We start from the raw sequence: 54,709 nt of genomic DNA, 5'->3' as shown, positions 1-54,709 counted from the left end.
ATTTTTTACGTCATTAGTGACAGGGCGACGGGTTATCCAGACTTGCTTTTGCTTTTACCAGCAGCAGCTTCGATGTAGGTAAGGGCTGAGCCGGTGGAGGTAGTGCGGACCGTCGATTGCCATGGATGGCAATCGCGAGCCTACATGGATGTATTCACGGCGTGTCCGCATTGCCTCCACCGGCTCGGCCCCACCCCGCAAGCCGCCCCAAGCCATCAACGAACAATCGACTAAACGCTATCCCACGCCAACCGCACCCCACTGAACTGCCACCGCGCCCATGCCGGAAAGAAGTTGCGATACGAAGCCCGGCTATGTCCTGTTGGCGTGGCCAGCGAGCCGCCGCGCAGGACCATCTGGTTGATCATGAACTTGCCGTTGTATTCGCCAACCGCTCCCGCAGCGGGCTGGAAGCCGGGGTAGGGCAGGTAGGCGCTGTTGCACCATTGCCAGACCTCGTCGAACAGACCTTCCAGCCGCTGTTCCTCGGAAGCGGCATATTCCCATTCCGCTTCGGTAGGCAGGCGAGCGCCGGCCCAGCGGGCGTAGGCATCCGCTTCATAGAAGCTCACATGGCTGAGGGTCGCATCTTCATTCAGCGGCTGCAGCCCGTGCAGGGTAAAGACCTGCCAGCCGGCGTCGTGGTGTTGCCAATACAACGGAGCGTGCCAGCCTTCGCTGCAAACCTGATCCCAGCCGTCGGACAGCCACAACTCGGAGCGCTGATAGCCGCCGTCACGGATAAAGGCCAGGTACTCGCCGTTGGTCACATTGCGGCTGGCCAGGGAAAACGGCTCCAGCCAGACGCGGTGGCGCGGCAATTCGTTGTCATAACAGAACCCGCGGCCGGCATGACCAATATCCACCAGACCACCGTTGCAGTGCAGCCGCTCAGCGGTTGCACCAGAGCCTGCACGTTGATCATCACCGGTCTCCCGCCATGCCGGAAACAACGGATTACGGGAAAAGTGGTGTTTCAAATCGGTCAGCATCAATTCCTGATGCTGCTGCTCATGATTCAAACCAAGCTCGACCAGTGCGACCTGCTCGGCAGGCATCTCCGCTGCGGCGAGGGCTTGTTGCATGTGCTGATCGACATGGCAGCGATAGGCCAACACCTGCTCCAGCGTAGGCCGTGACAACATCCCTCGTTCCGGTCGTGCGTGGCGGTCACCAACGCCGACATAGTAGGAATTGAACAGCACCTTGAAAGCGGGATCGAAGGGCGCTGGTGGCTGGGCCAGTGCCGCCAGGATGAACGTCTCGAAAAACCAGCTGGTATGGGCCAGATGCCATTTGAGCGGACTGGCTTCGGCGATGGATTGCAGTTGGCAATCCTCCGGCGTCAGCCCTTCGATCAGGTTCAGGCTCCGGTCGCGCACCTGACGGTAGCGGGACAGCAGCACGGCGGCTTCGGTGTGGGGTGGTTGCTGGGTCATCTCAAGACTCCGCCAGAAACACACCGAACCATTGCTGCGGATCGGTCCACAGGTGCTGACAATGGAACCCGGCCTCGGCCAGCAGGGCGCTGAAGCCATCGGTGGTGTATTTGTGTGAATACTCGGTGAGGATATATTCGCCCCTGTGGAAGTGCCGCTCGGTGTGGCCCAGCCGAACACGATGCGGGTGTTTTGCTACCAGACGCATCTCGATCCGATTCTGCTCGCGGTCATAGACTGCCTGATGGACGAAGTTGGCCGGTTCGAAATCGGCATGCAGCAGCTGGTTGACCACGCTCAGCACGTTCAGATTGAACGCGGCGGTCACGCCCTCGGCGTCATCATAGGCCGCTTCCAGAATAGGGCTGGGTTTCACCAGGTCGATGCCGATCAGTAGTTGCCCGCGAGCACCGCACTGCTGACGAATGCAGCGCAACAGGCGCAAAGCATCGGGGCGGGTGAAGTTGCCGATTGATGAGCCGGGATAGAAGAACACCGGCGGACTGGCGCGGTCTTCGGCAAGCAATTCGGCCAGATCGAGATGACGGGTGAAATCGCTGACTACGCCGATGCATTCCAACTCCGGATGATCATGGGCAATATCGGCCAGACAGCTTTGCAGAAAGTCGCCGGCAATATCGACGCCGATCAGCCTGGCCGGAGCGATATGTTGCAGCCAGCGGCGTGACTTGCTGCAGTCGCCGCAGCCCAGGTCAATCCATTGGGCGTGATTGACCAGCGCCAAGCTGATGTCATCCGCGCAGCGCTCGAAGATCGCCGCCTCGGTGCGGGTCGGGTAGTACTCCTCAAGCTCGCAGATGCGGGTAAACAGCTCGCAGCCGGTGTCATCGTAGAAGTATTTTGGATTGATGCGTGCCTGGGGTTGCAGGAGCCCATCAAGCAACTGCTGATATTCATTGTCGTGATCAGGCGGTAGCAGGTTTTCCAGGCGGGGGAGTGGCGTGGCGATATTCACGGCAGGTCCTGTGGCTTGATGTTCTATTTGAACCTAGCACATCAGCCACAGATCGCCATTACACGCGGCTGCGGATTATTCCGCGTTTTCGACGACCTCACGGATCAGCTTGAATAGTTTGCGCGAGGCGGCCGGCGGCTTGCCTTCGGCTGCTTCCTTGCCGGCCTGGCGCACCAGTTGGCGGATGGTTTGCCGATCGGCATCGGGGTAGGCTTCCATGAAGGCCTGCTGTTCGTCCGGCTTGCCAGTCAGCAGCCGGTCGCGCCAACGCTCCATTTGATGGAAGAACTGGGCATGGGCCTGGCTGCTGCTATCGAGTCGAGCGAGGTAAGCCTCTATTGCTTCCACATCTTGATCCCGCATCAGCTTGCCAACGAAGCTGAGGTGCCGCTTCAGCGCGCCTCGGGCGGTGTGGCGGTGGGCCTCGTCCAACGCCTTGCGCATCTCATCGGTGAGGTTGAGCTTTTCCAGCTGGTGAGGCTTGAGTTCGGTCAGTCGGCGCCCGAGCTCCTGCATGGCGTGCATTTCGCGTTTGACCTGACTCTTGCTCTTCTCGTCATCCAGCTCGTCATTGTCGTGTTCTTCAGGAAAATCTGTCATGGTTTGCTGCCCGTTCACCGGTTCTGTTCAAGGCGTCATGATACCCGTTCACAGGGCGGCTGTCCGGGGTACAATGGCCGCCTACAAGGAGATCACATGACCGAACAGCTTCCTGTCCAGCACGATGACGACCCCAGCGCCCTATGCCAGCAGCTCGAGCAGCGCGTGGCATTCATTCTCGATGAGGCCCGTCGGCAAGGTGCTTCGGCCTGCGAGGTGGCGGTCAGTCAGAACACTGGCTTGTCCGTTGGCGTGCGCCGCGGTGAAGTTGAAACGGTGGAACTGAACCGGGACCAGGGCTTCGGCATCAGCCTGTATCTGGGCCAGCGCAAGGGCTCGGCCAGTACCTCGGATACGTCCGACGAGGCGATTCGCTCGGCGGTCGAGGCGGCCCTGGCGATCGCTCGCAATACCTCACCTGACAGTTATTCCGGCCTGGCCGATGCCGTCCTGATGGCGAGGGATATCCCGGATCTGGATCTATATCATCCCTGGGCGCTGGATGCTGATGCGGCCATCGAGCGGGCACTGAGCTGCGAGGCGGCGGCGTTGGCAATGGACCCGCGGTTGAGCAGTGACAGCGCCAACCTCAGCAGCCAGCAGGGTTGCCGGGTCTACGGCAATAGCCACGGTTTCATCGGTAGCTCGCTGGGAACCCGGCACAGCGCCTCGGCGGTCCTGATCGTCAATACTGAAGACGGTATGCAGCGTGACTACTGGTATACGGTGGATCGCAAGGCCGAGCGGCTGCTGGGGCCGGAAGCCCTGGGGCAGAAGGCTGCTGAGCGGGCACTGGCACGGCTGGGCGCCAAGCCGGTGAAAACCGCCAAGGTGCCGGTGCTGTTTGCCGCTGATCAGGCGGCCGGTCTGCTCGGCAGTCTGGTCGGATCGATTTCCGGCGGCGCGGTTTACCGCCAGTCCACCTTCCTGCTGGATGCCATGGGTACTCAGGTATTTCCCGAGTGGGTCACCATCGATGAGCGTCCGCACCTGCTGCAGGCGCTGGGCAGTGCCGGTTTCGACGGCGACGGCCTGGCGACCCGGGCGCAGAGCTTCATTCAACAGGGTGTGTTGCAGAGCTGGGTGCTGAGCACCTACTCGGCCCGCCGGCTGAAGCTGGCCAGTACCGCCAATGCTGGCGGTGTGCATAACCTGCATATCAATTCCAACGCCGGTGACCTGCCGGCGCTGCTGCGGGAAATGGGCACTGGCCTGCTGGTCACCGAGCTGATGGGGCAGGGCGTCAATGGCGTTACTGGCGACTATTCACGCGGAGCCGGCGGTTTCTGGGTGGAAAACGGCGTGATCAGCCACCCGGTGCGGGAAGTGACCATCGCCGGTAACCTGAAGGACATGTTCGCCAACCTGCGCTGCGTCGGCTCGGATATCGAGCGTCGCGGCAACTACCTGACCGGCAGCTGGCTGGTGGATGGCATGACGGTGGGCGGGGTGTAGAGTCAGTCTTTAACGCCTGTTAGCGGGCTTGCCTGCTGGCAGGCCCTGGCTGCGCTACTCGCCTTCACCAAAGTAGTCATTGATCAGCCCGATCAGTTCCGCCATGGCCTGTTCGGCATGTTCGCCTTCACAGCTGATGCAGATCTCGCTGCCCTTGCTGGCGGCCAGCATCATCACTTGCATGATGCTCTTGCCGTCGACCATCTGTTGCTCATCACCGCCGACCCTGACGCTGCACTCGTGCTGCTTGGCCACATTGACAAACTTGGCGGCTGCCCGGGCATGCAGGCCGAGTTTGTTGATGATGCGCACGCGTTCGGTCAGTTGGGTCATGGCAGGTCCCGGTGGCGGATGAGCAGGTTGGAGGAATGCACACTGAGCTCCCTGACCAGGCGTTCGGCGATATATACCGAGCGGTGATGACCGCCGGTGCAGCCGATGCCGATGCTCATGTAGCTGCGCTCACCAGCGGCATAGCGCGGCAGCCACTTCTGCAGAAAATAGAAGATGTCCTGGTACATGTCCTGAACATCGGGCTCGGCGTCCAGGTAATCGCGGATCTGCTGGTCCTTGCCGGAAAACGGCCGCAGGTCGGGCTTCCAGTAGGGGTTGGGCAGGCAGCGAACGTCGAATACCAGATCGGCATCCACCGGCACGCCGCGTTTGAAACCGAACGACTGGATCAGGATCGACGGACTGTTGCTCTGGCTGCTGAGCAGACGCTGCTTGAGCAGGTCGCGCAGCTGATAGAGCGTCAGGTGACTGGTGTCGATCTTCAGGCTGGCCAGGTCGATGATGGGTTCGAGTAGCTTCAGTTCGGCCGCGATGGCTTCACCGAGGGACAAGTTGCCGTCGGTCAACGGGTGCTTGCGGCGGGTTTCCGAGAAGCGCTTGATCAGTACCTCATCGGTCGCGGCAAGGAACAACACATCGCAGTGAATACCGGCGTCGCGTACCTGCTTGAGCAGGTCCGGGAAGCGCTCGAGATCACTGGGCAGGTTGCGGGCATCGATGCTGATGGCGACCTTGGGCAGGCTCAGGTCGGTATTGTTGGCCTGCCGGGCCAACTCCGGCAGCAGGCCTGCCGGAAGGTTGTCGATGCAATAGAAACCATTGTCTTCCAGGAGGTGCAGAGCGGTACTTTTACCGGATCCGGATCGTCCGCTGACTACAACCAGGCGCATCAGTATCAGCCTCCGCCAACCATGACCCGATACAGGGTTTCTGCATCTGGCGCCTGTCGCAGGGCCTCGCGCAAATCTTCCTGGTCAAGTTTCTCGGCCAGCATCTTGAGTATCTGCAAATGCTGCTCGGTGGCCTCGTGGGGCACCAGCAGTACGAAAATCAGATCGACCGGCTCACCATCCAGAGAGTCGAAGTCGATCTTGCTGTCGAGCTGGAGCAGGGCACCGATGGCATGGGTGCACTGCTCCAGCCGGCAATGGGGAATGGCGATGCCATTGCCGAAGCCGGTCGACCCGAGCTTTTCCCGGGCGATCAGGCTTTCATAAATGGCATCGGAGTCCAGATCGGTGTGCTGGGCGACCATATCACCGATCATTTCCAGCACCCGTTTCTTAGAGCCCCCCGGCACACTGGTGAAAGTAAGCTGGGGGGTGAGTACGTTATCTATCTGCATGGGTTCGCTGCTTTAAAGCCTTACCGGTCATTGACGCCTTGCTGGCGGCCAATGTGTTTTTCCTTATGTTTGATCAACTGGCGATCCAGGCGGTCAGCCAGCAGGTCGATGGCGGCATACATGTCGGAATGTTCCGCTTCGGCAACCAGATCGTTGCCGGCAATGTGCAGGGTACCTTCGGCCTTCTGCTGAAGCTTGTCCACCTCCAGAGTGATCTGAACGCTGATGATCTTGTCGAAATGCCGCTCGAGGCGGGCCATCTTTTCGGTAACGTAATCACGCAGTGCGTCGGTGATATCGAGCTGAAGACCAGTGATGTTCATTTGCATAACACTTCTCCTGATTGGCTTGATAACCGGAGTACCATTGTCGGTGACTCCATGGTGCCACTTCTCGTTGCCGATTTCATTGATCCAACAATTGATTCAGACCAGACGTTTCCTCTCGCTGGATGGCGCTATGTTGAGGGACTCGCGGTATTTGGCGATGGTCCGTCGCGCGACATGGATGCCCTGTTCCTCAAGTAGACCAGCGATCTTGCTGTCACTCAATGGTTTCTTCGGGTTTTCCGCCGCGACCAGCTTCTTGATCAGCGCCCGAATGGCGGTGGAGGAGAACTCGCCGCCCTCGCTGGTGCTGACATGGCTGGAGAAGAAATACTTGAGCTCGAAGATGCCCCGCGGCGTATGCATGAATTTCTGTGTGGTCACCCGGGAGATGGTCGACTCATGCATGCCCACGGCTTCGGCGATGTCGTGCAGTACCAGCGGTTTCATGGCTTCTTCGCCATGTTCGAGAAAGCCGCGCTGATGCTCGACGATCTGGGTTGCGACCTTCATCAACGTCTCGTTGCGGCTCTGCAGGCTCTTGATGAACCAGCGCGCTTCCTGCAGATGGTTGCGCAGGTAGGTGTTGTCGTTGCTGCTGTCAGCTCGCTTGACCATGGAGGCATACTGACTGTTGACCCGGACCTTGGGCGCAGCCTCCTGGTTCAGCTCGACGATCCAGCGGTTCTGGTCCCGCCGTACGATGACATCGGGAATCACATATTCTGCTTCACCGGAGGCGATCTCGCCGCCGGGGCGCGGGTTCAGCGTCTGGATCAGCTTTACCACTTCGCGCAGCTGATCCTCCTTCAGCCGGGAGCGGCGCATCAACTGGGCGAAATCGCGGCTGCCGAGCAGCTCCAGGTGGTCGCGGACCACACGTTTGGCCTGCTCCAGCATGGGCGTGGTAGCGGGCAACTGCTGTAACTGCAGGTGCAGGCATTCGCTCAGGTTGCGGGCGCCAACACCGGTCGGCTCGAACTGCTGAATCCGGTGCAGCACCATCTCGACCTCATCCAGCTCCACTTCGAGGGCTGGGTCGAGGGAGGTCAGAATGTCTTCCAGGGATTCTTCCAGATAGCCATCGGCGTTGATGCCATCGATCAGGGCGATAGCGATCTGATAGTCGGTGTCCGACAACGGCAGCAAATTGAGTTGCCACTCAAGGTGGCTCTGCAGGGTCTCGCCAGTGCCGGTGCGCGCGGTAAAGTCCCAGTCTTCATCATCTGAACTGGGCAGGGAGCTGGCAGAGGTCTGATAGATATCCTCCCACTGGGTGTCGACCGGCAATTCGTTGGGAATCTGCTCGTTCCAGTTGCCTTCTTCTTCGCCGTGGCTGTGCTGGTCAATGGCCTCCAGCTCAACGGGCTCGGGCAGGGCCGTGGCGGGGGCATCGTCGTTGCCAGCGGTATCGCTCGCACTGAGGCTGAAATCATCATCGCCGTCGTCGGCCATCTCCAACATGGGATTGGCTTCCAGTGCTTCCTGCACTTCCTGCTGCAGATCCAGGCTGGACAGCTGAAGCAGCCGAATGGCTTGCTGCAGCTGTGGAGTCATGGTCAGCTGCTGCCCCATTTTGAGGACGAGCGTTGGTTTCATAGTGTTGCGGTTTACCTTGTGCGCTGTTCAAGTCATTGAGAGACAACTAAAAACATGGCCAGCATGCCTCATTCCGTTGGGCTTTTACAAACGGAAGGCATGGCCCAGATACACATCGCGTACCAGCTGGTTGGCGAGCACTTCCTCGGCGTCACCTTCGGCGATGATATGGCCGTCATTGACGATATACGCCTTGTCGCAGATATCCAGAGTCTCCCGCACGTTATGGTCGGTTATCAGTACGCCGATGCCCTTGTCCTTGAGGTGCTGGATGATCTGCTTGATATCATTGACCGAGATCGGATCGACCCCGGCGAAAGGTTCATCAAGCAGAATGAACTGCGGATCGGTTGCCAGTGCGCGGGCAATTTCAGCGCGGCGTCGCTCTCCACCGGACAGGCTCATGCCGGCGCTATCACGCAGGTGATGGATATGGAATTCACGCAGCAGGGAATCCAGTTTGCCTTCGCGGCCCTGGCGGTTCAGGTCCTGACGGGTTTCCAGAATCGCCATGATGTTGTCCGCGACGCTGAGCTTGCGAAAAATGGAGGCTTCCTGCGGCAGGTAGCCGATGCCCTGGCGCGCCCGGCCGTGCATCGGCAGGCGGGTGACATCCTGGTCATTGATCAGAATGCTGCCCTGGTCTGCCTTGACCAGGCCGACGATCATATAGAAGCAGGTGGTCTTGCCGGCGCCGTTGGGGCCGAGCAGGCCGACCACCTCGCCACTGCTGATCGACAGGGATACATCCTGTACTACCTTGCGCGATTTGTAGGCTTTGGCCAGGTGGCGTGCTTCAAGTTTCGTCATTGGTTGCCGGCTCGGTGCGCTTGCGTGGCTGGATGATGATCTCGATGCGCTCGGCGGATTCCCCTTCGGCGGCATCGGCTCGACCGGCGTCTACCACCTGGCGCTCGATGTCATAGCTGACACGCTGGCCCTGGAAGGTATTGCCGGATTGTTCGAGGAAGGCCTGGTCGATCAGGACCACGCGATTGGCGGCGGCGTGGTATTCGATGGTCTGGGCCCGCGCGTCCACTGGACTGCCGTCCGCTTCGGGCTGCTGCCGGTAAGTGGCAGGCGAGCCCACCGAGACGACCTTGCTGACGTCGCCGGCGTCGTTGGTGGTCAGGGTCACGCGATTGCCGGTCAGGCGCATGCTGCCCTGGGTGATGATGACGTTGCCTGTATACACGGCGGTGCTGCGACGGTCGTCCAGGGTGGCGGCATTGGCCTGGATGCGGATCGGCTGATTGGCATCATCGGGCAGGGCCAGCACTGGCGTGGCCGCACCCGTCAGCAGGGCCAGGCAGAGGATTCTAAAGGGCTTCATGTTCGCCTCTTACGTTGGACAGCAGCTTGATGGTGCCGTCATTGAAATTCGCTTCCATACCGGTGGCTGTGGTCACGCCGTTGGCGGCCTCGATTCTGACGCTCCGGTCAGTTTCGGCAAAATGCCGGTGGGGGAAGATGCTCAGGGCCGGCGTCGACAGGCGCCGCAGTGGCTGGCCCGTCAACTGCTGTTCAATCACTACGTTCTGGCTCAGGTCCACCCGATCCCCCCCAGCGCTGACTTCGCCGTAGCGGGCCTGCACATCCCAGGGCTGCTGCTCGCCTTCGCGGTAATACAGCAGTTTTGGGTCATCCAGTTCGGTCACGTCGTCACCGACCTGGTGCGCGGCACGTACACTGTCCAGGTCATATACCGGCTGGCCATTGGCGTCGAGCTGGCGGATCCGGGCATTGTCCATGAAGAAATCGGGCTGAAGCGGGTCCTGAATCACCTGTGGCGTGAAACTGGCTGGGCGGATGTTCCAGTAACCCACCGCCAACGCCAGTGCCACGGCGAGCAGGACAATGCCGCCGGTAACCAGATAACGTGGGATCTTCACAGGTAAGCTGCCTGGGCGCTTTCCAGGGTGCCCTGGGCGCGCATGATCAGTTCGCAGAACTCCCGCGCCGCGCCGGCGCCGCCGGCATTGCTGGTCACGCCGTGGGCATGCTGGCGCACGAAGGTATCCGCGGTGCCCACGGCCATGCCGAGGCCGACGCGGCGCATGACCGGCAGATCCGGCAGGTCATCGCCGAGAAAGGCGATCTGCTCCATTTCCACTGGCACCAGGGCGCGCAACTCGGCCAGTGCGGTGAGCTTGTCCTCGCGCCCCTGGATCAGGTGCTGGATACCCAGGTTGGCGGCGCGGCGTTCCACCAGCGGCGAGTTGCGGCCGCTGATGATCGCAGTCTGCACTCCGGAGGCGATCAGCATTTTGATGCCGTGGCCATCCAGAGTATTGAAGGATTTGAATTCGGTGCCGTCAGGCATGAAGTACAGACGACCGTCGGTCAGCACGCCATCGACGTCGAAGATCGCCAGACGGATGTTGCGGGCGCGTTCGAGCAGCTCGTTGTTCATACCACCCCCGCGCGTAGCAGATCGTGCATGTTCAGGGCGCCGACCGGCTTGCCGTCGGCATCGACCACGAACAGGCCGCTGATCTTGCCGTCTTCCATGATTTTCAGCGCCTCGGCGGCCAGTACACCCTGGCGGGCGGTCTTGCAGCGCGGCGTCATCACCTGCTCGATGCGGGCGTTGCGGATATCGATGTCCTGGTCCAGGGTGCGGCGCAGGTCACCGTCGGTGAAGATTCCGGCAAGCCGGCCTTCGCCATCAGTGATGCCGGTCAGTCCCAGGCCCTTGCGGGTCATTTCCAGCAGCGCATCGCGCAGGGGCGTGTCGGGCGATACCAGCGGCATCTGTGGGCCGCTGTGCATGATGTCATCCACCAACAGCAGCAGGCGGCGACCGAGGCTGCCGCCGGGGTGCGAGAAAGCGAAATCCTCGGCGCTGAAGCCGCGGGCCTCCAGCAGGGCGATGGCCAGGGCGTCGCCCATCACCAGTGCGGTGGTAGTGCTGGAGGTGGGGGCCAGGTTCAGCGGGCAGGCTTCCTGTTCGACGCCGGTGTTCAGGTTGGCAACAGCGGCGCGGGCCAGTGTCGAATCGGGGTTGCCGGTAATGCTGATCATGGGAATGCCCAGGCGCTTGATCAGCGGCAGCAGGGTAACCACTTCAGCGGTATTGCCCGAGTTGGACAGGGCGATGACGACATCATCACGGGTGATCATGCCCATGTCGCCGTGACTGGCTTCGCCTGGATGCACGAAAAACGCCGGGGAGCCGGTGCTGGCCAGGGTGGCGGCAATCTTGCGACCGACATGCCCGGATTTGCCCATGCCGGTAACGACAATGCGCCCCGAACACTGGATGAGAGTGGCGCAGGCAGTATCGAAGTGGCCTTCGAGCCGGGTAAGCAGGCTGTCGACGGCGTCACGTTCCATACGGATGGTGCGTTGCGCTGATGCGGTGTAATCGAATTCTGGCATGGGCTTTGATATCTGTTTTCGGTCAGCGCTGAGTATAACGTTTTGTGGCGGGCGGCTCATCTGTGTTGTTGCTGCGCTTTTCTGGTGGAAAACAAATGAAACCCATGCAGCTTGGGCTGCAACGGCGGAACTGGTATATTACCCCGTTCATTTTTCCGTCATTGCGCCGGTTAACAGGTAAGGCCGCCTATAACTATGCCCGAATCATCGGATTTTATCGTCGATCTGCAGCAGGTAACCTTCACCCGGGGTGAGCGGACTATCTTCAATAATGTAGACATCCGGATCCCCCGCGGCAAGATTACCGGCATCATGGGGCCTTCGGGCTGCGGTAAGACCACCTTGCTGCGCCTGATCGGTGCACAGCTGCGCCCCGACAGCGGCGCCATCCTGGTCAACGGCCAGAATATTCCCCAGCTGGGCCGCGAGGAGCTGTTCGCCGCGCGCCAGCATATGGGCATGCTGTTCCAGAGCGGGGCGCTGTTCACCGACCTGAACGTGTTCGAGAACGTTGCCTTCCCGCTGCGGGTCCATACCCAGCTGCCGGAAGACATGATTCGCGATATCGTCCTGCTGAAACTCCAGGCAGTCGGCCTGCGCGGCGCCACCCAGCTGATGCCTGACGAGCTGTCTGGCGGCATGAAGCGTCGCGTCGCATTGGCTCGCGCCATTGCCCTGGACCCCGAACTGATGATGTACGACGAGCCTTTCGTCGGGCAGGACCCGATTTCCATGGGCGTGCTGGTGCGGCTGATCCGTCTGCTCAATGACGCACTGGGGCTGACCAGCATCGTGGTATCCCACGATCTGGCGGAAACCGCCAGTATCGCCGACTACCTCTATGTGGTGGGTGATGGCCAGGTGCTGGGCCACGGCGAGCCTGATGAGTTGATGAACTCCAATAACCCGCGCATCCGTCAGTTCATGCAGGGCGAGCCGGACGGCCCGGTGCCGTTCCACTTTCCTGCCACGGATTATGTGGATGAACTACTGCAGAAGGAGCGCAAGGCGTGAGTATTCTTGCAAATCGGGTGGCCCTGCTGGGGCGATCCGGCCTGAATCTGGTCGCGGCCATTGGCCGGTCCGGCATCTTCCTGTATCAGGCGCTGGCCGGACGTTCCAACTTCGGCAATCCCTTTGGCCTGCTGCTCAAGCAACTGTATGCCGTGGGCGTGCTGTCGCTGGCGATCATCACCGTTTCGGGGGTGTTCATCGGCATGGTGCTGGCACTGCAGGGTTACAACATCCTCAAGGACTACGGCTCCGAGCAGGCGGTCGGGCAGATGGTGGCGTTGACCCTGCTGCGTGAACTGGGGCCGGTGGTGACCGCGCTGTTGTTTGCCGGCCGGGCCGGTTCGGCGCTGACCGCCGAGATCGGCCTGATGAAGGCCACCGAACAGCTCTCCAGCCTGGAAATGATCGGTGTCGACCCGCTCAAATATGTAGTCGCCCCTAGACTGTGGGCGGGCTTCATTTCCATGCCGCTGCTGTCGCTGATCTTCTGTGTGGTCGGCATCTGGGGCGGCGCCATGGTGGCCGTGGATTGGCTGGGCATCTATTCCGGCTCCTACTGGTCCAATATGCAGAACTCGGTACTCTTCAGTGCGGACGTGCTTAACGGGATGATCAAGTCCCTGGTATTTGCCGTCGTGGTGACCTGGATCGCGGTATTCCAGGGCTACGATTGCGAGCCGACGTCCGAGGGCATCAGCCGGGCCACCACCCGTACTGTTGTCTATGCCTCCCTGGCCGTGCTGGGCCTGGATTTCATTCTCACCGCTTTGATGTTTTGATCAGCCAAGGAAACTGCCATGCGCACCCGTAAACTGGAATTGACTGTCGGCCTGTTCATCCTGGCCGGATTGCTGGCCCTGCTGATACTTGCCCTGCGTGTCAGCGGTCTGACCCTGACCACCAGTGGCGACACCTATACGGTCTATGCCCACTTCGACAACGTGTCCGGCCTGACCGCTCGCTCCAAGGTAACCATGGCCGGTGTGACCATTGGCCAGGTCAAACGCATCACCTTTGACAAGAACCGTTACACCGGCTTGGTCGAGATGTCGATCAACTCTGATGTCGATACCCTGCCGGCGGACAGTACCGCATCGATCGTCACCGCCGGCTTGCTCGGTGAGAAATACATTGGCATCTCCGTTGGCGGGGATGAACTGGTGCTGGCTGATGGTGACGAGATCCTCGATACCCAGTCGGCGCTGGTGCTTGAGGAACTGATCGGACGTTTCTTGCTCAATACCGTCAGCAAAGACGACTAACAGGAGAAAACTATGCGCAACGTCATGACGTGGGGCCTGGCCCTGTTGCTGAGCATGCCGCTGCTGGCTCAGGCTGCGGCGGCTACACCCCATCAGGTAGTGGAAGATACCTCCGTGCGGGTCATGGAAGTACTGGACTCCAACCGCGAGCTGTACAAGCAGGATTCCAACGCCTTTCTCGAAGGGCTCAACGAGGTCCTCGATCCGGTGGTCGATTTCAAGGGCATCGCTCGCAGCGTGATGACCGTACGCTACAGCCGCAGTGCCTCGGATGAGCAGATGGAGCGCTTCATCGATACCTTCAAGCGCAGCATGGTCGAGTTCTATGGCAATGCTCTGCTCGAATTCAACAGCGGCAAGATCGCCGTACTGCCGCCGGCCCGGGGCTCGCAGCAGTCTGAGCAGCGTGCCAGTGTGGATATGGAAGTGCAGGCCAATGATGGCAACGTCTACAAGGTGACCTATACCATGGCCAATATCGATGGCCAGTGGAAAGTGCGCAACGTGATCGTCGAAGGCATCAACATCGGCCTGCTGTTCCGCGACCAGTTCGCCCAGGCCATGCAGGCCCAACGCAATGACCTGGATGCGGTCATCGACAACTGGGGCAGTGTGGTTGCCGAGTCCCGCGAGATCGTCGAAGACGAGGCCGGCGAGTGACGGCGCGCTGGGTACCTGACGGCGAGCGGCTGCGGCTGGAAGGCGAGCTGGACTTCGTCAGCGCCATCCCGGTACGTGAGGCGCTCGACAGCTTCCTGGCCAGCTCGGCCGGCAAACGCGTGGTGCTTGACCTGTCCGGCGTGACCCGGATCAACAGCGTTGGCCTGTCGCTATTGTTGTCTGCCGCTCGGTCGGCGCAGCAGAGCCAGGTTCAACTGCAGGCCACAGCGCTGCCGGCCGGCCTCCTGAGCATGGCGGCGGTCTGCGGCCTGGATGATTGGCTGGAAACACTTTCTGCTGCCGATGGCAGCACAACGGAGATACCCCATGCAGGCCAGTGAAGTAAAGAAGCTGCTGGAGCAGCATTTGCCCGAGACACAGGTGGAAGTGGAAGGCGAAGGCTGCAACTTTCAGCTGTTGCTGATCAGTGACGAACTGGCGGCGCTGTCGCCGGTCAAGCGTCAGCAGCAGGTCTATGCGCTGCTCAACGGCCCGATTGCCGATGGCAGCATCCATGCGGTCACCATGAAATTTTTTACCCGCGAAGCCTGGGACAACCGGTAACCGGACCCAGCACGAGAGAACCCGTATGGACAAATTGATGATCACCGGCGGTAACCGCCTGGATGGCGAGATCCGCATTTCCGGCGCGAAGAACTCTGCGCTGCCGATCCTGGCCGCCACCCTGTTGGCTGACGAAGCCGTCACCATCTGCAACCTGCCGCACCTGCATGACATCACCACCATGATCGAACTGTTCGGTCGCATGGGTGTGCAGCCGGTAGTGGGCGACAAGCTCAACGTGGAAGTGAACCCGACCAGCATTACCACCCTGGTGGCGCCTTACGAGCTGGTCAAGACCATGCGCGCCTCCATCCTGGTTCTGGGGCCGATGGTCGCGCATTTCGGCTATGCCGAAGTGGCCTTGCCCGGCGGTTGCGCGATCGGCTCGCGGCCGGTGGATCTGCATATCCGTGGCCTGGAAGCCATGGGTGCCGAGATCACCGTCGAAGGTGGTTACATCAAGGCCAAGGCGCCGGAAGGTGGCCTGCGCGGGGCACATTACTTCTTCGATACCGTGAGTGTCACCGGTACCGAGAACATCCTGATGGCGGCCACCCTGGCCCGTGGGCAGACGGTGATTCAGAACGCTGCGCGGGAGCCCGAGGTAGTGGATCTGGCCGAATGCCTGATCGCCATGGGCGCGCAGATCCGCGGCCATGGTACCGACACCATCACCGTGGATGGCGTAGAGCGCCTGCATGGTGCCACCTATTCGGTGATGCCTGACCGTATCGAAACCGGCACTTTCCTGGTCGCCGGCGCTGCCACCCGTGGCCGCGTCAAGCTCAAGGATACCGATCCGTCGATTCTGGAAGCCTTCCTGCTGAAGCTGGAAGAAGCGGGCGCGCAGATCGATACCGGCAAGAACTGGGTCAGTCTGGACATGAAGGGCAACCGTCCGCGCGCGGTCAACCTGCGCACCGCGCCTTACCCGGCCTTCCCGACGGACATGCAGGCGCAGTTCATGGCCATGAACGCCGTGGCCGAGGGCACCGGTACCGTGATCGAGACGGTGTTCGAGAACCGTTTCATGCACGTGCAGGAAATGAGCCGCATGGGCGCGCAGATTCAGGTCGAGGGCAACACCGCCATCATTACCGGTGTGGAGCGACTCAAGGGTGCGCCGGTCATGGCGACCGACCTGCGTGCCTCCGCCAGCCTGGTAATCGCCGGCCTGTGGGCTGATGGCGACACCCTGGTTGACCGGATCTACCACATCGATCGTGGTTACGAATGCATCGAAGAAAAGCTGCAAATGCTTGGCGCCGGTATCCGCCGCGTTTCCGCTTGAGAGGATTTTCATGAGCAATAGCCTGACCATCGCCCTGTCCAAGGGCCGCATCCTGGACGACACGCTGCCGCTGCTGAAGCTGGCGGGCATCGAGCCGGTGGAAGACCTGGACAAGAGCCGCAAGCTGATCTTCAGCACCAGCGACCCGGACGTGCGGCTGTTGATCGTACGCGCCACTGACGTGCCGACCTATGTCGAGCAGGGCGCTGCCGATCTGGGCGTGGCGGGCAAGGATGTGCTCATGGAGTACGGCAGCCAGGGGTTGTACGAACCGCTGGATCTGAAGATTGCCAACTGCCGGCTGATGACGGCCGGCCCGGTGAATACGCCCGAGCCCAAGGGCCGCCTGCGGGTAGCTACCAAGTTCGTCAACGTCGCCCGCCGTTACTATGCAGAGCAGGGCCGCCAGGTGGAGCTGATCAAATTGTACGGCTCCATGGAGCTGGCGCCACTGGTCGGCCTGGCGGACAAGATCATTGATGTGGTCGATACCGGCAACACGCTCAAGGCCAATGGCCTGGAGCCGCAGGAACTGATTGCGGACATCAGCTCCCGGCTGATCGTCAACAAGGCGTCGATGAAGATGAAGCATGCCCGGATCAAGAGCCTGATTGACCTGTTGGCCGAGGCCGTCGAGCGCCGCGCCAACTGATAGCACTACCCCGAACCCACTTGAGGAATACGCCATGAACACGCCGTTGAAAATCGCCCGTTTGGATATCAATCAGGTCGATTTCAACCATCATCTCGATGGGCTGCTGGCGTGGGAAGGTGTGTCTGACAAGGCGGTCAACGAGCGGGTCGAGGAAATCATCTCCGCCGTACGCGCCCGTGGCGATGCGGCGGTGGTGGAATATACCGCGCGCTTCGACGGACTCGAAGTGGCCAGCATGGCCGATCTGACCCTGGATCGTGCCCGCCTGGAGCAGGCACTCGATCGCATCACCGCCGAACAACGTCAGGCCCTGGAAGTGGCCGCCGAGCGGGTGCGGCTCTACCACGAGCATCAGCGTCAGGACTCGTGGCGCTACACCGAGGCTGATGGCACGGTACTCGGCCAGCAGGTAACGCCGCTGGATCGGGTTGGTCTCTATGTGCCGGGCGGCAAGGCGTCCTATCCTTCGTCGGTGCTGATGAACGCGATTCCCGCCAAGGTCGCGGGTGTGCCCGAAGTGGTCATGGTGGTGCCGACGCCGCGCGGCGAGATCAACGAGCTGGTGCTGGCCGCAGCCTGTCTGGCCGGGGTTGATCGGGTATTCACTGTGGGTGGCGCGCAAGCCGTGGCCGCGCTGGCCTATGGCACTGACAGCATTCCCGGGGTGGACAAGATCGTCGGCCCGGGCAATATCTACGTGGCGACCGCCAAGCGCGCGGTGTTCGGCAAGGTCGGTATCGACATGATCGCCGGCCCCTCGGAAATCCTGGTGATCTGCGATGGCCAGACCGATCCGGACTGGATCGCCATGGACCTGTTCTCCCAGGCCGAGCACGACGAAGACGCCCAATCGATTCTGCTGTCGCCGGACGCGGACTTTCTCGACGCGGTCGAAGCCAGTCTGAACAAGTTGCTGGGCAGTCTGGAGCGCAGCGACATGGTGCGTATCTCCCTGGAGAGTCGCGGCGCGCTGATCAAGGTCGACAGCCTGGAGCAGGCCTGCGAGCTGTCCAACCGCATCGCCCCTGAGCACCTCGAACTGTCGGTCGCCGACCCCGATGCCATGCTGCCACAGATCCGTCACGCCGGCGCCATCTTCATGGGCCGCTTCACACCCGAAGCGCTGGGCGATTATTGCGCCGGCCCGAACCATGTGCTGCCGACCTCCGGTACCGCGCGGTTCTCGTCGCCACTGGGCGTCTACGACTTCCAGAAGCGCTCCTCGGTGATCTTCTGCTCCCCGGAAGGTGCCTCGGAACTGGCGAAAACGGCCTCGGTGCTGGCTCGCGGCGAAAGTCTGACCGCGCACGCCCGCAGCGCGGAATACCGAATCAAATAACAGCCCCAAGCCGGCAGCTTGCGGCTTGCTTCAAATCGAGGATTGACCTGTGAGTCGTTTCTGGAGCCCTTTTGTAAAGGATCTGGTGCCTTACGTGCCGGGCGAGCAGCCCAAGCTGGACAACCTGATCAAGCTCAATACCAACGAAAACCCCTACGGCCCGTCGCCCAGGGTGGTCGAGGCCATCCGGGCCCAGCTGGACGATAGCCTGCGGCTGTATCCGGCGCCCAATGCCGACCTGCTGAAAGACACCATTGCCAGTTATTACGGCGTGACCGCAGCCGAGGTGTTCGTCGGCAATGGCTCGGACGAAGTGCTGGCGCACATCTTCCATGCGCTGTTCCAGCATGGCAAACCGGTGTTGATGCCGGACATCAGCTACAGTTTCTACCCGGTGTACTGCGGTCTCTACGGTATCGAGGCCCAAACGCTGCCCTTGGCCGAGGATTTCAGTATTCGCCCGGCGGATTACCGGGGTGAGAACGGCGGCATCATCTTCCCCAATCCGAACGCGCCCACCGGCATGCTGCTGCCGCTGGCCGGCATCGAGCAGATTCTGCAAGCCAACCCGGACTCGGTGGTGGTGGTAGATGAAGCCTACATCGATTTCGGCGGCGAGACGGCCATCGCGCTGGTGAATCGCTACCCCAACCTGCTGGTGACCCAGACCCTGTCCAAGTCACGCTCGCTCGCCGGCTTGCGGGTGGGACTGGCGGTGGGGCACGCGGATCTGATCGAGGCGCTGGAGCGGGTCAAGAACAGCTTCAACTCCTACCCGCTGGACCGCCTGGCGATTGTCGGGGCGGTGGCTGCCTTCGAGGATCAGGCGTATTTCCAGCAGACCTGCCAGGCGGTGATCAACAGTCGGGACGCCCTGAGCCAAGGGCTGCAAGAACGCGGTTTCCAGGTGCTGCCGTCGGCCGCCAACTTCGTGCTGGCCCGACACGGCGAGCGCGACGCCGACGAACTCGCAGCTGGGCTGCGGGCGCAGAAGGTGATCGTGCGGCACTTCCGCGCGCCGCGCATCGAACAGTTCCTGCGCATCACCGTAGGCACGCCGGAGCAGAACCAGGCGCTGCTGCGCGCCCTCGACGCGCTGCTTTGAGTATCAGGAGCCGAGGGTAGGCCGCACGCCAACCTCGGCGGTGAAGCTCATGGCTTCGCCGTTGCGCAGCACTTCCAGCTGCACCTGAGAGCCCGGCTTGGCACGGGCGACCTGATTCATCGCATGCCGGCCATTGGTAATGGCCGCGTCATCGATCCGCAGGATGACATCCCCCGGCCGCAGGCCTGCGGACCAGGCCGGGCCGTTGCGATACAGGCCGGAGACCACGAGTCCTTCGGTCTTGACCAGACCGAAGGACTCGGCCAAATCGCTGGTCAGCGGCTGCACCTCCACGCCCAGCCAGCCACGGATCACCCGGCCACGTTCGATGATTTCCTCCATCACATTCACCGCCAGGGGGGCAGGAATAGCAAAGCCGATGCCTTGGGAGCCACCGGACTGGGAGAAGATGGCCGTATTGATACCGATCAACCGGCCATGGGCATCGATCAAGGCGCCACCGGAATTGCCCTGGTTGATCGCTGCGTCGGTCTGAATGAAGTCCTCATAGGTGTTGAGGCCCAGTTGGTTGCGGCCAGTGGCGCTGATGATGCCCATGGTCACGGTCTGCCCCAGTCCGAAGGGATTGCCGATAGCCATGACCACGTCGCCCGTGGATTGCTGCTCTTCAGTGCTGATGGTCACCGTGGGCAGGTCCGGCAGATTGATCTTGAGTACCGCGAGGTCGGTCTCGGGATCGGTGCCGATCAACTCGGCAATGGCTTCGCGGCCATCGCGCAGCGCGATGAGAATCTCGTCGGCATCGGCAACCACATGGTTGTTGGTCAGCAGGTAGCCATCGCTGCGCAGGATTACCGCCGAGCCCAGACTGGACTGGCGGCGTGACGGAGCGGGCAGGGTATTGGAATAGTCGCGCAGGGTCGGGGTGTCGAACGGACTGTTGTTGCGACTGGGTATCTGTTTGGTAGTGAAGATGTTGGCCACGGCGGGAGCGGCCTTGCTGACGGCGTCGCTGTACGACACCACGCCATTGCTGCTGGGCAGCGTCAGGGCGGGGGCCATTTGATAGGACGAATGCGCCGGCAGCCCTAGCCATTGCGGGAATTGCTGAATGATCAGCAGGGCGATCAACAGGCCACAGACGGCAGGCCAGCCCAGATTACGCAAAAAACCTTTCATTGGGGGTACCTGGAGTGCGGTCATGATGAATGGTCCGGAAGCGGCCATTATAGGGAGATTTTTTGGATTGTGCAGGTACGTATTGCAACCTTGTATCCTTGTGCAACAGGCACACGAAAACCTTTTTTTCACTGGGGGAGAGTCGTAATGACACAATGTTCCGAGTTGGTCGCTTATTGCAACAATCTGCTGGAGAGGGGAGCCTTTCAGGATTATTGCCCCAACGGCCTGCAAGTGGAGGGGCGCAGCGATATTCAGCGGATAGTCACCGGAGTGACCGCCAGTCAGGCACTGATTGAAGCTGCCGCGGCGCGGGGTGCTGATTTGCTGCTGGTGCACCACGGTTACTTCTGGAAGGGCGAAGCCGCTCCGATCACCGGATTGAAACAGCGGCGGATCAAGGCGTTGCTGGAGCACGGCATCAACCTGGTCGCCTATCACCTGCCCCTCGATGCCCATGCCAAGTTTGGCAATAACGTGCAATTGGCGCAGTTGCTCGGCTGGCATATCACTGGTGGGCTGGAGCCGGATAACCCAAGGTCCATCGGCCTGCAGGGTGAACTGAGCGAGGCGGTTTCCGGGTCCGAACTGGCCCAGCAGCTGAATATCGCCCTGGGGCGCGAGCCGCTGTTCATCAGCGGCCATAGCCGCCCGGTGAAGCGTATCGCCTGGTGTACCGGTGCTGCCCAGGGGTATATCGAAAAGGCGGTAGCGTTGGGTGTGGATGCTTTCATTACCGGCGAAGTTTCAGAGCCCACCATTCATATCGCCCGTGAATGCGGAATCAATTTCTACGCCGCCGGCCACCATGCCACCGAGCGTTACGGTGTGAAAGCACTGGGCGAGCACTTGGGGGAGCACTTTGGTCTCGAGCATGAATTCATCGATATTGACAACCCGGTCTGAGCGGGATCGGGTCGAACTGGGTCGTATATGCTTATAACTTAAAGGTATCGGAGGGCTGCTTATTAGAAGGGGATGGCTTTGATACAATGCCGGCATTCTTATTCATGCCTCCTTCACCGTGAGTAGCCCATGCTGGAAAAACTGACCCATCTCAAACAGCTGGAAGCTGAAAGCATCCATATCATCCGTGAGGTTGCCGCCGAATTTCAGAACCCGGTAATGCTCTACTCCATCGGCAAGGATTCGGCCGTGATGCTGCACCTGGCGCGCAAGGCCTTTTACCCAGGCCGCCTGCCGTTCCCGGTGCTGCATGTGGATACCGGCTGGAAATTCCGCGAGATGTACAGCTTCCGCGAACGCATGGTCGAGGAAATGGATCTGGACCTGCTGGTGCACATGAATCCCGAGGGTGTGGCGCAGGGCGTTGGTCCTTTTACTCACGGCAGCGCGGTGCATACCGATGTGATGAAAACCCAGGGCCTGAAACAGGCACTGGACAAGTACGGCTTCGATGCGGCCTTCGGCGGCGCGCGCCGGGATGAGGAGAAATCCCGGGCCAAGGAGCGTGTCTACTCCTTCCGTGACAAGCATCACCGCTGGGATCCGAAAAACCAGCGCCCGGAACTGTGGAACATCTACAACGGCAAGGTGCACAAGGGTGAAAGCATCCGCGTGTTCCCGCTGTCCAACTGGACCGAGCTGGATATCTGGCAATACATCTATCTGGAAAGCATTCCGATCGTGCCGCTGTACTTCGCTGCCGAGCGCCCGGTGGTCAACCGTGACGGTTCGCTGATCATGGTCGATGACGAGCGCATGCCGCTGAACTCCGGCGAAACCCCGGAGATGAAGATGGTGCGCTTCCGTACCCTGGGTTGCTATCCGTTGACCGGCGCCGTGGAGTCCACCGCGGCGACCCTGCCGGAAATCATCCAGGAAATGTTGTTGACCCGTACTTCCGAGCGCCAGGGCCGCGTGATCGATCATGATCAGGCCGGATCGATGGAAGAAAAGAAACGCCAAGGCTATTTCTAAGCGCCCGCCCGGAGAATTATGTAATGAGTCACCAATCTGATCTGATCAGCCAGGACATCCTGGCCTACCTGGGGCAGCACGAGCGCAAGGAACTGCTGCGTTTTCTTACCTGTGGCAACGTCGATGACGGCAAGAGCACGCTGATCGGTCGTCTGCTGCATGACTCCAAGATGATCTACGAAGATCACATGGAAGCCATCACCCGCGACTCGAAGAAGTCCGGCACCACTGGTGAAGAAGTGGATCTGGCGCTGCTGGTCGATGGCCTGCAGGCCGAGCGTGAGCAGGGCATCACCATCGATGTAGCCTACCGCTACTTCTCCACGGCCAAACGCAAGTTCATCATCGCCGACACCCCCGGCCATGAGCAGTACACCCGCAATATGGCCACCGGCGCCTCGACCTGCGACCTGGCGATCATCCTGATCGATGCACGTTACGGTGTGCAGACCCAGACCCGCCGCCACAGCTTTATCGCCTCGTTGCTGGGCATCAAGCATATCGTCGTTGCGGTCAACAAGATGGACCTGCTGGACTTCGACCAGACCGTCTTCAACAAGATCTGCGCCGACTACAGCGAGTTCGCCAAGGGCCTGGACACGCTGGCCGGGAGCTCGATTCACTTTGTCCCGATGTCTGCGCTCAAGGGCGACAACGTGGTCAATCGCAGCGAGCGCAGCCCGTGGTATACCGGCCCCTCGCTGATGGAAATTCTGGAAACCGTGGAAGTGGCAGCGGACCGCAATCTGACCGACCTGCGCTTCCCGGTGCAGCTGGTCACCCGGCCGAACCTCAACTTCCGCGGCTTTGCCGGCACCATCGCCTCCGGCGTGGTGAACAAGGGCGACGAGTTGGTAGCACTGCCCTCGGGCAAGACCAGCCGGGTCAAATCCATCGTCACTTTCGATGGTGAACTGGAAGCTGCCGGGCCCGGCCAGGCGGTGACCCTGACCCTGGAAGACGAGATCGATATCTCCCGCGGTGACATGCTCGCCCACGTGGATAACCAGCCGGTGATCGGCGACCTGTTCGAAGCCAGCCTGGTGTGGATGTCCGAGCAGCCAATGCAGCCGGGGCGCAAATACGACATCAAGCGGGCCACCAGTTATAGCCCGGGCTCCTTTACCCGGATTCACTTCCGGCAGGATGTGAACACTCTGGCCCATGAAGAAGTCGGCGAGTTGGCCCTGAACGAGATCGCCCGGGTCGAGTTGGCGCTGGAACGGCCCATTGCCTATGACGACTACCGCGCCAACCGCACCACCGGCGCCTTTATCGTCGTCGATCGCATGACCAACGGCACCGTCGGCGCCGGCATGATCGTGGCCAAGGCGCAGGCGGAGCAGCACACTGCGGGTGGTCAGCATGGCGAGTTTGCCCATGTGACGCCGAGCGAGCGCGCTGTGCGTTATGGTCAGGAGCCGGTGACGCTGCTGTTCACCGGCCTGTCGGGCGCCGGCAAGAGTACTCTGGCCTATGCCGTAGAGCGTCGCCTGTTCGATCGCGGCCGCGCCTGCTTTGTGCTGGATGGCAAAGCCATGCGCCAGGATCTGAGCAAGGGGTTGGGACGTGATGCGGCAGGCCGGGCAGAGAATCTGCATAAAGGCGCCCGTGTTGCCCGCCAGCTGAATCAGGCCGGCCTGATCGCGCTGGGCGCCTTCGTCGCGCCCACTGCGGAAAGTCGCGCCACCGCCAAGCATATCCTCGGGGATCGCTGCTTGATGGTGTACCTGGATACACCGCTGGAAGTATGCCAGGCGCGTGATCCGTCCGGGCTCTACGCCGCTGGGGAGGAGGGCACCATTCCGGGTATTTCCTATCCTTACGAAGCACCTGATGATGCCGATCTGATCATCAACACCGCGGAATTGGATCTGGCGGCCAGTGTCGACAAGGTTATCGAACTGCTGCGCGAACGGTCGCTGATCTAAGCTGTATCCCTCCGGCGGGCAGCAATGCCCGCCATTTTCCCTGCATCATTGTGTATCCTTGCCGTCCATGAAGGTGAGACGGGCGGCAAGAGATTCCAGATGAAACCAGCTGATATCGATTTCATGCGTGAGGCCATCGCCGAAGCGCGCAAAGGTGCCGAACTGGGCGAAGTGCCGGTGGGCGCCATTCTGGTGCGCGACGGCAAGATTATCGGCCGCGGTTTCAACCAGCCCATCAGCAGTCATGACCCCAGCGCCCACGCCGAAATGGTTGCCCTGCGCCAGGCCGCCGCCAGCGACGCCAATTATCGCCTGCCCGGCACTACCCTATACGTCACCCTCGAACCCTGCACCATGTGCTCCGGTCTGCTGGTCCACAGCCGCATCAGCCGCCTGGTCTTCGGCGCCAGCGAGCCCCGCTCCGGCGCGGTGGTCAGTCGTAGCCAGGTGCTGGACCAACCGTGGTTGAACCACCGGGTGCAGGTGGAGGGAGGAGTGTTGGCGGAGAAGTGTGGGGAGATATTGACGGAGTTTTTTCGGGCGCGGCGGCAGTAGCGGTAACGGCAGAGAACAATCAAGGTGGCTTCTCGGGGTGTAGCGCACCTGCCGAGCTCAAATCCCCTGCGGCAACTGATCCAGAATCCCCGGCGCATGGTACTGCTCGTCCGGCATCTGCGGTGTTTCCGCCTGCGGCTGGGTCACCCAGGTGAGGATTTCGTAGTAGCGGCGGATGTTCTGCACATAGTGCACTGGCTCGCCACCGCGGGCATAGCCGTAGCGGGTCTGGCTGTACCACTGCTTTTTCGATAGCAGCGGCAGGTGATCCTTCACATCAATCCAGCGGTTGGGGTCGCGGCCATTGTTGCGGGTCAGAATGCGCGCATCATCCAGATGCCCGATACCGACGTTATAAGCCGCCAGCGCGAACCAGGTGCGGTCCGGTTCGGGAATGTCGGTCGATAGCTGATCCCGCACCCACACCAGATAACGCGCGCCCCCGGCAATGCTCTGCGCCGGATCGACCCGGTTGGTCACGCCGACGAACTTGGCGGTGGGCAGGGTCAGCATCATCAGGCCACGCACGCCGGTCGGCGAACGGGCATCCACATCCCACAGCGATTCCTGATAGGCCATGGCCGCCAGCAGGCGCCAGTCCATGCCCTGCTGATCACCCGCCTGCCGGAACAGTTTCTCGAACCGCGGCAGGCGTTGTTGCATATGCCGGGCAAAGGCGCGGGCGCCGACGTAATCGAGTACATCGGCATGGCCGTAGAAACGTTCCAGCAGTTGATCGAGGGTGCCATCGGCGCGGATGCTGTCGAAGAACTGGTTCACTTCCAGCAGCAGGCTGTCATCTTCACCGCCGGGCAGCGCCCAGGCCATGGGCTGGGGCGGGGCGAGATCGAACCCCACATGCACAGCGGGATAGAACGCCTGATTGACAATCAGCTCGTTGGAGTAGACCACCGCAAAATCGATCTCGTCGTCATTGACCATGCGCAGCAGGTCCACGACCTCCAGGTTGTCCGATTCCTCGAATACCAATTGCGGATGCTCGACCTGCAGCTGACGCAACTGATCGGCCAGGGTGCTGCCCTTGAGCACCAGGATGCGCCGATCGTACAGGTCCTCGATTCCCCGCGGCTGGCGATCACCGCGGCGATAGACTACCTGTGGCGTAACCTGCAGATAGGCTTCGGCAAACTGCACCTGATCCTCGCGGGCCGGGTTGGCGGTAACCCCGGCGGCGGCCAGGTGTGGCCCCTTGTCCTGAGCCAGTTGCCGATACAGATCCTCCAGTGTTGGGCTGGTGATCATTTCCAGCTCCAGGTCGAGGCTATCGGCGAAGCGTTTGCTCAGCTCGTACTCCAGACCGGTATCGCCATGCCGGCCCTGGTAATAGGTGGTAGGCGTGTTGCGGGTAACCACGCGCAGGGTGCCATCCTCGCGCAACTGCTCCAGTCGGCTGGGTTGTTCGCAGGCAACCAGCAGCACCGAGCACAGGATGGCCAGGATGGGAACAGCAGTGTGACGAAGGCGGTTTTTCGGCATGCGCTCAGTATATGTAAATCCGCCTCCCGGCAATAGAGCGGGATCGTCACAGGGCAACGATGATATGCGGCTGGTCGCCCGCGCCCCGCCGTACAATAGCCCGAACGCCCAGCATGGGTTATCCTATGCGCCTTCTTTTTCACTTTCCCAAAAATCTCCGAGGCCGAAACCAACATGCATATCCTGCGTGGCGCCCCAGTCCTTTCCGATTTCCGTCGCAACAAGCTGCTTGCTCGTCTGCAACAGCAGGTCCCCGGCGTGAGTGGTGTGTATGCCGAATTCATGCATTTTGCCGACCTGATTGGCGAATTGGCTAAGCAGGAGCAGACCGTGCTGGATCGCCTGCTCAAGTACGGCCCGCGGGTGGCGGTCGAAGAGCCGGCTGGCACGCTGGTATTGGTGGTGCCGCGTTTCGGTACCATCTCGCCCTGGTCGAGCAAGGCCACGGATATTGCCCATAACTGCGGACTGCAGGCCATCGCGCGCCTTGAGCGCGGCATCGCCTATTACGTCAGTGGCGAGCTGAGCGCCGCCGAGCTGCAGCAGGTTACGGCGTTGCTGCATGACCGCATGACCGAGCTGGCGCTGGACAACGTGGAAGCCGCTGCGCAGCTGTTCCACCACACCGAGCCCAAGCCGTTCAACCGCGTGGACATTCTGGAAGGTGGCAAGGCCGCGCTGGAACAGGCCAACATCGAGCTGGGCCTGGCGCTCGCCGATGACGAGATCGACTATCTGGTAGCAAGCTTCACCGATCTGGGGCGCAACCCCAGCGACGTCGAACTGATGATGTTCGCCCAGGCCAACTCCGAGCATTGCCGACACAAGATTTTCAACGCCAGCTGGGACATTGACGGCCAAGCGCAGGAAAAAAGCCTGTTTGGCATGATCAAGAATACCTACCAGATGCGCAGCGAAGGCGTGTTGTCCGCGTACAAGGACAACGCTGCGGTGATCGAGGGTTTTGTCGGTGGTCGCTTCTTCCCCGAGCCCGGCACCGAAGAATACCGCTCGCATCAGGAACAGATTCACATCCTGATGAAGGTGGAGACCCACAACCATCCGACCGCCATTTCTCCGTTCTCCGGCGCCTCCACCGGCTCCGGTGGCGAGATCCGGGACGAAGGCGCGACTGGCCGTGGCGGCAAGCCCAAGGCAGGCCTGACGGGCTTTACCGTCTCCAACCTGCGCATTCCCGGTTTCGAACAGCCTTGGGAAGAGGACAACGGCAAGCCGGGTCGCATCGTCACGCCGCTGCAGATCATGATCGACGGCCCGCTCGGCGGCGCCGCGTTCAACAACGAATTCGGTCGTCCCGCGCTGACCGGTTACTTCCGTACCTTCGAGCAGACCGTACAGTCGCCCCGTGGCCCGGAAATCCGTGGTTACCACAAGCCGATCATGATTGCCGGCGGCCTGGGCAACATCCGCGCTGATCACGTCGAAAAAGCCGAGATTCCGGTCGGCGCCAAGCTGGTGGTACTCGGCGGCCCGGCCATGCTGATCGGTCTGGGCGGCGGCGCCGCTTCGTCCATGGCCACTGGCAGCAGTGCCGAAGATCTGGACTTTGCCTCGGTACAGCGCGAGAACCCGGAAATGGAACGCCGCTGCCAGGAAGTCATCGACCGTTGCTGGCAGCTGGGCGCCAAGAACCCCATCGCCTTTATCCACGACGTGGGTGCGGGCGGGTTGTCCAACGCCTTCCCCGAGCTGGTCAACGATGGTGGCCGCGGTGGCCGTTTCGAACTGCGCAACGTACCAAATGACGAGCCGGGCATGAGCCCGCTGGAAATCTGGTCCAACGAATCCCAGGAACGCTACGTCATGGCCGTGCCGAACGCCGACTTCGAGCGTTTCCAGGCCATCTGCGAACGCGAGCGTTGCCCCTTCGCCGTGGTCGGTGAAGCCACCGAAGAACAGCTGCTGGTGCTCAACGACAGCCACTTCGACAACCAGCCGGTCGACATGCCGCTGTCCGTCCTGCTCGGCAAGCCGCCGCGTATGCACCGCAGCGTCAACCGCGAAGCAGAGCAGGGCGACGACTTCGACGCCACCAGCGTAGCGCTGGAAGAAGCTGCCCTGCGCGTGCTGCGCCTGCCGGCCGTGGCCAGCAAGAACTTCCTGATTACCATTGGTGATCGCAGCATTACCGGCCTGGTCGCCCGCGACCAGATGGTCGGTCCCTGGCAGGTACCAGTCGCTGATTGCGCCGTTACCGCCACCAGCTTCGATGTGCACACCGGTGAAGCCATGGCCATGGGCGAGCGCACCCCGCTGGCCCTGCTCGACGCCCCGGCTTCCGGTCGCATGGCGGTTGCCGAAACCGTTACCAACCTGGCTGCTGCACGGATCGACAAGCTGTCCGACATCCGCCTGTCTGCCAACTGGATGGCCGCTGCCGGTCACCCTGGTGAAGACGCGCGTCTGTACGACACGGTCAAGGCCGTCGGCATGGAATTGTGCCCGGAGCTGGGCATTACCGTGCCGGTGGGCAAGGACTCCATGTCCATGCAGACCCGCTGGAGCGATGAAGGTCAGGACAAGAGCGTTACCTCGCCCATGTCGCTGATCGTGACCGGCTTTGCCCCGGTGCAGGACGTACGCCGTACCCTGACCCCGCAACTGCGCGTCGATCAGGGCGACACCGACCTGATCCTCATCGACCTCGGCCGTGGCCAGAACCGCCTCGGCGGCTCCGCGCTGGCGCAGGTATATAACCGCATCGGCCAGCAGGCACCGGATCTGGACGACGCCGAAGACCTGAAAGCCTTCTTCGCCGTGGTCCAGGGCCTGAACCAGGACGATCTGCTGCTGGCCTATCACGACCGCTCCGACGGCGGCCTGCTGGCCAGCGTCGCGGAAATGGCCTTTGCCGGTCATTGCGGCCTGGATATCAATCTGGATGTACTGGCCGATAACGCCAGCGACCTGCCCGCTGCCCTGTTCAACGAAGAGCTGGGCGTGGTGATTCAGGTGCGCCAGGACGATACCGAAGCCGTACTCAGCCAACTGGCCGCCGCCGGCCTGGGTGATTGCAGTGCCGTAATCGGCCAGCCGAAAGTCGAGCAGCAGTTGGACTTCTACTACGCCGGTGAAAACGTACTGTCCGGCACCCGCGCCGACTGGCAACAGGCCTGGAGCGAAACCAGCTGGCAAATCCAGCGCATGCGTGACAACGCCGAGTGCGCCGACCAGGAGCACGAACGTCTGGCCGACGACAAGAACCCCGGCCTGCAAGCCATGCTCAGCTTTGACATCAATGAAGATGTGGCAGCGCCCTTCCTCAATACCGGCATGCGCCCGGCGGTTGCCATCCTGCGCGAGCAGGGCGTCAACGGCCAGGTAGAGATGGCCGCCGCGTTTACCCGCGCGGGCTTCACTGCCATCGACGTACACATGAGCGACATCCTCAGCGGCCGTGTGGATCTGGCCGACTTCCGTGGTCTGGTCGCCTGTGGCGGCTTCTCCTACGGTGACGTGCTGGGTGCCGGCGAAGGTTGGGCCAAGTCGATCCTGTTCAACGAGCAGGCGCGTCAGGCCTTCACCGACTTCTTTGCCCGCCCGGACACCTTCACCCTGGGTGTGTGCAACGGCTGCCAGATGCTGTCCAACCTGCGCGAACTGATTCCCGGCAGCGAGCACTGGCCACGTTTTGTACGCAACCGCTCCGAGCAGTTCGAAGCGCGGGTGGCCATGGTCGAAGTACAGCCATCGCCGTCGGTCTTCCTCAGCGGCATGATTGGCTCACGCATGCCGATCGCCATCGCCCACGGCGAAGGCTTTGCCGAGTTTGCCGACAGCGCAGCCGTAGATGCCTGTGAAGCCAACAGCACGGTGGCGCTGCGTTTCGTCGACAACCACGGCCGCATGACTGACCGCTACCCTGCCAACCCCAACGGCTCCCCCCGCGGCATCACCGGCCTGACTTCCCGCGACGGCCGCGTCACCATCATGATGCCGCACCCGGAACGGGTCTTCCGCACCGTACAAAACTCCTGGCACCCCGATGACTGGAGCGAAGACGGCGCCTGGATGCGCATGTTCCGTAATGCAAGAGTCTGGGTAGGCTAACAACCAACCCGCACCAACAAAAATCCCGGCCACGCGCCGGGATTTTTATATGTACATTCTGTCAGTAGCGCATTTTTGCTCCCTCTGCCCTCGTGGGGGGAGAGGGGAAGCAACCAGAAGTCCTCCCAGAGCAACTACACTACTTCCAGACATCAACAAACAAGAAAGCTACCCATGAAAACAACAACCCTCATAGCCTCGCTCCTCCTAACCGCCTGCACAACCCAAACCACCCACGTCTACAAACCCGACGGCAACAAACAATGCGAGCCCGTTACCACGTCCTTAGCCGACAGCACCGATCAACTCACCAACGCCGGCATTAAAGCCGTCACCTCAAACTGCGCGATCCAAACCGGCATGGCCGTAATAACCGTCTGCGGCGCCCCGACCCTGGGCATCCATCTTCACGAAATCGCAGCCAGCGATGTGCAGAAAGCCAAAGAGCTCGGCTACGAAGAGGCAAGCAACCTGCTCAACGAAGATCGCGGCATAGGCTATGAAATCACCAGATGCCCGTAACGTCATTGAAATGGCCAGATGCCTGCATTATGGTTAAGCCAAACAGGGATAGCAGACTCTCCTCCAGAGGCATCGGACAGCCATCATTTCCCTCCCAAACATAACGCTAATGCTCGGAGGCGAGGGGTAGGGCGGTAGCGTTCCTGGACTACCGAAATGCTACCCCAGTGGGCTCTGAACACCAGCAAACCCTTGCCCGAGTACATGGGTATAGATTTGTGTAGTACGCACATCCGCATGTCCCAGCAGCGTTTGTACTGTACGAATATCACTGCCACGGCGCAGCAGCTCGGTAGCAAAAGTGTGCCGGAAAGTATGGCAGCCAACAGGCTTCTCCATGCCCGTAACGCGAACAGCCTGCTTAACAGCGCGCTGAATGGTGCTGACGTGCACATGATGGCGGACGCTCTGACCATCTTCATCAATGCAGATCCCGCTTGAAGGGAAAATCCACTGCCACGCCAGAGAAAAAGATGCACGAGGATACTTACGACGCAAAGCAAAAGGGAGAGATACAGGAATCTTGTAAATTTCCTCCTGTGACCGCCACCCGGCTTCGATCTGCCTTATTCGATGTTTAAGAGGGATTATCAAGGGGGCAGGCAGTAAAGTGGTTCTATCCTTACCGCCTTTGCCGTCTCTGACTATGATCGTCTGGTTCAGGAAATCTATATCCTTGACGCGCAGGCGGGATGACTCAACGACCCGCAGACCCGCGCCATACATAAGAGATGCCAATACTTGGTACGGTTGGGATAGCTGCTCAATGATCGACATGGCTTCCTGGTGGGTGAGCACAGTCGGCAATCTCGGCGGACGCTTGACTCTGACCACGTCTCCGATCTCACCGAGAGGCTGCTCAAGAACACGCGCATACAGAAACACGATGGCATTCAAAGCCAGATTTTGCGTCGCAGCTGCCACCTGGCGATCAGTGGCTAGCCAGCTGAGAAACGCGTTTACATCGGATGTACCCAGCTCAAGGGGGTGACGCATCCCATGGAAGCGAATGAAATAGCGGATCCAGTACCAATAGCTTTTTTCTGTACGGATACTGTAGTGATGTCGACGCATCACCGAGCGGAACTGGTCCCTCAGGCGAGGTTTAGGAGCTAGGCTGTCCATGTGTTCTCCTTGACTGTTTTTTTATACAGTAGTAATAGTTGTACGAAAAGACGAAGTCAAGCGAATACAGCAGGAGGGAGGCTGGTCATGGGTAACATATTGGTTTTTAAAGGTTTTCGTAGGGTGTGTAATTCCGCTTACCCGGAGTTATACCGCAGTCACTATTATGTATTAGTACCGCACGCGGTCTAATCACTGTTATGTACTCATTTGGCATTGGAGTAGCCTTTGAAAATATATTACGTCGACGCTGAGAATATCGGCCTCAGCATGCTGGATGAGCTAACGATTTCCATCCTCGATAGAGTATTCGTCTTCACAAACTCAGAAAGCCTTAAATCTGCATGCGGCAATGCTCTATTAACCTGCGTAAGCGGATATCCCTCGGGGCAAAACCAAGCAGACTTCTACATAATCGCTCATCTATCTAATGTCCTGTCACACCTCTCAAAAGCCGAGAAAAAAGCAATAGATTTTAATCTTTGTTCCAAAGACCAAAATCTTTGGAAGGCTTTTGAATTTCAATGCAACCTCGCAGGTGTTAAATCTAGCGCTCCAAATATCGCTATTGAGACCGAAAACAATAATGTTGTTGTCGCAATTGACACATCTCTTGAGGCAAAAATTCTCAAAATAATGTCCCAACCAATCACTTCAATTGAAATTCAACAGAAGCTAAATATCCCACAGTCAAATTTCACTACGTCATTCAACCAGCTTATAAAATCCGGAAAAATCAAGCGTCAGGAAAAATCAAAGAAGCACTGGCAGCGAGTTAAGAGCACATAACAACTGGTTCAAATCGCTCGCTCCGCTCACTGGGACGGGCTAAAGCCCGCCCCTTAACCAAACGTTAACTTACCCAAGGGAGCTACATGAAGTCTCGATCTCGCTTAATGCTTGAAAAATCTATCGCGGCAATGCTGTCTGCAATAGAGATATACAATAAACCTGACTTTAAGTATCGCGAGGAGACTTTTTCTGTTCTGTGTATTAACGCTTGGGAGTTATTGTTAAAATCAAAAGTTCTCAATTTGGCCAGTAATAAAGTGGCTTCACTTTATGCAATGGAGTATAGAACTCTAAAAAGTGGAAAGAAATCTACGGTTAAGAGGCCAAAAACTAATCGATCCGGAAACCCTCTTTCAATTAATCTCTTTGAAGCCTATCGGATCGCTACCGAGGATTATGGCGTTAAGATAGACAAAGCGGTAAATGACAATTTGGTCGCGCTTACTGAAATTAGGGATAATTCAATACATTTCGTGAATGATGACTTGCTCTTGTCCCTGAAGATTCAGGAGCTAGGCAGTGCATCACTGCAAAACTACCTCCACCTTGTATCTAGTTGGTTTGGTGATGTCCTGTCAGGATATAACTTTTACCTCATGCCACTATCTTTCTTTCGCAACTTCAATGAAGCCCCCGGCGTTTCGCTCAACTCAAATGAACGTAAGGTTCTAGAGTACATAAAAAAGTCAGAAGAGGGGTATGATAGCAGCGAAGATGTTGGTGATTACAACTTGACTCTGAGAATTGATGTTAAATTCCAGAAAGTTAAGAGCACGTCTGGTTTACCGGTTCAGGTCACTAATGATCCAAGTGCAACCGCAGTTTATTTGTCAGAAGAAGATTTTTCGGATAAGTATCCGTGGGATTACGATATCCTTAGTACGCGGTTGTCCAAGCGATATTCTGATTTCAAGATGAACGCAAAATATCACAAAACCAGAAAAAAATTGGAAGGAGATAAGAAGTTTGCGTACGAGCGACTTCTGAACCCGAAGAATCCAAATGGTGGGAAAAAGATATTTTATAACCCGAACATTCAGAAAGAGTTCGATAAATATTATACAAAGATAAGTTAACAAGGCATTGCAGCGGACAAGCCGCTGAATGCGGCGTTAGCAGTCAATGGAGAGTTGAGTAACCCCGATGCTCACAGATATTTTTTCTTACCGATACAAAAACACCCCGATATGGTCGGTGTACTCGGAAAATGAGCGGAGATTGCTGACGCAAGCGTTTGGTATCGTCAAAGAGGCTCTGCCGTATTACGACGAAAGCGGCAAGGTCGATAAACGTGGCGAAGAAAAATGGAAGTTACTGCACGACAAACTTTGCAGAGAGCTTGGCGTCACAGAACTTTCTAAGCGGTACTACTCGTATCAACAAACAACCGCGCTAGGCACCCATCCTGTATCCGGTTTCTTTTCGTGGATTCATGTTTGTGAGCAATTTGTCACTGCTCAAGTACCAGGAGACATAAATCCGGATCAATTCATCAAAGAGCGTCTTAGCTTCGTTGAACTTGGCTTACGGTTACGAGGCGAGGAAATTGCTCGACTTAATAAAAATTTGCCTCACGCGATTATGGAAGCAAAGCTTAGCGACTCAGCTCCGCGGCGTGGAATGCGAATCCCCGGAAGCTCAGTTGATCGCGTCAAATCTTGGAATGCGTCGGCAAACGCGGCGTACGACTCCCAAGTAAACGAATTAAACGAGCGTTTCAGGCGAGCGAGTGTTCCTCTCAACTACCACAACGGCTTTGTCCAGTTGTCACGGGATGAAGTGGTGGAAAGTCAGGTAGCCACGCCCTTCTGGGAGATTGTTTCCGATCCACTGTGGGAAAACGTCGATATCGACATGAAAGAAGCTTTGGATAGGAGGGATTCCAATTCGAAGGATCCCGCGCTATTTGCAGCAAAGGCGCTCGAAAGTACCATCAAGATCATCTCCGATAAGAAAGGCTGGACTCGCGGCAAAGAAAAGGGAGCCGCAAATTACATCGACAATCTAGTCAGTAAGGCCAATGGTCAATTTCTGCAGGTTTGGGAGGGCGATATCTTGAAAGACTATTTTCGCAAAGTGCGAAATACGGTGGGTCATGGCCCAGGTTCGGAGCCTATGCCTGTGCTGACCCTAGAACAAACAGATTGGGCAATTGAGGTAGCAATGTCTTGGGTGAAGTCTCTTGTTAAACGTATGTGAGTTGACGGCTAACAAGTGGTTCAAACCGCTCGCTTCGCTCACTGGGACGGGCTAAAGCCCGCCCCTTAACCAAACGTTAAGTTCTCATGGAGGTTCAGATGCCCAAAGAGGCATATATCTTTTTAGGCGCGTTAGTAACCGCTTTCGTTGGTTTTATAGTGGCGCGTTTTACAAGCGGCGTTCAATTGAAGATCGCGAAAGATAATTCCGCCAAAGACATTCGACTTCAATCAGATCGTCTAGATGACGAAAGGCTAAAAAGTGAAGTCGCGCTTGAACGAGATAAGCTTGAAAAGCTACACAAGGTTCTTTCCGTAATCTCGTTTGAAAACTCCCAAACAATGAGCTACATCCAATCGTCAGAAACTGATTTGTCTGATTTTCGTAAGAGGTACATCGCAAATTGTGATCGACTTCATGATGCGCTTGCCATTACAGATTTGTACTATCCAGACATGTCTGAGGCAATTCGAGAGATATTCGGTCAGGCAAATTGCTTCTGGGGTTACCAGGAAGGTGTAATACGAATCGATATAAAAACCAATGAACAAGGTTGGCAGTCCAATCTATCGAAAGCTCTTGAGGCTGGAACAGAAATAAATAAGCGAGTGAAAGTCCTCCAATATCAAATTTCTGATCGCAGTAAAGAACTTAACAAAGCATTGCAGCGGACAAGCCGCTGAATGCGGCGTTAAATTGGAGCGGTATGACCACCACAATATTACTCACCATTTTATCTTGCTGCGCTGGTTTTGTTGCGTCGGCATGTTTTGCTTTCGGTTCAACATTCAACAATGCGCGGAAGCTTGCCGCACTATCACGCCAGACATGGAAAGCAAATGAGCAGCTTCTTGAGTCTACTGTAATGCAGTCCGCTCAATACATGACCGGCTCAATTTTTTGCAGTTTTCGGGCATTGGCTTCGCTATCGCTCCGCAACTGCGCACTGTCAAAAGCCGGGTTGCAGCGCCCTGTTTTACAAGAAGTAAATTAGAGGCGTAAAAAGGTGAGAGAATTTCTCTCACCCTCCCTGACTGCGATCAGCAGGCTGCGTCAGCGTTTGTTGCTCCGGCTGCCCACAGGCGCGATTAGCGGGTACGGCGACATCCATCATTTTGGGATTCGGCAGATTCAGATTGCTCATCAACTCCACGTAGGCCTGCACATCCTTCACTTGCAGGCGCGGGTTGTGCGCCTTTTCTTCATCAATCGTACTCATGGTCCAGCCCTTATAGTCATGGGCGGGATACACCAAGGTATCGCCGGGCAGTTGCAGCAGTTTGGCAAATAAGCTGTGGTATTGATCTACCGCGCTGCCGTTTTGAAAATCCGTGCGACCGGTGCCGCGAATCAGCAAGGTATCGCCAGTAAATGCGTAAGTTTGTCCCTGATGACGCAACACAAAGGTGTAAGAATCGTCGGTATGACCCGGTGTAAACATCGCTTGCAGCGTGAGCTTGCCAATCGTTACTTCATCACCATCGCTCAGCAATTCAGATACGCAGCTGGATTGCGCTTTTTCACCCAGCAAGGTGATACACCCGGTAGCATCGCGCAAATCACCGGCACCGGTTACGTGATCGGCGTGCGTGTGCGTATCCAGAACATAAACCAGTCGAAGATTCAGCTCGTCCAGCAACTGCAGATATTTGGGCACCTCTTCTTTGACGGTATCAATCAGTGCTGCCTCGCCGGTTTCGCGGCAACCAATGAGGTAAGTGTAAGTGCTGGATTCTCGTTCAAACAGTTGGCGAAAAATCATAAGTCACCTCATGCAATATCAATAACAGGGTTTAGTCTTCAGCTGGGTGTAAACATCACTGGCGCCAGCTTTTGTATCAACGTTAACAGCGCAATCATTAACAGCGTCAGGGCAAATAATTTTTGCAGCAGTGCGTTAGCGATTCGGTGACTGACCTTCTGCCCTGACCACATTCCAATCACCCCGCCAAATACCACCAGCGCCAGCAGCGAAACATTATTTTGCTCGCTCAACAGCAGGTGACTAATAAACCCCGAGCTACTGACCAGCGCGATAACCATCAGCGATGTGTTAACCGCCTGCGCCATACTGATAGGGCTTAACGCCAATAACAGTGGCACGATCAGAAAGCCACCACCGACACCGAATAAACCGGACAACAAACCGACCACCACACCGCCGATCAACAATCCACTGACGCATCGCGGCCGTAATTCAAACTGTCCACTCTGACTCAGGTTACACAGCAGCCCCGGCCGCTCGGTGTGCGAAAAATCACCGGCGCGAACGATGGTCGCCGCTTCAGGATCACGCACCGCGCTGTACCACATACGCAGCGCAATAATTAGCGCCAGCACACTGAAACCCACTACGAGCAGCTGTTCATCAATCCGCAATCCCAGCCATTTTCCGAAAGGTGCGGTGAGCGCACCCACCGTGGCCAGAATGACGCCGGGCTTCCATAAAATCGGATGCTGCTGAAACCCGCCCCGCAGGCTGCCATATAAGGTACTGGCGGCGACCGTGCCTAATGACAGGCCCACCGCTTCGGTCATAGGCAAACCGGCGAACATCAACAAAGGCACCGCAAAAACCGATCCGCCTGCGCCGGTCAAACCCAGCACCAAACCAATCACCAGCCCGATCAGGATCAAGGTCATCATGACTCGACTCGCTGCTTATTTATTCCAGGGCGCGCGGGCCAGCAATTTGCCCATCAGGCAGGCATTGGTTACGCCCGCAAAAATCAGCCCCGCGCCGACAAATGCCGAGAGTCCGTAAAAGCCGGCGTGAACCCAGGTTCCTAACACGACACCCACTAAAACCAGTGTTCCCGCCACAATACGCACCTGCTGTTCAAGTGACATTGGCTTTGTTGTCGCGCTCTGCGTCACGGCGATATTGCACTTTTGCACTTCGTTCATGCCGCCTTCAATCACGCACAGTTCCAGATCAACTTTGCCTGTCAATTGCTGCGCCGCCTGTTCCGCCCGCTTACCGCCCTGGCATAACAGATAAACACAAGAACCCTGCTTGCCCGATTTTTCGAGCTCGCTGCGCAAACGCTCCGGCGTCAACTCGTGTAGTGGAATATGCAGCGCTCCGGGCAAGCCCGCCGCCGCGACTTCGGGTGCGGTGCGCACATCTAACACGCACAGCTCGGCAGAGGCATTGGTTAACAAATCTCTCGGATGAATACGTTTCATACTTACCTCTCCTCGGTGGGACAATAAATGGATTGCAACACCGTAATAATTTTGGTCGCGGCATCACCCTTCAGACGGTAATACACCGTTTGCGCTTCTTTGCGCGTCTCGACCAATTCAGACTCGCGCAAACTGGCCAGGTGCTGAGACAGAGCCGACTGACTCAGCGGCACCCGCTCATTGAGTTCGCTCACCGACATTTCGCCACCGACCAGCGTGCACAAAATCATCAAACGATTTTCGTTCGACAGCGACTTCATCAGCGCCGCCGCAGCGCGAGCGTGCTCACGCATAGCGGCCAGACTTTCACTTGTAATCATCAATGACTACCTCAGCGTAAATCGACATTTTTAGTATATTAGCAATTAATAAATTAGCAAGTGCTAATGTATTGATCTGCATCAAGCCAGTGCTAAACAGAGCAATTTACTTTCTCGCCACCTTGCGCGGGACTCACTCCAAACCCGGCCGCTAAAGCCGTATAATGCCCGCCTTTTCTCGATGACTGTTCGCACCCGCATTGCTCACTCTCTCACCGGCGATCCACACGTCGGCACCGCTTACATTGCACTGTTTAACCTGTGCTTCGCGCGCCAGCACGGCGGCCAGTTTTTACTGCGCATCGAAGACACCGATCAGACCCGCAGCACGCCAGAATCGGAACAGGCAATATTTGACAGCCTGCGCTGGTTAGGTCTGGAGTGGGATGAAGGGCCAGACATGGGCGGCCCACACGGTCCCTATCGCCAAAGCGAACGCATGGACATCTACGGTAAATACGCCCACGGTTTACCTCACACCGTACTGTCGGTGATAAAGGATACGGATTAATGGCAGATAGGATGGTTGAGCTGGCTTCTTCACAGCCTGGGTTTCTCGGCATTGAGTCCGCAAGAGAAGAGGTCGATATAACCGTTTCGTACTGGGCCGATATCGAGTCAATCACAGCATGGAAGGCTAATGTTGAGCATCGGGAGGCACAGGAGAAAGGTCGTAGAGAGTGGTATTCTGATTTTAGAGTAAGAATATCCAAGGTTGAGCGCGAATATGGCATTTAACAAGCGCAAGCAGTCAGAAATATTTTCCGTTCCTTGTTTTGCGGTTTAACGCTACGCTACCGCAAAACAATCCACTCCAAATATTCCGCTGTTGCGGGCGTTAAATTCCTCGCTGACCATATTGCCAGTCTGCCATCGCTGATATATGATTCGTATGCATATCGTATATCAAGGGGTTGCTATGGGAATTGTTAAGATTGACGACGAACTACATGGGGAGATTCGCAAGGCGAGTTCAGTTATGGTTCGCTCTATCAATGCTCAGGCTGAGTATTGGATAAAGGTTGGCATGCTCGCCGAGGCGAACCCCAGTATGTCTTTTACTGACATCATGCGCGATCAAATGAAGCTGGCCGAAGTTGATATAAGGAAGGCTGTCGGTGGCTAGCGTAAAACTGAAAAGTGCTGAAGAATTGAGCGTAATGCGGGAGTCCGGTCGGCTTCTGGCGACTGTTTTTGATCACCTTGACGGCTTTATTGAGGTTGGGGTCTCAACGATGGAGATCAATGATTTGGCGGACAGGTACATTACTGATCAGCTGTGTGCTCGTCCAGCAAGTAAGGGTCAGTATGGGTATCAGTATGTTCTGAATAGCTCTGTAAATCGCGTTGTATGCCACGGTGTACCTTCAACCACTCAGAAGCTGAAATCCGGTGATATTATCAACGTTGATATCACGTTGGAGCAGGGCGGATTTATCGCTGACTCCAGCAAAATGTACATGATCGGTGACGTGACTCCCACAGCCAAGCGTTTGGTCGATAAAACCTATGAGGCAATGTGGGAAGGGATACGGACTGTAAAGCCCGGCGCGACCCTTGGCGATATTGGTCACGCCGTTCAGAGCCACGCCCAGAAACACGGCTATTCTGTTGTTCGCGAATATTGTGGGCATGGAATTGGGCGAGAAATGCATGAGGAGCCACAGGTTCTGCATTATGGCCAGGCAGGTAAAGGTTTAGCTCTGCAAGAAGGGATGGTGTTTACCATAGAGCCCATGATTAATCAGGGAAAGGCCAAAGTTAAGTTGAAGAAAGATGGGTGGACCGTTGTCACCAGCGATAAGAAATTATCTGCTCAGTGGGAGCATACAATCGCCGTTACCTCCGATGGTTACGAGGTTCTGACGCTCAGAGCCGAAGAGCGAATTTAACAATCGCAGGCACAGCGACGGCTTTCTCGTTGCTGCTTCCCCTTCACTGCAAAGCCGCGCGTGCTGCGGGCGTTATGTGCAAATATGAAATCCCGCAAACATGAAATGCGTTTCTAAAGAAAATCTAATAAAAACTTATTTAGCATTAGTGTATCTCTTTCTAGCACTAGGTTTTTCAACGCCTGTTGTTACTGACCTCATGTTTTCAAACTCTCACGAGAATTTATATAAATTAGCTGTTCCAGCACTAGCAGTTTTACTTGTGGCATGGTTTCAAAAATCTGCACACGGATTGTTAAATCAAAGCGGTTCATTTGCCGTTCCAGGGGAATACGAGTTAAGGCAAAAACATTTACTTCATGTAAACCGCTTAGAGTGGGCGTGGCTCATTTTGGCTATATTTGGTGTGGTCTATGCCGCATTATAATGCACACAACAAGCCGCTTAAATTCATTTCGGCCATAAAAATCATGGCCTGCATCGGACTCGCTAACGCTCGCCGTTTAGCGGGGCGTTATGCAGGCCGTACATGAATAGAGCTTTAAGTATCTCATTACTGGTTCAACTGCTATTGATCGCGGGATTCCTGGGGCTCGCATGGCAAGCGGATCAAGTAATGGATAAATCCGGTATCGGGGATGTAGAAGCTTGGCGTCGCTTTAGTGCTTTCGCCGGTATCGCTTTCTATGGCTTCGCATTTTTATGGTTGGCCACGATTATTCTGTCGCTTGCTGGTCGAGTCTTCCGAACATCAAAGGCCCAGCTTGCGATTGGGTTGCCGCCGTTAGCTCTGGCTACGGGCTGGTGCCTTTCGTGGGTGATCTAGCAATGCATAACAATCGCAGGCACAGCGACGGCTTTTTCATTGCGGCTGCGCCTCCATTGCAAAGCTGCGCCGGTGTTTGAGGCGTTATGCCTCAAGGGGTAACAATGATGATTCTTGAAAACAAAATTCCGCCACCAATAGTAGCAGTTATTTTTGGAATTTTAATGTGGTGCGTCTCTGATGGACTAAGCGATCCCAGAGAAATTGGTATGGTGAGAGTTGCCGCGATATTTTTAGCGATTCTAGTTGGGGCGCTATTCTGTCTGTCAGGTGTTATGGCGTTTAGGTCTGCCAAAACAACAGTCAATCCGCTCAAACCGGAATCTGCTTCTTCGTTGGTCAAGTCTGGTATATATCGGTTCTCTCGGAATCCAATGTATGTTGGATTTGCTCTCTTTTTGGTTTCTTGGGCGTTTTACTTGGGATCGAATTTGACTATGTTCGGTGTGCTGGGTTTCGTGCTATTTATTACTCGGTACCAAATTTTGCCTGAAGAGCGAGCAATGATTGCATTGTTTGGTGACGAGTTTAAGGAGTATTCAAAGACTGTTCGTCGTTGGCTTTAGGCATAACAAGTCGTGCCATTCGCTGCCTTCGGCAGCTGGGACGCCGCTACGCGGCGCCCATGCACATCCACGTTAATTGGTAAAGCTATGGAACCTGTCATCCAGGAAGAACCAACTGGCTGCGGTATTGCGGCAAGTGCTGCACTTGCCGGTGTCAGTTACGCGGAGGCCAAGCAAAAGGCAAACGCACTGGGCATTTATGCGGCAGACACATCGCTCTGGTCAGAAACAAGTCATGTTCGGACGCTACTTCGTGAATTAGGAATCTCCGTTTCGCCCAAAGAAACACCGTTCAAAACGTGGGAAAGACTGCCGGACAAAGCGCTGTTGGCTATCAAATGGCGCACCGAGCAGGGCAAACCGTTCTGGCACTGGGTTGTTTTTATCAGGGAGTATGGCGAGGTCAAGGTGCTGGATTCCAAGAAAGCACTGAAATCCAATACCCGTAAAGATTTCGGGCGTATCAAGCCGAAGTGGTACATTGAAGTGTCCAATTAACAAGTCGCTGTAGTACGCGGCCGATGGCCGCCGGACGCCCTTTACATTGCGGCTTCGCCTTCATTCCAAGGTCGCCGCTAAGCTCAGCGTTAGACACTGCAAAGAAATCGCGCTGAGCGCACTTTAAGATCATTAAGAGATAAAAAATTGAGAAAACTACTCATAGCAATAGCCATATTGATCTCATACCCAGCCATCACACACGCTGAAAATTATAGATTCGACGGGCTTTATGAAATATCCGCACCAGGAGACTGGCGCGTTGTATCTAGCTCTCATGCGACCGAGCTAATGAAGCAAGCGGGCAAAATCGCTAACACGGCAAAAGCAGAACTCGATGTCGATCTAAAGGATATCGCCACTCCTTTCATGATCTACAAAGAAAAGAGCAATGAAGCATTCCTAACAAGAGTCATGGTCGGACCTCCAGAGCTAACAAAAGAAGAATTTGATGGCCTGACAGTTTCAGACATTAACACTCTAGGAGATGAACTCTCCAAAAGACAAAATGAAATCATGAGAGCTTCTGGAATCAGGCTAATTTCATCGCAGTCCGGCACAGGCACATTCAAAGGCACTCCAGCAGTTAGGACTGAAAGCATATCTTACAACTCTAAGGGCTTTAAAGTTTCGCGGGCGCAGTACATTGTGTATCGCACATCCGCAACCCTGATAATTAGCTTGGAGCACACCGTGCTTAGCGGCGAACCAAACTACAAGCTAATAGAAAACCAAATATCCAGCTTCAATGTCCTAGCGCAGTGATGAACTCGAAACTATCGTGCAAGCAGCGTCTAACAACTGGTTCAAGTCGTTCGCTTCGCTCACTCGGGACCGGCTAAAGCCGGCCCCTTAACCAAACGTTATGTACTCATTTGACATTGGAGTAGCCTTTGAAAATATATTACGTTGACGCTGAGAATATCGGCCTCAGCATGCTGGATGAGCTAACGATTTCCATCCTCGATAGAGTATTCGTCTTCACAAACTCAGAAAGCCTTAAATCTGCATGCGGCAATGCCCTATTAACCTGCGTAAGCGGATATCCCTCGGGGCAAAACCAAGCAGACTTCTACATAATCGCTCATCTATCTAATGTCCTGTCACACCTCTCAAAAGCTGAGAAAAAAGCAATAGAGTTTAATCTTTGTTCCAAAGACCAAAGTCTTTGGAAGGCTTTTGAATTTCAATGCAACCTCGCAGGTGTTAAATCTAGTGCTCCAAATATCGCTATTGAAACCGAAAACAATAATGTTGTTGTCGCAATTGACACATCTCTTGAGGCAAAAATTCTCAAACTAATGTCCCAACCAATCACATCAATTGAAATTCAACAGAAGCTAAATATCCCACAGTCAAATTTCACTACGTCATTCAACCAGCTTATAAAATCCGGAAAAATCAAGCGTCAGGAAAAATCAAAGAAGCACTGGCAGCGAGTTAAGAGCACATAACAACTGGTTCAAATCGCTCGCTCCGCTCACTGGGACGGGCTAAAGCCCGCCCCTTAACCAAACGTTAGCTTTCACGAGGAATCCGCATGACCATTGAAACGCAAGAAGACATCGTTGGATTGAAACGAATTGGGCAAATAGTGTCGTTGGTACTTCAACGAATGCTTGACGCTGCGGAGCCGGGGATGACGACCCGCGAACTGGATCAGATTGGTGATCGGCTGTTGTCGGAATACGGTGCTCGTTCTGCACCGAAGCTGACATACGACTTCCCTGGCGCAACCTGCATCAGCATCAATGAGCAGGCAGCGCACGGAATTCCAGGAGATCGGGTTATTCAGGCAGGAGATGTTCTGAACGTGGATGTGTCGGCAGAGCTGGACGGATACTTTGCCGATACCGGTGGAACCATTGTAATTCCCCCGACCACACCGCTAAAAACTTGCTTGTGCCACGCTACTCGCACAGCGTTGGCTGAGGCAATGAAGTGCGCTAGAGCAGGTAAACCTATCAATGGGATCGGCGCTGCCATACAGCGTACAGCAAAGACATATGGTTTCAGGATCATCGAGAATCTTGGCAGTCACGGAGTTGGCAGAGCGTTGCACGAGGAGCCGGAGCATATCGCCGGGTACTTCGATCCGTCAGATCAGCGAATTCTCAAAGAAGGCATGGTTATTACCATAGAGCCGTTTCTATCGACAAAAAGCCGTATCGTCACAGAAGAGGCTGATGGTTGGACACTTTCAGGAGCGATGGGAAACCTGTCTGCACAGTACGAACATACAATGATCATCACGAAAGGCGCGCCAATCATCGTTACTCAACACTGACCGCAAGTGAAAGCTAATTCAGGCGTTAGCCGAATACCCTATCGAGCATTTTACTATGGACAAACCTTCAATTCTTGATGCGCTTCAAGTGGCCCATGACAAGTACTTTCGTCTTCTGTTGGAGAACTAACCGCTATTCCCCAAAGATGGCCCCTTCGCAGACTTTGGTCCTCCAGAGCTTTGCGACCTGGCTGTCGAGGTTCACTCATGCGTAATAGCGCTTGGCCCGAAAGCACGGCAGCGACTATTCCATCTTGGATTGGATTTGCTTTATCCTTTCGACAATCCAGTTGATCTTTTCAACTGGCGAGTCCGCGTGAAAAAGGAAAACATAGATCACACCACTTACGCATCCATCGCAATCCGGGTCGACTCGGAACTGAAGCGCATACGTAGAGTTTTTGAGCTTAGTGGTGAGGCTACCTATGAAGCCCTTCCAAGCGACGCATTTCTCGTTTCAAAAGATCGCTACAAGTCCGTTGCGGCAAGCGCCGAGGAATGTGACGGCGACGATGAATCTGGGCAAAAGGCACCACAATCGAATATGCATATCGACACAGTGAATATTCAGTACGCCGCTGATTCCCAAGCGGTGAGCAAGCTTGAGGCACTAGAAAAGGAAACCACCATTGGTGCCAATTTCTCCAACATCATCAGTTTTCTTCGGTCACTCTTCGGCAGCTAACCCTGCAGTGCAGGGGACGCTGCGCGATAAAGCCGCCCAGCGCCCCTGACCTTGAACGTTAGAGCTTCGTCATCAACCCGAGGTAAGAGCCATGCAAATCCAGTATCTTGAGATCGTGACCAAGGACGTAGATGCGGTGTGTGCTGTGTACGCCGCAATGAACGGCGTGGAGTTCGGCAAGCCAGACGCCGGGCTCGGCAACGCACGCACCGCCCCGTTGGCGGGCGGCGGACTTGTTGGGGTACGTGCGCCCTTGCGTGAGACAGAGGATCCGGTAGTGCGTCCCTACTGGCTAGTAGAAGACATCGAAGCCGCTGTTTCCGCTGTAGTTGAGGCAGGCGGACAGATCGCCGTTCCGCCCATGGAGATACCCGGCCACGGCACCTTCGCCATCTACCTCCAAGGCGGCAATGACCATGGGCTATGGCAGCTCTAGTCGTATATAGGTCAGTGCAGAAGCGGCCTATCAATTCGTTCAAGCAGCAGGGGGAACACGTTTGTAATCGGTTCACTTTCCCGATGAAGTGCAAGAATATTTTCTCGTTCCTGTCGACATCACGACTTCCTGTTCGACTACCAGAAGACCGCATTGGTGTCGGTTCAGCAACCTGGAGGAAGAGAACAATGTCCCGAATGATTTTCGTGAACCTGCCCGTAATTGACCTTGATGCATCGATGGCTTTCTACAAGTCCATCGGCTTTGAGAATAACCCGCATTTCACTGACGATACGGCTGCTTGCATGGTATGGAGCGAGGCGATCAATGTCATGCTGCTCACGCATGCCAAGTGGCGCACCTTTACCAGTCGTCCAATTCCACCAAAAACATCTAGCGAAGTGATGCTTGCCCTGTCGTGCGACAGTCGCGAGGCCGTCGATGCCATGAACGAGGTGGCTGCCGCAAATGGCGGAACCGCAGATATTAATCCCGTTCAGGATCTTGGTTTTATGTATAACCGTAACCTCGCTGACCCCGACAGCCACGTCTGGGAGGCAATGTGGATGGACCCGGCGGCGATACCACCGAAAGATCCAACAACCTGAAGTGAACGCACATAACATCGCGCTCCAGCCGACCGCTTTACGTTAGGCCGTACGAGCCAGTGCACTCAGACCCTCAATCAACTGGGAGTCATTCCAATGATCCCGACCATTACAGCCTTTGAAAGCTCACCGGATGAGGGGCAGGGACTGGCGCGTGACATGCGCGTTCGCTGGGCGCTCGAGGAAGTGGGTCAACCTTACGACGTTCGTCTTGTTTCGTTTAAAGCGATGAAGGAACTCGCGCATCGTAAACTCCATCCTTTTGGCCAGATTCCGACCTATGAAGAAGGCGATCTTGTTCTGTTTGAGTCGGGCGCGATCATATTTCATATCGCCGAACGCCATGCGGGCTTGCTGCCGGAGGACGCGAATGCGCGGGCGCGAGCGATCACATGGATGTTTGCCGCGCTCAATACCGTGGAACCGCCGATCGTCGAGCGCGAGCAGGTTCTTTACCAGGAGCACGGCAAGCCTTGGTACGAGGAGCGTCTGCCTATCATCGAGGATCGTGTTCGCGCGCGGTTGAATGATCTCTCCATCCGGCTAGGGGCAGCCGACTGGCTCGACGGTGCATTCAGCGGCGGCGACCTCTTGATGGTGCTGGTGCTGCGGAGGTTGGAAGGAACGGGTATTTTGGAGGAGTATCCGAACCTCTCCACCTATGTCGCCCGCGGCGAAGCGCGGCCCGCCTACAAGCGCGCGTTTGACGCTCAATTGGCGGTTTTTACTAGCAAGCAGCCCGGCTGATTGTAAGGTGTGGCCTAACAACACGCAGCACTCGCGGCCTACGACCGCTGGGATATCAGTCTGCTACGCGGATAGTCGCCCCGTGTGCTGTGCGTTAGCGAGACAAACTAGGAGGCATCGTGGATTCTGAAGCGTTTTTCTGGCGGAACTTCTCCGTTGCGGCTTCGCCTACAGTTCAAAGCTGCGCGTGTTGACAGCATCATGTTTTATCGAGGAATGAGCATGGAATTTCAAACAATACCTATCTTGCGCATTTTCGATGAAGGAAAAGCAAAAGAGTTTTATCTCGAATTTTTAGGTATGAGTCTGGACTGGGAGCACCGCTTTGAGGCCAATTTCCCGATATATATGCAGGTGTCAAAGGGGAATCTTGTCTTCCATCTCAGCGAGCATTCGGGCGATTGCACGCCTGGAAGCAAGGTGTTTGTCAACGTAAGTGACCTCGAAGCTCTCTATCACGAGGTTACTTCCCGCCCGTATCAGTACAGTAAGCCGGTAATTGAGCAGGCCCCATGGGGTGATCGTTGTTTTACGGTAATAGACCCGTTTTCAAACAGGGTGCTATTTAATGAGCCAACAAATACATAACACCTGTCTCAAATCCTTAGCTACGCACACTGGGACGGGCTAAAGCCCGCCCTGTAGCCGGGTATTGGCTCGCCAACCACATTGAACTAATAGGAGGCTCAGGTAATGACAACAAATAAGCAACCGCTACCGGAGGTCGTTTCTTCAGACGAATGGAAAGTAGCGCTGGATCAGCTTCTTGTAAAAGAAAAAGAACTAACCCGAGCAAGGGATGCACTGAATGCTGAGCGTAGGAGGCTGCCAATGGTTAAGGTGGCTAAGCACTATACGTTCCAGGGAGAAAACGGCGAAGCGTCCTTAATCGATTTGTTTGAAGGGCGTCGTCAGCTCATTGTTTATCATTTCATGTTTGCCCCAGAGTGGAAGGCGGGCTGTGACGGTTGCTCCTGGGTTGTAGATGCCATGACTCATCCGGCCCATTTGCATGCGCGCGATACCTCATTGGTTTTGGTGTCACGCGCACCAAGGGAAAAGCTCAAGCAGTATAGATTGCGGATGGGCTGGGCTACTCCTATCCCGTGGTATTCGTCTTACGAGAGCGACTTCAACTTCGATTTTGGTGCAACAACTGATAAAGGCGAGAGGCACGGTGTAAGTGTTTTTATTCGCGACGGAAATGACATCTATCGCACCTATTATACCGGCGCGCGTGGTGTCGAATATCTCGGCAGTCTTTGGACATACCTAGACCTGACCCCGTTTGGCCGTCAAGAAACCTGGGAAGACTCTCCCGAAGGCTGGCCGCAGACCGAGCCGTATGTATGGAATCGCCGCCACGACGAGTACGACGTCTGAAGCCTACACGCGCAATGTGCGCGCTGCCGTTACCCGAATACGACGGCATGTGTGTCAACCGTTGGGCAACCAGGAAGTAATTGGCGATTGTCGAATCCGGACAAGATCGAACGACTAGATAGTGACCTTGGTCATTCTGAGCGGGCCACCGCCTTGGAAAATAACTAGTCGGAGATCGTCAATGATTACAGTATATGGATTTGGGAAAGTAACCCCGCAGGTGATCGGGATCACGAGGGATTTGCGGGTATTCTGGGCGCTGGAAGAGTGCGATTTAGCATATCAGGTCCATGGCCTCGACGACTTCGCTGGGGAGCTGCAGAGCTCGGACTATTTGGAGATCAATCCATTCGGCAAGGTGCCGGCCATCGACGACGATGGGTGCATTATTTTTGAATCAGGTGCCATTGTCACCTACCTGGCCGAACAATCAGGGCGACTCATGCCCTCGAGCGGAGCGGAACGCGCGAAAGCCCTTCAGTGGGCGTTTGCCGCACTGGACACCGTCGAAACGCCCCTGACAGAGATCGCGGTGATTGACCTCTTCGAAGCGGATGCTGAATGGGCGAATCAGCGACGCTCCGCACTTGTGAAAATGGCTCGTGACCGCCTTGCGGTGCTAGACCGTACTCTTGTCGAGAAGGCTTACCTGCTCGGGGATCAATTCTCCTATCCAGATATTCTGATGGCGACCTCCCTGCATCAGGTCCAGCATACAGACCTTTTGAAGGCTTTCCCCAATGTGGTTTCTTATCTGGCGCGCTGCGAAGGCCGACCAGCTTGGCGCCAATGCCTCGGCACATACAAGCAGCGCTTGGCGGAAGCAGCAAGGTTATGATTATCTTAACTGCCTGTGCCCAACAAATCGCTTCAGCCGACGCGCTCCGCGATGGCTGGACCTCGTTTCACGCCGCCGTTTATGGCGAACGTTAAATCCACGGAGAAACGCGCAAGTATGGAGAAAATTGTCACCGGCCTGTTGGTGCTCGTAGGGATCATTCATCTCTTGCCCGTTTCTGGAGTTCTGGGCGTGGAGCGGTTGGCCGTCTTGTATGGTATCTCCCTCGGGGAGCCCAACATTGAAATCCTGATGCGGCACCGGGCTATCCTCTTCGGGCTCCTCGGCGTACTTCTGGTGTATGCAGCGTTTCAGCCGCCGCTACAAACACTGGCAATCATCGCGGGCCTCGTCAGCGTTGTGTCCTTTATCGCGATTGCTTGGTCCGTTGGCGGATACAATGAACCCATTCGCAGGGTCATCATTGCAGACATCATAGCCCTCGTCGCTCTCATTGCTGCAGGGGCAATTCATGTCGTCAGCCGCAACCAAATCTAGCCAGGCCGGGCCGAAGAGGTCATAAGAATGCCCGGCCTTGGATGTCTCCAGGCACCGCTACCCACCCAACTCAAACCAGCGCGCTAGGCCCATTCACACAGCTGTGGGGCCAGCATCTGTTTTTGCCGGAAATTAATTGACCGAACGTTACAGAACAACTATTATCCGGTTCTGACTCATCCAAGAGCTCCAGAATATGAGTAAGGAGAAGCTGCCAAGCCAAGGTCGCCCTCGGCAATTCGAGGACGAAGACGTCATTGATGCTGCTGTGGCGGTTTTCAGTGAGAATGGCTTTGCGGGCACTTCCGCTCAGGATCTATGCGATGGAACCGGTTTAGGCCGGGGCAGCCTCTATAACGCTTTTGGCAGTAAACAAGGGTTATATGAGCAAGCGTTGTTGCGCAGTCATGAAAAAAGCATGTCTGCACAGTTGGCCATTCTCAAAACATCAGGCTCTGCAAAAGAGCGGTTGCGCACCTTATTGCTCTGGGGCATTGCGGAAGACCTGGAGCAGGCAGAACAACATGACGCCATGGTTCTGTTCTCGGCATTGGAGCGCGGTAGCAAGGATGAAGCCGTAGCCAGTCTGAACAAGGAATATAGAGAGCGCTTGGAGAAGGCTCTGGTTTCTGTATTTACAGAAGGTCAGGCAAATAGAGAGTTCGGCAAGAAGGCCTCCGCTATCGAAATGGCAAGAGGGTTTTTGGCCGGGTATTACGGATTACGTGTTCTGAACAAGAATATTACGGATCAACGTATTCTTGATGATGTTGTGGCTGGGCTCCTGGCCAACCTGTAAGTTCGCACCCGTCGTTACTTCGATTTTTGTAATAACCATACCTTGATAGTCATCATGCCTCATCAGTGGTAGGGCGATGCGTGGTCATTTATCCATTTTTGTAATGTTTGTTAAATAACGTTGAGGGAAATAAGGAATGCCGTTGGTCATTTATATTCTGGGGTTGGCTATCTTCTCGATTGGTACCTCTGAGCTCATGGTGGCAGGGATGATGACCACCTTGTCTGAGGCTTTTGATATCACCATCGGTGAGGTTGGCCACCTGATTTCATACTTTGCTTTTGGAGTGATGCTGGGAGGCCCGGTGCTCACCTATGCGTTTCTCAAGCTGAAGATAGCTTATCGACCGACCCTGTTGGTATTGCTGGCATTGTATGTGCTGGTGCAGGGTTTGAGTGCCTTCATTTCCGACCATTCCATCTTGATTGCGGTGCGTGTGATTACCGGTGTGCTGTGTGCCGGCTGTCTCAGTTTGTCATTGGCGACCAGTATGGCGTTGGTATCCGCTGAGAACAGGCCTCGTGCTGCTGCCGTGATTATTGGTGGCTTCATGGTTTCCACTGTCTTTGGTGTTCCGCTGGCAACTATCATCAACCAGCATTGGGGCTGGCGCATCAGTTTTGGCCTGGTGGCGGTGCTGGTCCTGCTCTGTCTGCTGGTGTTGATTCGGATGCTGCCAAACTCGGGGGACCAGAACAGCCTGAAAATGACGGAGGAGCTCAAGGCATTTAAGAACATGGCGTATTGGAAGGCTTGCGCAACCAGCTGTTTGATCTTGGGGGCCAGCTTTGCGGCATTCAGCTACTTTGTGCCGGTTTTAACCACAGTGACTGGTCTTACCATGGAGGTGGTTCCCTTCATACTGATGCTCTATGGGGCGGCAAACATAGTAGGGAATATCGTCACCGGGCATTTTGCCTTCCGGCATAGCCTGATCATCATGGTTATCGGGCTGGCAGTGCTGAGCATGTCGTTAACCGGTATGGCATTGCTGGCGCAATATACGTGGTTCGCTGTGGCCTTTGTCATTTTGATCGGGCTGTCCGGGGTGCCCATGAACCCTGCGATGATGGCGCGCATCATCAGTGTGGCCCACCCCGGCCCGATGGTGAATGCAGTACATACTTCTGTTATCAATATCGGCCTGGGTGGAGGGACCTTTCTCGCCGGCTTGGCAATCTCTGCAGGCTATGATGTTCGTGCTGCATTATGGATAGGTGCTGTCCTGGCGGTATTGGGGCTATGCTCAGTGCTGCCTTACCTGCGTCGCGGAAGAGTAGGCTGGACCTGAAATCAGCTGATTCCTGAAAATGATCGGTTCAATCTGTTCCGTTCGCTTCGCTTAATGGGACGGGCCAGATCTCGTCCGTTAACCAAATGTTAGGTTTTTATACGACATGATCGCGAGGTTCCAATGACGTCTTTCGCACTTATTGTTAGGCACCAAACCCAGCCCGGGAAACGGGATGAAGTCCGTAAGGTCTGGGAAAAACACATGGCGCCGGCCGTAGCTGCCAATCCGGGGCATACCGCGTACTTTTACTGCTTTGATAATGCTGATCCGGATTCAATTAGCGCTTTCCAGCAATACGCCAGTGCCGAGGCGTCGCAGGAGTTCTTGAAGACAGACAGTTATGCGGCATATCTCGAAGAGGTTGAGCCGCTTCTGGCTGGCCCACCCCAGGTCACGGCTCTGACTCCGGTATGGACCAAAGAGGCCTGACAATTCATTCAAGCCGCCGCTACGCAGGCCGGCTTAACTCAGACGTAAGTACAATAAACGGAGAGTGAGATGCGTCAAGACGAAATAAAAGCTCTTTTTGATCAACAAGCTGCAAACTACGATACGCAGTGGGCGAAAACGGCATCAATCCGGAACTGCCTGCACTTATTGCTTGGGTCGCTGTTCGCAGAGCTACCTGCAGATGCAAGCATTCTCTGTGTTGGCGTGGGAACGGGCGATGAGCTGATCTACCTGGCGTCTCAGAATCCTGGTTGGACTTTTACCGCTGTGGAACCATCCGGCCCCATGCTTGATATCTGTAGGCAAAGGACCGAGGAAGAAGGCGTTGCATCTCGCTGCGCTTTTTACGAAGGTTACCTCGACTCACTTCCCGCTATCGAGAAGTATGACGCTGCAACCTGTTTTCTGGTTTCTCAGTTTATTTTGGAAGAACAGGAACGTTCCAGGTTTTTCAGCGAAATTGCTGAAAGGCTCCGGCCTAACGGGGTTCTTGCAAGCTCCGACTTGGCATCAGATGTTGAATCGCCAGAATACGATGTGTTGCTTCGTGCTTGGATGAATATGATGTCCGCAGCGGATATTTCACCCGAGGCGGTGGAGCGCATGCGCAAAGCCTACGCCAATGATGTTGGTGTTCTACCTCCGGCCAAGGTTGCATCGATCATTGAGGCTGGAGGGTTCGAGCTTCCTGTTCAGTTTTTTCAGTCTGGATTAATTCATGCCTGGCTCTCGAAACGAGCCTGAAACGGTGTTGCTTAACCAGGCAATACATGGGACAAGCGCGTGATTGCGAGGTTAGATGTCATGATGAATTATGGTGACTAAAGAAGCATACCCAGACGGTTCTAAATCACACGGCTGAGCTGGGCTGGAGAATTCGGAATGAAGTTATTGTTGGTGGGGGCAAGCGGTTTGGTCGGCAGTCATGTGCTGCAACGGGCGCTGGCCGATGTGCGTATCAGCGAGGTGGTGGCACCTTCGCGCCGCCCGCTGGATGAGCACCCGAAGCTGTTCGCGCCCTTGATTGATTTCGAGCAACTCCCGACAGATGCCCCCTGGTGGCAAGCCGATGCGGTGATATGCACTCTTGGCACTACCATGAAGCTGGCTGGATCCAGGGAAGCATTCAGGCGCGTGGACCACGATTATCCCCTTGCTGTAGCGAGACTCGCCCTTCAGCACGGCACGCCGACTTATGTCCTCAACTCCGCGGTGGGCGCCGATGCGACTTCGCGTTTTTTCTATAACAGGGTCAAGGGGGAATTGGAGCGTGATCTGGCCGGTTGTGGTTTCTCTTCGCTCACCCATGTGAGGCCGGGCTTGATCAGCGGTCCGCGTCAGGCGTTTCGGCTAGGGGAGCGGGCGGCGGAATGGGTACTGCAAGCCCTTGGCCCGGTCTTGCCACGGAGCATGCGGGTCAACCCGGCTGAGAATATCGCCCAAGCTTTGCTAGAGGCGGCTATTGACGCGCAGACGGGTATGCACGCTGTCAGGTCAGCGGCGTTGGTTTGAGCGCTACCCTCGGGAGCCCAGTAAACTGTAAATCCAAGATCATCAAAGCGGAGCTCAGCATTGGCAGCACTCAGATACCTGAGCGGTTATAGCCCAGACTTGCAAAACCGGGTGCAGCAGCTGATTGACGCCGATAAGCTCGGCCCCTGGCTTGAGCAACGTTACCCGCCAGAAGCCCAACACCTGATCCAGAGTGACGCGGCCCTGTACAACTACACTCAGCGCCTCAAGCAACAGCACATGCGCAGCAGCGACCCGGTTAGCAAGGTGTATTTTGATACCCGCATGCACGTCATCGACAACGCCCTGGGCCAGCACCAGTTTGTCAGCCGCGTGCAGGGCAGCAAGCTCAAGCGCAAAAACGAAATCAAGGTTTCCGCCATCTTCAAAACCCTCCCTGAACCGCTATTGCGCATGGTCGTGGTGCATGAACTGGCCCACCTGCGCGTGAAGGAACACAACAAGGCCTTCTACCAGCTGTGCCAGCATATGGAGCCGGACTATCATCAGTTGGAGCTGGATTTGCGGTTGTTTCTGACGTTGGGAGAATAGATCGCCATGAATATCACCGATCTTCGCAGTGCCAAGCGGCCCGAGCCTGACCAGGAGTTGGTCGATATCGCCGAGTATGCCGTCAGGCATGAGATCGATAGCACAGAAGCCTATGAGACCGCTCGTTATTGTCTGTTGGACAGCTTGGCCTGCGGCATCCTGGCTTTGCGCTATCCGGCGTGTACCAGGTTGCTTGGTCCGGTGGTCGAAGGTGCAGAGATGCTGCATGGCGTAAAGATTCCAGGTACCCA

66 protein-coding genes and 1 pseudogene (1 of these 67 cut by a window edge) are annotated in these 54,709 nt (G+C 56.6%); 47 read left to right on the top strand and 20 right to left on the bottom strand.

The genetic code is table 11. The annotated features are described in order from the left end of the window. Positions 1-230: 230 nt before the first annotated feature. The 3 genes from egtB to yjgA all read right to left on the bottom strand — a co-directional run bounded on the left by egtB (position 231) and on the right by yjgA (position 3,015). A complete protein-coding gene (gene egtB / locus DHB74_RS13180; RefSeq protein ID WP_499161681.1) occupies positions 231-1,439 on the bottom strand; it encodes an ergothioneine biosynthesis protein EgtB in 1,209 nt (402 codons plus the stop codon). Between the two features lies 1 nt (position 1,440). Continuing rightward, complete coding sequence (egtD, locus tag DHB74_RS13175) at positions 1,441-2,415, bottom strand: L-histidine N(alpha)-methyltransferase (RefSeq protein WP_499161680.1); 975 nt, start codon at positions 2,413-2,415, stop codon at positions 1,441-1,443. Between the two features lie 75 nt (positions 2,416-2,490). Next, positions 2,491-3,015 carry a ribosome biogenesis factor YjgA gene (gene yjgA / locus DHB74_RS13170; RefSeq protein WP_136869060.1) on the bottom strand — a complete coding sequence of 175 codons (525 nt, stop codon included), beginning with the start codon at positions 3,013-3,015 and terminating at the stop codon, positions 2,491-2,493. A gap of 96 nt (positions 3,016-3,111) precedes the next feature. On the opposite strand from yjgA, the gene pmbA reads away from it, so the two are divergent. Beyond that, a complete protein-coding gene (pmbA, locus tag DHB74_RS13165; protein WP_499161679.1) occupies positions 3,112-4,470 on the top strand; it encodes a metalloprotease PmbA in 1,359 nt (452 codons plus the stop codon). A 54-nt stretch (positions 4,471-4,524) separates the two neighbouring features. Here the strand turns inward: pmbA and DHB74_RS13160 are convergent, their stop codons facing one another. The 10 genes from DHB74_RS13160 to DHB74_RS13115 form a co-directional block, all read right to left on the bottom strand. Next, positions 4,525-4,803 carry an HPr family phosphocarrier protein gene (locus tag DHB74_RS13160; RefSeq protein WP_036992805.1) on the bottom strand — a complete coding sequence of 93 codons (279 nt, stop codon included), beginning with the start codon at positions 4,801-4,803 and terminating at the stop codon, positions 4,525-4,527. Next, positions 4,800-5,654, bottom strand: coding sequence for an RNase adapter RapZ (gene rapZ, locus DHB74_RS13155; protein WP_036992804.1), 855 nt, complete (start codon positions 5,652-5,654; stop codon positions 4,800-4,802). Before rapZ ends, DHB74_RS13160 begins: the two co-directional genes overlap by 4 nt. A 5-nt stretch (positions 5,655-5,659) precedes the next feature. After that, the gene (ptsN, locus tag DHB74_RS13150) at positions 5,660-6,109 is read right to left on the bottom strand and encodes a PTS IIA-like nitrogen regulatory protein PtsN (RefSeq protein WP_036992801.1); all 450 of its coding nucleotides are present in this window, start codon (positions 6,107-6,109) and stop codon (positions 5,660-5,662) included. 20 nt (positions 6,110-6,129) lie between these two features. After that, positions 6,130-6,438, bottom strand: a complete 309-nt coding sequence (hpf, locus tag DHB74_RS13145) for a ribosome hibernation-promoting factor, HPF/YfiA family (RefSeq protein ID WP_036992799.1) — start codon at positions 6,436-6,438, stop codon at positions 6,130-6,132. 96 nt (positions 6,439-6,534) lie between these two features. Continuing rightward, positions 6,535-8,034, bottom strand: coding sequence for an RNA polymerase factor sigma-54 (locus tag DHB74_RS13140; protein WP_499161678.1), 1,500 nt, complete (start codon positions 8,032-8,034; stop codon positions 6,535-6,537). Between the two features lie 84 nt (positions 8,035-8,118). Beyond that, positions 8,119-8,844, bottom strand: a complete 726-nt coding sequence (gene lptB, locus DHB74_RS13135) for an LPS export ABC transporter ATP-binding protein (RefSeq protein WP_136869063.1) — start codon at positions 8,842-8,844, stop codon at positions 8,119-8,121. After that, positions 8,831-9,367: a lipopolysaccharide transport periplasmic protein LptA gene (gene lptA / locus DHB74_RS13130; protein ID WP_036992793.1), complete on the bottom strand. Its 537-nt coding sequence runs from the start codon at positions 9,365-9,367 to the stop codon at positions 8,831-8,833. The genes lptB and lptA overlap by 14 nt, the downstream gene beginning before the upstream one ends. Next, entirely contained in the window at positions 9,354-9,926 is a 573-nt protein-coding gene (gene lptC / locus DHB74_RS13125; protein ID WP_169304577.1) for an LPS export ABC transporter periplasmic protein LptC, read from the bottom strand. Before lptC ends, lptA begins: the two co-directional genes overlap by 14 nt. After that, positions 9,923-10,447: a KdsC family phosphatase gene (locus DHB74_RS13120; RefSeq protein ID WP_499161677.1), complete on the bottom strand. Its 525-nt coding sequence runs from the start codon at positions 10,445-10,447 to the stop codon at positions 9,923-9,925. Before DHB74_RS13120 ends, lptC begins: the two co-directional genes overlap by 4 nt. Continuing rightward, positions 10,444-11,415, bottom strand: coding sequence for a KpsF/GutQ family sugar-phosphate isomerase (locus DHB74_RS13115; RefSeq protein WP_036992791.1), 972 nt, complete (start codon positions 11,413-11,415; stop codon positions 10,444-10,446). The genes DHB74_RS13120 and DHB74_RS13115 overlap by 4 nt, the downstream gene beginning before the upstream one ends. Positions 11,416-11,610: 195 nt before the next feature. Here DHB74_RS13115 and DHB74_RS13110 point away from each other — a divergent pair, with 195 nt between their 5' ends. Genes DHB74_RS13110 through hisC form a run of 10 tightly spaced genes read left to right on the top strand, consistent with a single transcriptional unit; the run spans position 11,611 to position 19,305 of the window. Then, the gene (locus DHB74_RS13110; protein ID WP_499161676.1) at positions 11,611-12,429 is read left to right on the top strand and encodes an ATP-binding cassette domain-containing protein; all 819 of its coding nucleotides are present in this window, start codon (positions 11,611-11,613) and stop codon (positions 12,427-12,429) included. Next, the gene (gene mlaE / locus DHB74_RS13105) at positions 12,426-13,208 is read left to right on the top strand and encodes a lipid asymmetry maintenance ABC transporter permease subunit MlaE (protein WP_499161675.1); all 783 of its coding nucleotides are present in this window, start codon (positions 12,426-12,428) and stop codon (positions 13,206-13,208) included. Before DHB74_RS13110 ends, mlaE begins: the two co-directional genes overlap by 4 nt. An 18-nt stretch (positions 13,209-13,226) precedes the next feature. Next, a complete protein-coding gene (mlaD, locus tag DHB74_RS13100; protein ID WP_036992786.1) occupies positions 13,227-13,691 on the top strand; it encodes an outer membrane lipid asymmetry maintenance protein MlaD in 465 nt (154 codons plus the stop codon). Between the two features lie 12 nt (positions 13,692-13,703). Beyond that, positions 13,704-14,351, top strand: coding sequence for an MlaC/ttg2D family ABC transporter substrate-binding protein (locus tag DHB74_RS13095; RefSeq protein WP_036992784.1), 648 nt, complete (start codon positions 13,704-13,706; stop codon positions 14,349-14,351). After that, on the top strand, positions 14,348-14,692 hold the full coding sequence (locus DHB74_RS13090; protein ID WP_051611352.1) for an STAS domain-containing protein: 345 nt from the start codon (positions 14,348-14,350) through the stop codon (positions 14,690-14,692). Before DHB74_RS13095 ends, DHB74_RS13090 begins: the two co-directional genes overlap by 4 nt. Then, positions 14,679-14,915 carry a BolA family protein gene (locus DHB74_RS13085; protein WP_036992782.1) on the top strand — a complete coding sequence of 79 codons (237 nt, stop codon included), beginning with the start codon at positions 14,679-14,681 and terminating at the stop codon, positions 14,913-14,915. The genes DHB74_RS13090 and DHB74_RS13085 overlap by 14 nt, the downstream gene beginning before the upstream one ends. 25 nt (positions 14,916-14,940) lie before the next feature. After that, positions 14,941-16,206 (top strand): UDP-N-acetylglucosamine 1-carboxyvinyltransferase, encoded by a 1,266-nt coding sequence (murA, locus tag DHB74_RS13080; RefSeq protein ID WP_036992781.1) that lies wholly within the window; start codon positions 14,941-14,943, stop codon positions 16,204-16,206. 10 nt (positions 16,207-16,216) lie between these two features. Beyond that, positions 16,217-16,858, top strand: coding sequence for an ATP phosphoribosyltransferase (gene hisG, locus DHB74_RS13075; protein ID WP_036992779.1), 642 nt, complete (start codon positions 16,217-16,219; stop codon positions 16,856-16,858). A gap of 34 nt (positions 16,859-16,892) precedes the next feature. Then, positions 16,893-18,200: a histidinol dehydrogenase gene (gene hisD / locus DHB74_RS13070; RefSeq protein WP_499161674.1), complete on the top strand. Its 1,308-nt coding sequence runs from the start codon at positions 16,893-16,895 to the stop codon at positions 18,198-18,200. A gap of 49 nt (positions 18,201-18,249) precedes the next feature. Next, complete coding sequence (hisC, locus tag DHB74_RS13065; protein ID WP_499161673.1) at positions 18,250-19,305, top strand: histidinol-phosphate transaminase; 1,056 nt, start codon at positions 18,250-18,252, stop codon at positions 19,303-19,305. Between the two features lie 3 nt (positions 19,306-19,308). Here hisC and DHB74_RS13060 read toward each other — a convergent pair whose 3' ends face one another. Further along, positions 19,309-20,445, bottom strand: coding sequence for a S1C family serine protease (locus DHB74_RS13060; protein ID WP_499161672.1), 1,137 nt, complete (start codon positions 20,443-20,445; stop codon positions 19,309-19,311). 147 nt (positions 20,446-20,592) lie between these two features. Here DHB74_RS13060 and DHB74_RS13055 point away from each other — a divergent pair, with 147 nt between their 5' ends. The 4 genes from DHB74_RS13055 (at position 20,593) to tadA (ending at position 24,872) form a co-directional block, all read left to right on the top strand. Beyond that, complete coding sequence (locus DHB74_RS13055) at positions 20,593-21,351, top strand: Nif3-like dinuclear metal center hexameric protein (protein ID WP_499161671.1); 759 nt, start codon at positions 20,593-20,595, stop codon at positions 21,349-21,351. Positions 21,352-21,480: 129 nt separating this feature from the next. Beyond that, a complete protein-coding gene (gene cysD / locus DHB74_RS13050; RefSeq protein ID WP_499161670.1) occupies positions 21,481-22,386 on the top strand; it encodes a sulfate adenylyltransferase subunit CysD in 906 nt (301 codons plus the stop codon). Between the two features lie 23 nt (positions 22,387-22,409). Then, positions 22,410-24,317, top strand: a complete 1,908-nt coding sequence (cysN, locus tag DHB74_RS13045; RefSeq protein ID WP_499161669.1) for a sulfate adenylyltransferase subunit CysN — start codon at positions 22,410-22,412, stop codon at positions 24,315-24,317. A gap of 99 nt (positions 24,318-24,416) precedes the next feature. Next, positions 24,417-24,872, top strand: a complete 456-nt coding sequence (gene tadA / locus DHB74_RS13040) for a tRNA adenosine(34) deaminase TadA (RefSeq protein ID WP_499161668.1) — start codon at positions 24,417-24,419, stop codon at positions 24,870-24,872. A 57-nt stretch (positions 24,873-24,929) separates the two neighbouring features. Here the strand turns inward: tadA and mltF are convergent, their stop codons facing one another. Beyond that, on the bottom strand, positions 24,930-26,369 hold the full coding sequence (gene mltF, locus DHB74_RS13035) for a membrane-bound lytic murein transglycosylase MltF (RefSeq protein WP_036992768.1): 1,440 nt from the start codon (positions 26,367-26,369) through the stop codon (positions 24,930-24,932). A gap of 174 nt (positions 26,370-26,543) precedes the next feature. On the opposite strand from mltF, the gene purL reads away from it, so the two are divergent. Together purL and DHB74_RS13025 are read left to right on the top strand one after the other, a co-directional pair. Continuing rightward, entirely contained in the window at positions 26,544-30,440 is a 3,897-nt protein-coding gene (gene purL, locus DHB74_RS13030) for a phosphoribosylformylglycinamidine synthase (RefSeq protein ID WP_499161667.1), read from the top strand. Between the two features lie 174 nt (positions 30,441-30,614). Continuing rightward, positions 30,615-30,962, top strand: a complete 348-nt coding sequence (locus tag DHB74_RS13025; RefSeq protein WP_074781251.1) for a hypothetical protein — start codon at positions 30,615-30,617, stop codon at positions 30,960-30,962. 159 nt (positions 30,963-31,121) lie between these two features. On the opposite strand, the gene DHB74_RS13020 is transcribed toward DHB74_RS13025, so the two are convergent. Continuing rightward, positions 31,122-32,087, bottom strand: coding sequence for an integron integrase (locus DHB74_RS13020; protein WP_499161666.1), 966 nt, complete (start codon positions 32,085-32,087; stop codon positions 31,122-31,124). Positions 32,088-32,315: 228 nt separating this feature from the next. Between DHB74_RS13020 and DHB74_RS13015 the strand changes: the two genes are divergently transcribed. The 5 genes from DHB74_RS13015 to DHB74_RS12995 all read left to right on the top strand — a co-directional run bounded on the left by DHB74_RS13015 (position 32,316) and on the right by DHB74_RS12995 (position 36,072). Next, positions 32,316-32,876, top strand: a complete 561-nt coding sequence (locus DHB74_RS13015; protein ID WP_499161665.1) for a hypothetical protein — start codon at positions 32,316-32,318, stop codon at positions 32,874-32,876. Positions 32,877-32,962: 86 nt separating this feature from the next. Further along, the gene (locus DHB74_RS13010; protein ID WP_499161664.1) at positions 32,963-33,955 is read left to right on the top strand and encodes a DUF3644 domain-containing protein; all 993 of its coding nucleotides are present in this window, start codon (positions 32,963-32,965) and stop codon (positions 33,953-33,955) included. Between the two features lie 67 nt (positions 33,956-34,022). Then, positions 34,023-35,078, top strand: coding sequence for an abortive infection family protein (locus DHB74_RS13005; protein ID WP_499161663.1), 1,056 nt, complete (start codon positions 34,023-34,025; stop codon positions 35,076-35,078). A gap of 98 nt (positions 35,079-35,176) precedes the next feature. After that, the gene (locus DHB74_RS13000; protein ID WP_499161662.1) at positions 35,177-35,761 is read left to right on the top strand and encodes a hypothetical protein; all 585 of its coding nucleotides are present in this window, start codon (positions 35,177-35,179) and stop codon (positions 35,759-35,761) included. Between the two features lie 23 nt (positions 35,762-35,784). Then, positions 35,785-36,072: a hypothetical protein gene (locus DHB74_RS12995; protein WP_143063092.1), complete on the top strand. Its 288-nt coding sequence runs from the start codon at positions 35,785-35,787 to the stop codon at positions 36,070-36,072. Between the two features lie 27 nt (positions 36,073-36,099). Here DHB74_RS12995 and DHB74_RS12990 read toward each other — a convergent pair whose 3' ends face one another. From DHB74_RS12990 to DHB74_RS12975, 4 genes are read right to left on the bottom strand one after another with little or no spacing between them, the layout of a single operon-like run. Then, positions 36,100-36,840 (bottom strand): MBL fold metallo-hydrolase, encoded by a 741-nt coding sequence (locus tag DHB74_RS12990; RefSeq protein WP_051611372.1) that lies wholly within the window; start codon positions 36,838-36,840, stop codon positions 36,100-36,102. Positions 36,841-36,878: 38 nt separating this feature from the next. After that, a complete protein-coding gene (locus tag DHB74_RS12985) occupies positions 36,879-37,724 on the bottom strand; it encodes a sulfite exporter TauE/SafE family protein (protein ID WP_218144735.1) in 846 nt (281 codons plus the stop codon). 15 nt (positions 37,725-37,739) lie between these two features. Then, positions 37,740-38,267 (bottom strand): rhodanese-like domain-containing protein, encoded by a 528-nt coding sequence (locus DHB74_RS12980; RefSeq protein ID WP_036992889.1) that lies wholly within the window; start codon positions 38,265-38,267, stop codon positions 37,740-37,742. 2 nt (positions 38,268-38,269) lie between these two features. Further along, positions 38,270-38,587 (bottom strand): ArsR/SmtB family transcription factor, encoded by a 318-nt coding sequence (locus DHB74_RS12975; RefSeq protein WP_036992888.1) that lies wholly within the window; start codon positions 38,585-38,587, stop codon positions 38,270-38,272. Positions 38,588-38,768: 181 nt separating this feature from the next. Between DHB74_RS12975 and DHB74_RS12970 the strand changes: the two are divergent. The 25 genes and pseudogenes from DHB74_RS12970 to DHB74_RS12850 form a co-directional block, all read left to right on the top strand. Then, a pseudogene (locus tag DHB74_RS12970) lies at positions 38,769-39,059 on the top strand (glutamate--tRNA ligase family protein); the annotation flags it as partial. 38 nt (positions 39,060-39,097) lie between these two features. Then, entirely contained in the window at positions 39,098-39,325 is a 228-nt protein-coding gene (locus tag DHB74_RS12965; RefSeq protein WP_143063093.1) for an antibiotic biosynthesis monooxygenase family protein, read from the top strand. A gap of 181 nt (positions 39,326-39,506) precedes the next feature. After that, entirely contained in the window at positions 39,507-39,713 is a 207-nt protein-coding gene (locus DHB74_RS12960; protein ID WP_216096228.1) for a ParD-like family protein, read from the top strand. Further along, entirely contained in the window at positions 39,706-40,479 is a 774-nt protein-coding gene (gene map, locus DHB74_RS12955; protein WP_499161661.1) for a type I methionyl aminopeptidase, read from the top strand. The genes DHB74_RS12960 and map (DHB74_RS12955) overlap by 8 nt, the downstream gene beginning before the upstream one ends. Before the next feature lie 100 nt (positions 40,480-40,579). Continuing rightward, on the top strand, positions 40,580-40,906 hold the full coding sequence (locus tag DHB74_RS12950) for a hypothetical protein (RefSeq protein ID WP_499161660.1): 327 nt from the start codon (positions 40,580-40,582) through the stop codon (positions 40,904-40,906). 503 nt (positions 40,907-41,409) lie between these two features. Continuing rightward, a complete protein-coding gene (locus tag DHB74_RS12945) occupies positions 41,410-41,871 on the top strand; it encodes a methyltransferase family protein (protein ID WP_193076155.1) in 462 nt (153 codons plus the stop codon). Between the two features lie 87 nt (positions 41,872-41,958). After that, positions 41,959-42,369: a hypothetical protein gene (locus DHB74_RS12940; RefSeq protein WP_499161659.1), complete on the top strand. Its 411-nt coding sequence runs from the start codon at positions 41,959-41,961 to the stop codon at positions 42,367-42,369. Positions 42,370-42,516: 147 nt separating this feature from the next. After that, the gene (locus tag DHB74_RS12935; protein WP_499161658.1) at positions 42,517-43,134 is read left to right on the top strand and encodes a hypothetical protein; all 618 of its coding nucleotides are present in this window, start codon (positions 42,517-42,519) and stop codon (positions 43,132-43,134) included. A gap of 128 nt (positions 43,135-43,262) precedes the next feature. Further along, positions 43,263-43,823 carry a hypothetical protein gene (locus tag DHB74_RS12930; RefSeq protein WP_499161657.1) on the top strand — a complete coding sequence of 187 codons (561 nt, stop codon included), beginning with the start codon at positions 43,263-43,265 and terminating at the stop codon, positions 43,821-43,823. Positions 43,824-43,909: 86 nt separating this feature from the next. Further along, positions 43,910-44,656 (top strand): type I methionyl aminopeptidase, encoded by a 747-nt coding sequence (gene map / locus DHB74_RS12925; RefSeq protein WP_499161656.1) that lies wholly within the window; start codon positions 43,910-43,912, stop codon positions 44,654-44,656. Positions 44,657-44,972: 316 nt separating this feature from the next. Next, the gene (locus DHB74_RS12920; RefSeq protein ID WP_499161655.1) at positions 44,973-45,341 is read left to right on the top strand and encodes a hypothetical protein; all 369 of its coding nucleotides are present in this window, start codon (positions 44,973-44,975) and stop codon (positions 45,339-45,341) included. 115 nt (positions 45,342-45,456) lie between these two features. Then, complete coding sequence (locus DHB74_RS12915) at positions 45,457-45,777, top strand: VOC family protein (protein ID WP_499161654.1); 321 nt, start codon at positions 45,457-45,459, stop codon at positions 45,775-45,777. Between the two features lie 188 nt (positions 45,778-45,965). Then, on the top strand, positions 45,966-46,385 hold the full coding sequence (locus DHB74_RS12910) for a VOC family protein (RefSeq protein WP_499161653.1): 420 nt from the start codon (positions 45,966-45,968) through the stop codon (positions 46,383-46,385). A gap of 96 nt (positions 46,386-46,481) precedes the next feature. Beyond that, positions 46,482-47,132, top strand: coding sequence for a glutathione S-transferase family protein (locus tag DHB74_RS12905; protein WP_499161652.1), 651 nt, complete (start codon positions 46,482-46,484; stop codon positions 47,130-47,132). Positions 47,133-47,354: 222 nt separating this feature from the next. Then, positions 47,355-47,720: a glyoxalase superfamily protein gene (locus tag DHB74_RS12900; RefSeq protein ID WP_280165237.1), complete on the top strand. Its 366-nt coding sequence runs from the start codon at positions 47,355-47,357 to the stop codon at positions 47,718-47,720. Positions 47,721-47,825: 105 nt separating this feature from the next. Then, positions 47,826-48,515: a DUF899 domain-containing protein gene (locus DHB74_RS12895; protein ID WP_499161651.1), complete on the top strand. Its 690-nt coding sequence runs from the start codon at positions 47,826-47,828 to the stop codon at positions 48,513-48,515. A 181-nt stretch (positions 48,516-48,696) separates the two neighbouring features. Next, entirely contained in the window at positions 48,697-49,353 is a 657-nt protein-coding gene (locus tag DHB74_RS12890) for a glutathione S-transferase family protein (protein ID WP_499161650.1), read from the top strand. Positions 49,354-49,470: 117 nt separating this feature from the next. Beyond that, complete coding sequence (locus DHB74_RS12885) at positions 49,471-49,851, top strand: phosphopantetheine adenylyltransferase (RefSeq protein ID WP_499161649.1); 381 nt, start codon at positions 49,471-49,473, stop codon at positions 49,849-49,851. 196 nt (positions 49,852-50,047) lie between these two features. After that, entirely contained in the window at positions 50,048-50,650 is a 603-nt protein-coding gene (locus tag DHB74_RS12880) for a TetR/AcrR family transcriptional regulator (RefSeq protein WP_499161648.1), read from the top strand. A gap of 136 nt (positions 50,651-50,786) precedes the next feature. Then, on the top strand, positions 50,787-51,941 hold the full coding sequence (locus DHB74_RS12875; RefSeq protein WP_499161647.1) for an MFS transporter: 1,155 nt from the start codon (positions 50,787-50,789) through the stop codon (positions 51,939-51,941). A 123-nt stretch (positions 51,942-52,064) separates the two neighbouring features. Beyond that, complete coding sequence (locus tag DHB74_RS12870; protein WP_499161646.1) at positions 52,065-52,373, top strand: putative quinol monooxygenase; 309 nt, start codon at positions 52,065-52,067, stop codon at positions 52,371-52,373. Positions 52,374-52,442: 69 nt separating this feature from the next. Next, the gene (locus DHB74_RS12865; RefSeq protein ID WP_499161645.1) at positions 52,443-53,138 is read left to right on the top strand and encodes a class I SAM-dependent methyltransferase; all 696 of its coding nucleotides are present in this window, start codon (positions 52,443-52,445) and stop codon (positions 53,136-53,138) included. A 138-nt stretch (positions 53,139-53,276) separates the two neighbouring features. Beyond that, on the top strand, positions 53,277-53,906 hold the full coding sequence (locus DHB74_RS12860; RefSeq protein WP_499161644.1) for a Rossmann-fold NAD(P)-binding domain-containing protein: 630 nt from the start codon (positions 53,277-53,279) through the stop codon (positions 53,904-53,906). 60 nt (positions 53,907-53,966) lie between these two features. Then, entirely contained in the window at positions 53,967-54,458 is a 492-nt protein-coding gene (locus DHB74_RS12855) for a M48 metallopeptidase family protein (protein ID WP_499161643.1), read from the top strand. A 6-nt stretch (positions 54,459-54,464) separates the two neighbouring features. Next, positions 54,465-54,709 carry the beginning of a bifunctional 2-methylcitrate dehydratase/aconitate hydratase gene (locus tag DHB74_RS12850; RefSeq protein ID WP_499161642.1) on the top strand. It continues 1,204 nt past the right edge of the window, so 245 of the gene's 1,449 nt are visible here — the first part of the coding sequence; the start codon lies at positions 54,465-54,467; its stop codon lies off the right edge, out of view.

It is taken from the genome of Pseudomonas sp. G11-1 (assembly GCF_024031555.1).
Lineage (GTDB): Bacteria > Pseudomonadota > Gammaproteobacteria > Pseudomonadales > Pseudomonadaceae > Halopseudomonas > Halopseudomonas bauzanensis.
The sequence above is the reverse complement of the archived record's forward strand: the minus strand, read 5'-3'. Positions and strand labels throughout refer to the sequence as shown.

What these genes read in the sequence shown, in the direction of transcription:
- egtB (WP_499161681.1), bottom strand. Translation starts at nt 1,439, where the DNA reads ATGACCCAGCAACCACCCCACACCGAAGCCGCCGTGCTGCTGTCCCGC.
- yjgA (WP_136869060.1), bottom strand. Translation starts at nt 3,015, where the DNA reads ATGACAGATTTTCCTGAAGAACACGACAATGACGAGCTGGATGACGAG.
- pmbA (WP_499161679.1), top strand. Translation starts at nt 3,112, where the DNA reads ATGACCGAACAGCTTCCTGTCCAGCACGATGACGACCCCAGCGCCCTA.
- DHB74_RS13160 (WP_036992805.1), bottom strand. Translation starts at nt 4,803, where the DNA reads ATGACCCAACTGACCGAACGCGTGCGCATCATCAACAAACTCGGCCTG.
- rapZ (WP_036992804.1), bottom strand. Translation starts at nt 5,654, where the DNA reads ATGCGCCTGGTTGTAGTCAGCGGACGATCCGGATCCGGTAAAAGTACC.
- ptsN (WP_036992801.1), bottom strand. Translation starts at nt 6,109, where the DNA reads ATGCAGATAGATAACGTACTCACCCCCCAGCTTACTTTCACCAGTGTG.
- hpf (WP_036992799.1), bottom strand. Translation starts at nt 6,438, where the DNA reads ATGCAAATGAACATCACTGGTCTTCAGCTCGATATCACCGACGCACTG.
- DHB74_RS13140 (WP_499161678.1), bottom strand. Translation starts at nt 8,034, where the DNA reads ATGAAACCAACGCTCGTCCTCAAAATGGGGCAGCAGCTGACCATGACT.
- lptB (WP_136869063.1), bottom strand. Translation starts at nt 8,844, where the DNA reads ATGACGAAACTTGAAGCACGCCACCTGGCCAAAGCCTACAAATCGCGC.
- lptA (WP_036992793.1), bottom strand. Translation starts at nt 9,367, where the DNA reads ATGAAGCCCTTTAGAATCCTCTGCCTGGCCCTGCTGACGGGTGCGGCC.
- DHB74_RS13120 (WP_499161677.1), bottom strand. Translation starts at nt 10,447, where the DNA reads ATGAACAACGAGCTGCTCGAACGCGCCCGCAACATCCGTCTGGCGATC.
- DHB74_RS13115 (WP_036992791.1), bottom strand. Translation starts at nt 11,415, where the DNA reads ATGCCAGAATTCGATTACACCGCATCAGCGCAACGCACCATCCGTATG.
- DHB74_RS13110 (WP_499161676.1), top strand. Translation starts at nt 11,611, where the DNA reads ATGCCCGAATCATCGGATTTTATCGTCGATCTGCAGCAGGTAACCTTC.
- mlaD (WP_036992786.1), top strand. Translation starts at nt 13,227, where the DNA reads ATGCGCACCCGTAAACTGGAATTGACTGTCGGCCTGTTCATCCTGGCC.
- DHB74_RS13095 (WP_036992784.1), top strand. Translation starts at nt 13,704, where the DNA reads ATGCGCAACGTCATGACGTGGGGCCTGGCCCTGTTGCTGAGCATGCCG.
- DHB74_RS13085 (WP_036992782.1), top strand. Translation starts at nt 14,679, where the DNA reads ATGCAGGCCAGTGAAGTAAAGAAGCTGCTGGAGCAGCATTTGCCCGAG.
- murA (WP_036992781.1), top strand. Translation starts at nt 14,941, where the DNA reads ATGGACAAATTGATGATCACCGGCGGTAACCGCCTGGATGGCGAGATC.
- hisG (WP_036992779.1), top strand. Translation starts at nt 16,217, where the DNA reads ATGAGCAATAGCCTGACCATCGCCCTGTCCAAGGGCCGCATCCTGGAC.
- hisD (WP_499161674.1), top strand. Translation starts at nt 16,893, where the DNA reads ATGAACACGCCGTTGAAAATCGCCCGTTTGGATATCAATCAGGTCGAT.
- DHB74_RS13060 (WP_499161672.1), bottom strand. Translation starts at nt 20,445, where the DNA reads ATGAAAGGTTTTTTGCGTAATCTGGGCTGGCCTGCCGTCTGTGGCCTG.
- DHB74_RS13055 (WP_499161671.1), top strand. Translation starts at nt 20,593, where the DNA reads ATGACACAATGTTCCGAGTTGGTCGCTTATTGCAACAATCTGCTGGAG.
- cysD (WP_499161670.1), top strand. Translation starts at nt 21,481, where the DNA reads ATGCTGGAAAAACTGACCCATCTCAAACAGCTGGAAGCTGAAAGCATC.
- cysN (WP_499161669.1), top strand. Translation starts at nt 22,410, where the DNA reads ATGAGTCACCAATCTGATCTGATCAGCCAGGACATCCTGGCCTACCTG.
- tadA (WP_499161668.1), top strand. Translation starts at nt 24,417, where the DNA reads ATGAAACCAGCTGATATCGATTTCATGCGTGAGGCCATCGCCGAAGCG.
- mltF (WP_036992768.1), bottom strand. Translation starts at nt 26,369, where the DNA reads ATGCCGAAAAACCGCCTTCGTCACACTGCTGTTCCCATCCTGGCCATC.
- purL (WP_499161667.1), top strand. Translation starts at nt 26,544, where the DNA reads ATGCATATCCTGCGTGGCGCCCCAGTCCTTTCCGATTTCCGTCGCAAC.
- DHB74_RS13025 (WP_074781251.1), top strand. Translation starts at nt 30,615, where the DNA reads ATGAAAACAACAACCCTCATAGCCTCGCTCCTCCTAACCGCCTGCACA.
- DHB74_RS13020 (WP_499161666.1), bottom strand. Translation starts at nt 32,087, where the DNA reads ATGGACAGCCTAGCTCCTAAACCTCGCCTGAGGGACCAGTTCCGCTCG.
- DHB74_RS13010 (WP_499161664.1), top strand. Translation starts at nt 32,963, where the DNA reads ATGAAGTCTCGATCTCGCTTAATGCTTGAAAAATCTATCGCGGCAATG.
- DHB74_RS13005 (WP_499161663.1), top strand. Translation starts at nt 34,023, where the DNA reads ATGCTCACAGATATTTTTTCTTACCGATACAAAAACACCCCGATATGG.
- DHB74_RS13000 (WP_499161662.1), top strand. Translation starts at nt 35,177, where the DNA reads ATGCCCAAAGAGGCATATATCTTTTTAGGCGCGTTAGTAACCGCTTTC.
- DHB74_RS12995 (WP_143063092.1), top strand. Translation starts at nt 35,785, where the DNA reads ATGACCACCACAATATTACTCACCATTTTATCTTGCTGCGCTGGTTTT.
- DHB74_RS12990 (WP_051611372.1), bottom strand. Translation starts at nt 36,840, where the DNA reads ATGATTTTTCGCCAACTGTTTGAACGAGAATCCAGCACTTACACTTAC.
- DHB74_RS12985 (WP_218144735.1), bottom strand. Translation starts at nt 37,724, where the DNA reads ATGATGACCTTGATCCTGATCGGGCTGGTGATTGGTTTGGTGCTGGGT.
- DHB74_RS12980 (WP_036992889.1), bottom strand. Translation starts at nt 38,267, where the DNA reads ATGAAACGTATTCATCCGAGAGATTTGTTAACCAATGCCTCTGCCGAG.
- DHB74_RS12975 (WP_036992888.1), bottom strand. Translation starts at nt 38,587, where the DNA reads ATGATTACAAGTGAAAGTCTGGCCGCTATGCGTGAGCACGCTCGCGCT.
- DHB74_RS12965 (WP_143063093.1), top strand. Translation starts at nt 39,098, where the DNA reads ATGGCAGATAGGATGGTTGAGCTGGCTTCTTCACAGCCTGGGTTTCTC.
- DHB74_RS12960 (WP_216096228.1), top strand. Translation starts at nt 39,507, where the DNA reads ATGGGAATTGTTAAGATTGACGACGAACTACATGGGGAGATTCGCAAG.
- DHB74_RS12950 (WP_499161660.1), top strand. Translation starts at nt 40,580, where the DNA reads ATGAAATGCGTTTCTAAAGAAAATCTAATAAAAACTTATTTAGCATTA.
- DHB74_RS12945 (WP_193076155.1), top strand. Translation starts at nt 41,410, where the DNA reads ATGATGATTCTTGAAAACAAAATTCCGCCACCAATAGTAGCAGTTATT.
- DHB74_RS12940 (WP_499161659.1), top strand. Translation starts at nt 41,959, where the DNA reads ATGGAACCTGTCATCCAGGAAGAACCAACTGGCTGCGGTATTGCGGCA.
- map (WP_499161656.1), top strand. Translation starts at nt 43,910, where the DNA reads ATGACCATTGAAACGCAAGAAGACATCGTTGGATTGAAACGAATTGGG.
- DHB74_RS12910 (WP_499161653.1), top strand. Translation starts at nt 45,966, where the DNA reads ATGTCCCGAATGATTTTCGTGAACCTGCCCGTAATTGACCTTGATGCA.
- DHB74_RS12905 (WP_499161652.1), top strand. Translation starts at nt 46,482, where the DNA reads ATGATCCCGACCATTACAGCCTTTGAAAGCTCACCGGATGAGGGGCAG.
- DHB74_RS12900 (WP_280165237.1), top strand. Translation starts at nt 47,355, where the DNA reads ATGGAATTTCAAACAATACCTATCTTGCGCATTTTCGATGAAGGAAAA.
- DHB74_RS12895 (WP_499161651.1), top strand. Translation starts at nt 47,826, where the DNA reads ATGACAACAAATAAGCAACCGCTACCGGAGGTCGTTTCTTCAGACGAA.
- DHB74_RS12890 (WP_499161650.1), top strand. Translation starts at nt 48,697, where the DNA reads ATGATTACAGTATATGGATTTGGGAAAGTAACCCCGCAGGTGATCGGG.
- DHB74_RS12885 (WP_499161649.1), top strand. Translation starts at nt 49,471, where the DNA reads ATGGAGAAAATTGTCACCGGCCTGTTGGTGCTCGTAGGGATCATTCAT.
- DHB74_RS12880 (WP_499161648.1), top strand. Translation starts at nt 50,048, where the DNA reads ATGAGTAAGGAGAAGCTGCCAAGCCAAGGTCGCCCTCGGCAATTCGAG.
- DHB74_RS12875 (WP_499161647.1), top strand. Translation starts at nt 50,787, where the DNA reads ATGCCGTTGGTCATTTATATTCTGGGGTTGGCTATCTTCTCGATTGGT.
- DHB74_RS12870 (WP_499161646.1), top strand. Translation starts at nt 52,065, where the DNA reads ATGACGTCTTTCGCACTTATTGTTAGGCACCAAACCCAGCCCGGGAAA.
- DHB74_RS12865 (WP_499161645.1), top strand. Translation starts at nt 52,443, where the DNA reads ATGCGTCAAGACGAAATAAAAGCTCTTTTTGATCAACAAGCTGCAAAC.
- DHB74_RS12860 (WP_499161644.1), top strand. Translation starts at nt 53,277, where the DNA reads ATGAAGTTATTGTTGGTGGGGGCAAGCGGTTTGGTCGGCAGTCATGTG.